We start from the raw sequence: 54,535 nt of genomic DNA, 5'->3' as shown, positions 1-54,535 counted from the left end.
GGTACCGGTCGCCGCGCGCCGGTCCCCGGGCGCCCCCGGGCCATTTCGTGGCCCCCGCGCGGCCGGCCGCACCCCGTTGTGCGGCCGGCCGCGCTCAGTCCCGCCCCGGTCCGAAACCGGGCATGTTCCCGCCCCACCCGGGCACCCCCGTGGCCACCGCCACCCCGCGGTACCGTCCGCTCATCGCTTCCGCCCCCCTTCCGGGACCGCTCACCGTTGTGCGCCGTACTCCGGTGTGATGCGCGGTCCCGGCGGAAAGTTCACGGGGCCGGGGCGGCGCCCGTCACCCCTGGCGCGGGGCGGGTGCTCCGCTGCCGGTGTAGGAGCCGAGCCCGGTGATCAGCGCCGTCAGCTCCGGGTCGCTCTCGAAGCGGCGCCGGTGCAGGGCGGCGACCTTCGCGCCGAACTCCGGGTCGGGGTCGTCGGTGATGTCGAAGGACTCGAACCTGTCGACAAGGGGCAGCCCGACGCGGTCGGTGTGCAGATGGGACGGGTGCACGAGGTACTCCCAGTAGCCGTCGAGGTCGTCGATGACGAAGGTGGCGCCCCACTCGAACTCGCCGCCGTGGTCCCGGCCGACGACGAAGGACCTGACGGAGGGGATGGCCCGGCCCTGGTTGCGCAGGCTCTCCAGGGCCTGGTCGAGCTGCTCCCGGGGCACGCCGGGGCGGAAGGTGAAGCGGTTGCCGTGGTAGATCATCGCGTTCTCCTCGCGTCGTGGTGGAAACCGGGGTGCGCCCACGCCGGACACCTGCCGTGCGGCGCGGGCACACCGAAGGCTATGGGTAGTCTTGTTCGTTAGAACCCATAACGCAAGCGAGATGCGATTGCTTTCGTGGTGGCGGGGTCAGCGCAGGACGACGCCGTGCGCGTAGCCGTAGCCGGCGTGGAAGACCATCCGGTCACCGGAGACCACCTGTGTCCTGAGCCGGACATCGAGCCGGCGTGCGGCGGACGGCACGGCGGCCGGCAGCGTGTGGTGCAGCATGTGGTGGTGCTTGGCGGCCGTCACGGTCCGGGTGACGACCGCGCTCCGGTGGGTCCGCCCGACGGGCCGCCCGGCCGCGTCCCGGCCCTGCACCACCAGCCACGAGCGGAAGACCGCGCCGGACGCCGACGGGTCGCGCCCGGCACAGACCGCGTAGTCACGGGTGTTGTTGCACGTGGTCACCTCCGCGTCGACGGTGACCGTCATCCGCTCGCCCCCGGCGGCGGCCGGCCGCGTCACGTTCATCGGCTCCGCCACCCGCCCCGGCACGAGCGCCAGATCGCCGGCGGCGGCCGGCCGGTCCCAGGTGAACGCGGTGCGCCCGGCGAGCGCCGAGGCGAACCCCGGCTCGCCGATCAGGTGCACCGTCATGCCGCGCGCCCAGGCGTTCGTATAGGCGCTGGCGCGCAGTTCGCAGCGGTAGGTGCCGGACCGCGAAGCCTCCAGCAGGGCCCGGATGTCGGGCTTCCGGCGCGGTTCCTGAGGGGTCAGGTTCTCCCCGTCGTGCGCGTGCAGGGCGCGCCGGCCGTCCGGGCCGACGCACGTCAGCAGCAGCGTGGTGCCGACGTTCGTCGGGCGCCCCGCACCCCACGAACCGGTCTCGAAACGCAGCGGATCGGTGTCCAGCGCGACCTTGTCGCCGGCCGTCAGCCGGTACGTCCGCGTCGACAGCAGGGTCGTGGGGGAGGACTTGCGCTGGACGGGGACGACCGTCGTCGGCGAAGCGGCGCCCGCCACCGGTGTCCGGGCGGTCGCCGGTGTCGGGGCGAGGGGCGCGGTCAACAGCGCGGCGAGCGCGAGCGGGGCGAGCGGGGCGCGGCGGCGTGCGAGCCGGAAGCGCGGTTGCCTCATGGGCGGTTCTCCCTGGAGCGATGGAACGGCCCGTCATCGGGCCCTGCCCGGGAGAGGGTTCCGGACGCCGGCCGGGTCGTGAGAGATCCGCCGCGCGACAGGCCGGACAACTGGCCGATCGGGTCCGCGCGTCGGCCACTGAGCGGGACACCGGGCCCGGCCGCGGCGCCCGACGGTGTCGGCTCGACCCGTCGATCCGCGCGAGACGCTCCGGAGGTCCGGTATGTCCAGTGCGCACCATGCCGCCGTCATGGCAGGCGCGTTCGTCGTCCTCGTCGTCGTGGCGTTCGCCGTGTGGCGGCCGCCGGCCCGGCGGACCGGCCGGCCGCCCGGTGCCGTGCTCGCGCTGCTCCTGGCCGCCGCCGTGTGCGTCTCGCTGACCCTGCCCGACCAGGTGCGATCCGGAGTCGCCGACCGGCTGGGCGCCTGTGTGACCGGAGCGTCGGCGCGGGCCCTGCCCGGTGGGCCCGCGCACCACGCCGTCAACGTCCTGCTGTGGGTGCCGCTCGGGGCGTCCGGCGTGCTCGTCCTGCGCCGTCCGCTCGCCGTCGTCCTCCTCGGCTCGACGGCCTGGGCCCTGCTCGAACCGGCCCGGACGCTCGACCCGTTGCGCTCCTGCCGGCCGGTGGACCGGGGCGAGAACACCCTCGGGCTCGTGCTCGGCGTCTGCGGAGCGCTCGGCGTGCTGGGCCCGCCGGGTGCGCGGGGCGGGCGCCGGGTGCCGCCCGGCGCACGGCCGGCGCGGTTCAGGGGCGAGTGAGGAACTCCACCACCACGCGCTCGAACTCCGCCTTGCGCTCCACCTGCGCCCAGTGCCCGCAGCGGGCGAAGACGTGCAACTCGGCGTCGGGCAGCTGCCGGAACGGGAACAGCGCACCCTCGTAGGGCAGCATCCGGTCGTCCCGGCCCCAGGTGACCAGCGTGCGGTGGGTCAGCCGGGACGCCCGGGCCCACAGCGGGGCGTCGTCGGCGAAACGCGGATCGGCGAAGGTGCCGAAGACGGACAGGGCGCGCTCGACCGCGCCCGGAGCCGTCGCCATCGCCATCCGCTCGTCCAGCAACGCGTCGGTGATCAGGGCCGGATCGGCGACCATCGTCTCCACCCAGGCACGCATCGCCTCCCGGCTCGGCTCGGCCAGGAAGGCGAAGAGCCGCTTCGTGCCCTCGCTCTGCTCCGGCCCGAAGGTGTTGACCGCGAGCCCGCCCGGGCCCATCAGCACGAGCCGGTCCGCACGGTCGGGGTGGGCCAGCGCGAACTCGGCCGCGACGTTGCCGCCCATGGAGTTGCCGAGCAGATGGGCGCGTTCGATGCCCAGTTCGTCGAGGAAGAACCGCAGCGCCTCCGCCGCCACCACCGGGTAGCGGGCCTTCCACCCGTCCGGGCCGGGGCTGCGCCCGAAGGCGGGCATGTCCGGGACGTACGTGCGGAAGGTACGGGCGAGAACGGGCAGATTGCCCGCGAAGTTCGACATGCCGCTCACACCCGGGCCCGAGCCGTGCAGCAGCACCAGCGGCGGCGCGTCCGGCGGCCCCGCCCGGTGGTAGTGGAGTTCGTACGCCCCCGTCACCGATCCGGAGGTCACCCCGGGGTCGTCCCGCCGTGCCGAGGCCGGTGCCCTCCGTGCCGTTGTCCCTGCGTCCGCCTGCGCCGTCGTCCGTTCCGCTGCCATGGGCAGGGACGCTAACGGCGGCCCGCTGCGGGGGCGTCCCGGTGTCCCGCTCATCGGGAGCGTCCGGCCCGTCCCCGTACGTCCGTGCCTACGGTCGGTGACCCGGCCGCGGGCCGGCGAGCGAACGGACCAGGAACGGAGTACCCATGCTGGACGAGGCCGAGCGGCACGCGGCGGCCGGCGTGCTGCGCGCCGCCGAACGGGACAGGGCGCCGGTCGCGCCGCTGCGCGAGACGTTCCCCGGGATCGGTACGGCGGACGCCTACGCGATCCAGCTGCTCAACATCGCCTGGCGCGAGCGCACCCGAGGCGAGCGCGTCACCGGCCACAAGGTCGGGCTGTCCTCCCCGGTGATGCAGCGCATGATGGGCGTCGACGAACCCGACTACGGGCATCTGCTCGACGGCATGGCGCTCCGGGAGGGGGAGCCGGTGCCGGCCGGGCGCTACTGCCGTCCCCGCATCGAGGTCGAGGTCGGCTTTCTGCTCGGCGCCGACCTGCCGGGGGAGGGGTGCACCGAGAAGGATGTGCTGGCCGGCACCGAAGCGCTCGTCCCCGCCATCGAGTTGATCGACAGCCGGATCCGGGACTGGGACATCCGTATCGCGGACACCGTCGCCGACAACGCCTCCTCCGCCGGGTACGTGCTCGGCGCCGGCCGCGTCCCGCCGGACGCCGTGGACCGCAGGGCCGTCGACGCGGTGCTGTACGGGCCGGACGGCGACGAGACCGTCTCCGGGCGCTCCGACGCGGTGCTGGGCGACCCCGCCGCCGCCGTGGCGTGGCTGGCCCGCACGGTCGCGGCCTTCGGCGTGCGGCTGAAGGCCGGGCACCTGGTGCTGCCCGGCTCCTGCACCCGCGCCGTGGACGTGGCGCCCGGACAGACCTGGACGGCCCGCTTCGGCGGCGGCCTCGGTCCGGTCTCGATCGCCTTCTCCTGAACCGCGACAGGCCGTCCGCCGCCGCCGAAGTGCCGGCGGCGGACTTCCCGCCGCACCGGCGGCACCGCCGCGCCCCGCGCCCGCGGCCCGCGCCCGCGGCCCGCGCCCGCCGGACACCCGACCACCTGGGAGTCAGCCACTCATGACGCACGCGACGACACGACGCAAGGCCCGCGCGGCCATCGTCGGCCCCGGCAACATCGGCACGGATCTGCTGTACAAGCTGCTGCGTTCCGCGTACATCGAGCCGCGCTGGATGATCGGCGTCGACCCGGACAGCGAGGGGCTGAAGCGGGCCGCCGGGCTGGGCCTGGAGGTGAGCCACGAGGGCATCGACCCGCTGCTGGCCGGCCCGGAGCTGCCGGACCTCGTCTTCGAGGCGACCAGCGCGGCCGTGCACCGCGCGAACGCGCCCCGCTACGCCGAACTCGGCATCCAGAGCGTCGATCTGACGCCCGCCAAGCTCGGCCCGGCCGTGGTCCCCGCCGTCAACCTCGACGACGGACTGGAGGCCCCGGACGTCAACCTCGTCACCTGTGGGGGCCAGGCCACCATTCCGATGGTGCACGCCGTCTCCCGGGTGGTGCCGGTGGAGTACGCGGAGATCGTGGCCTCCGTCGCCTCGCCCTCGGCCGGGCCCGGAACCCGCGCGAACATCGACGAGTTCACCCGGACCACGGCCTGGGGCATCGAGCGGATCGGCGGGGCCCGGCGCGGCAAGGCCATCATCATCCTCAACCCGGCCGAGCCGCCGATGCTCATGCGGGACACGGTCTTCTGCGCCGTGCCGGACGATGTGGACGAGGCGGCCGTCACCGCGTCCGTCCGGCGCATGGCGAGCGCCGTCGCCGAGTACGTCCCGGGCTACCGGCTGCGCGGCGACCCGCAGTTCGACCCGGCGACGGACACCTCGCCGGCCCGGGTGGCGATCTTCCTGGAGGTCGCCGGAGCCGGTGACTTCCTGCCCGAGTACGCGGGGAACCTCGACATCATGACGGCCGCGGCGACCCGGGTCGGCGAGGGCATCGCCGCCCGCCGCACGGCCGCCGACGGGCCGTCCCCCTCGTCTGCTCCGACTTCCCCTGCTTCTTCGACCGCGCGCGCCTGACCCTGGGGGTTCCGCCATGACCGCTGTTCTTCCGCCCGGAACCGACATCCGGGTCACCGACTCCTCGCTGCGGGACGGCTCGCACGCCAAGCAGCACCGGTTCACCGCCGAGCACGTGCGCTCGATCGTGGCCGCGCTCGACGACGCCGGTGTGCCGGTGATCGAGGTCACGCACGGCGACGGCCTGGGCGGCTCGTCGTTCAACTACGGCTTCAGCCACACCCCGGAGCAGGAGCTGATCGCCACCGCGGTGAAGACCGCGCGCCGGGCGCGGATCGCGTTCCTGATGCTGCCCGGGCTCGGCGTCAAGGACGACATCCGCGCCGCGGCCGACAACGGGGCCGCCGTCTGCCGGATCGCCACCCACTGCACCGAGGCGGACATCGCCGACCAGCACTTCGGGCTGGCCCGCGAGATCGGCCTGGAGACGGTCGGCTTCCTGATGATGGCGCACAGCCGGCCGCCGGAGGAACTGGCCCGGCAGGCCCGGCGGATGGCCGACGCGGGCTGCGAGTGCGTCTACGTCGTCGACTCGGCCGGTGCGCTGATGCTGGAGGAGGTGTCGGACCGGATCGCCGCCATCAGGGACGCCGTGGGCGGCGACGGCGTCCAGGTGGGCTTCCACGGGCACGAGAACCTCGGCCTGGGCGTGGCCAACTCGGTGCTGGCCGTGCGGGCCGGTGCCCTCCAGATCGACGGCTCCACACGCCGCTTCGGCGCGGGTGCGGGGAACACGCCCGTGGAGGCGTTCGCCGCCGTCGCCGAACGGCTCGGTATCCGTACCGGCATCGACGTGCTGAAGATCGTGGACGCGGCCGAGGACGTGGTGCTGCCGGTCATGGACGAGGAGTGCAGGCTGGGCCGGCTGGAGCTGATGATGGGCTACGCCGGGGTCTACAGCAGCTTCCTCAAGCACGCGGACCGCCAGGCCCGGCGCTACGGCGTCTCCGGCGCGGAGATCCTGCTGCGGGCGGGTGAGCGCGAGCTGGTCGGCGGGCAGGAGGACCAACTCATCGACATCGCCATGGAGTTGGCGGCCGAGGGGTCCTGACCCGGGGACGCGCGCCGAAGGGCCCGGCACGCCTGCCGTGCCGGGCCCTTCGTGTCCGCTGCGGCACCGCTCGCTGCTGCCGCGTGGCTGCTTCCGTCCGCCGCGTCACCGCCGAGGACTTCGGCTCTGTCGAAGCCACCTCCCGCGGGCCTGAGCCGGCCCGCGGGAAGCGACTGCCTGGTCCCGGACACCGGGGAGGCCCGGGCAGGTCGTCACGGTGGGCCGCCGGTCCCGAGCGGCGGCCCACCGGGTTCGGGTGGCGGCTCAGTCGCCGGTGCCGGGGGAGAGGGTGCCGATCTTCGGCACGGACGCCTTGCCGGTGGCGGTGACCGGGCCGCCGGACCAGTCGACCTTGAGCGACGCCCGCTGGTCGGGCGGCGTCAGCAGGGCGCTGTCCGGGGTGACGGTCGGCACGTTGGTCATCTGCGGATTGGTGAAGGACAGCGACGCCCAGGCGCTCTTGCCGGGGGCCAGCTTCACCGTCTTCGCGGTGCCGCCGTCGCGGTGCGGGTCGTAGGAGACCTGGTCGCCCTCGCTGTCGACGAAGGCGAAGCCCGGGTAGCCGCGCACCGTGCAGGTCTTGCCGGACTTGTTGGTGAAGACGAGCGCGAAGTTCTCCTGGCCGGCGCCCGGGTGGTTGGGGCCGATCGACGCCGTCAGATCGGCGGAGGTGCAGGCGCCCGGGGTGCTGGAGCCGTAGTGGGCGCTGCTCTTGCCCGCCTGGCCGTGCACCTTGTCGTGGGAACCGCCCGTCGAGCCGCCCTGCGAGCCTCCGGTGGAGCCGCCCGAACCGCCGCTCGTGCCGCCGTCCCCGCTGTCGGACGCCGCGGAGCCGCCGCTCGTGCCGTTGCTCCCGCCGCCGCTCGAACCGCCGTCGCCGCCGGTGCCGGACTCCTTGTGCCCGGAGACGTCGGCCGCGGTGTTGCCGGCCTTGCCGGAGGCGGAGTCCCCCGAGGTGTCGTTGCCGCATCCCGTCACCATGACGCCTGCCGCCAGCACCGCCGCGGCCGCCGTCGCGATCCGCGCCGGGCCGCCGAACCGGCCCCTGCGCCGGGTGCCCCGGGGCGCCGCCGTGTCCACGTCCGCGCCGCGGTCCGTCCGCTCGTGCTGCCGCGTCGTGCCGTCCTCGTTGCCGGTCATCTCCGCCAACCCCCTCGTACCGTCCGTTCCCCCGAGGTGACGGTGCCGGGCTCCTGCGCCCCCGCCATCGGGCCGTTCACAAGGTTCGATGAGGGGGACGGCGGAGAAGTTCACGGCCGGCCCGGGATTTTTCCACCGGCCCGGCTACCGGCGGGAGGCGGCCACCCCGCGGGGCGTCGCCGCGTTGCGGGACGCCGCCCGCCACACGTCCGCCACGGTCTGGCGCACCGCCGACGCGAGGCGTGCGAAGCGCAGTTGGTGGAGGGGGCCGCACACCGAGATCGCCGCCAGCGCGCTGGTGTCGCCCGCGCCGATGACGGGTGCGGCCACACAGCCGACACCGCGGACGGCCTCCTCCCGGTCGTAGGCCACGCCCCGCTCACGGATCCGGGCCAGTTCCGCGCGGAGCCGTTCGGGCTGGTGCGCGGCGGACGGCGCGTGGGCGAGGAGGGCCTTGCCGACGCCGGTGCGGGCGGCGGGCAGGCGTCCGCCGACGCGGGAGGGCAGCAGGGTGCCGAAGCGGTTGCCGACCTTGTCGAGGTAGACCACCTCGTTCGCGTCCAGCACCGCGAGATGGGCGACGAGGCCCGTGGACTGGTGCAGCCGGTGCAGATAGGGGGTCGCGGCCTCCCGCACCCGGTCCTGGTGGATCACCAGCGAGCCCAGCTCCATGATCCGCATGCCGAGCCGGTAGGTGTGCTCCTCGCGCCGCAGATAGCGCACCTCGGCGAGGTGCTCCAGGATGCGGTGGGCCGTCGAGCGCGGCAGTCCCGTCTGCCGTACGACCTGGGCCAGGGTGAGGCCGTCCGCGCCCTCGAAGGCGTCGAGGATCCGGACGACTCTGTCGATCATCGAGACCGGTGTCGGCAGCTGTTCCGGCGTGGTGACGGCCATGGAACCTCCTCGCGGTACTGGCGAGACAACTGTGTCTCGTTTCGGCGAGATTACCCACGCCTCCCCGGTACGGGAAGGGAGTTGGCATGCCTATTCGAAATACCTGAGAGCGTCCCGGTCAGCGGGAGCGGCCTTGGCTCCGCGGACCCGCCGACCCGGAGACTCGCCCCGACCGGCACGGCCGATCGCAGAGGCGATGTGGAGGCGACGTGGAGGCGACTGGGACATGAGCGCGCGCAGTACGACAGAAGGCGGAGCCCGGGTCATCGAGGCGGGACGCCCGCCGGAGCGCTACGCGCGCGGCTGGCACTGCCTCGGACTGGCCGAGCAGTTCAAGGACGGCGAGCCGCACGAGATCGAGGCGTTCGGCACGAAACTCGTCGTCTTCCAGGCGGCGGAGAGCGGGCGGCTGCACGTGCTCAACGCGTTCTGCCCGCACATGGGCGGCAACCTGGCGCACGGCACCGTCAAGGGCGACGCGGTCGCCTGCCCGTTCCACGACTGGCGGTGGGGCGGCGACGGCAAGTGCGCCGGCATCCCCTACGCGCACCGGGTGCCGCCCCGGGCACGCACCCGGGCCTGGCGGACGCTGGAGGAGAACAAGCAGCTGTTCGTCTGGCACGACCCGCAGGGCGCGCCACCGCCCGAGGGCGTCACGATCCCCCGTATCGAGGGCGCGTTCAGCGACGAGTGGAGCGACTGGACGTGGCACTCGCTCCGGGTGGACGGCGCCAACTGCCGGGAGATCGTGGACAACGTCGTCGACATGGCGCACTTCTTCTACGTCCACAACTCCTTCCCGACGTACTTCAAGAACGTCTTCGAGGGGCACGTCGCCACCCAGTACATGAACAGCGCCCCGCGGACCGACATGACGGCCGCCGACACGGTGGCCTCCGCCGGGGACCTGCGCTCGGACGCGTCGTACTACGGGCCCTCGTACATGATCGACCACATCTGGGTCGAGCAGGACGGCGCGACCGTCGAGACGGTGCTCATCAACTGCCACTACCCGGTGAGCCCCGACTCCTTCGTGCTCATGTACGGCGCCATCGTCAAGAAACTCCCCGGCATGACCGACGAGATGGCGGCTGCGGCAGCGGCGGAGACCTCGCAGGGCCTGGCCACGGGATTCGAGGAGGACGTGGCGATCTGGCGGAACAAGACCCGGATCGACAACCCCCTGCTGTGCGACCAGGACGGCCCCGTCTACCAACTCCGGCGCTGGTACGAGCAGTTCTACGTGGACGCCGAGGACGTGCGCCCGGAGATGACGGACCGCTTCGAGTTCGAGATCGACACCGAGCGGGCGGTGCAGGTGTGGAAGGCCGAGGTCGAGGAGAACCTCGCGCGCCGGGCGGCGGCCGACGCGGCCACGGCCGGGGAGAAGTGAGGACGGCGGTGCGGATGCAGCCGGTGGAGTGCGGCGACTGCGGCAACGAGGTGCTCGTGCACAAGCGCAGCCTGCCGCACACCGCGGTCCAGTGGACCCGCTCCACGGACCACTGCCCGGAGCTGGCCGGGCCGGACAGCGCCCGGGTGCCGGTGTGCACCCGGCTGCGCGCCTCGATCGAACAGGCCGTACGGGACGGCGCGTTGACGGTCGACGACGGCGGTGAGCCATGAGCCGGGCGCTGACGGCGATCGTTGAGGAGGTCGTCCGGGAGACCGCGGACGCGGTGAGCCTGGTGCTGCGGCCCCGCACCGAGGAAGGCGTCGAACTCGCCCCGGAGCCGGGGCAGTTCCTCACCGTGCGGATACCCGGCGGCGGTGCGCGCTGCTACTCGTTCTCCCGGGTCGGGCGCCGCCCGCGCATCACCGTCAAACGGGTCGCGGGCGGGCTCGGCTCCGGCTGGCTGTGCGACGAGGCGGCCCCCGGCATGCGGCTGACGGTGCTGCCTCCGGCCGGGGCGTTCACCCCGCGCACCGTCGGCGGGGACCTGCTGCTGGTGGCCGGCGGCAGCGGCATCACCCCCGTCCTGTCCCTCGCCACGGCGGCGCTCCGGCGCGGCGGCGGCCGGGTCGTGCTGTGCTACGCCAACCGGGACGAGAACGCGGTGATCTTCCGCGACGAACTGCGGGAGCTGGCCGCCGCACACCCCGGCCGGCTGCTCGTCGTCCATCTGCTGGAGTCCCTCGGCGGCCTGCCCACCCGCGAACTGCTCGGCCAACTGCTCGCGCCCTACGCCGCGTTCGAGGCGTATCTGTGCGGGCCCGGGCCGTTTATGGACGCGGCGGCCGAGGCGCTCGCGGCACACGGCGCGCCCCGCGGCCGGATCCACCGGGAGGTCTTCGTCTCGCTGACGGGCGACGCCTTCGCCGAGCCGGAACCCGGCCCCGGAACGGAGTCCGCCGAGGAGACGGGGACGGGGCCGGGGCCGGGGACGGCGCCCTCGTCGGCACAGGCGGCGACCGGCTCCGGACCGGCCGGGCGGCAGCGGGCGGAGGTCACGGTCGAACTCGACGGCGTCATCCGCACGTTGCCGTGGCGGCCGGGTGCGACCCTCCTGGACGCACTGGCCGAAGGGGACGTGGACGCCCCCTTCTCCTGCCGCGAGGGCTCCTGCGGCGCGTGCGCCTGCCGGCTCGTCAAGGGCGAGGTCGAACAGCGCACCCGGGGCGTCCTGACCGACGAGGACCGGGCGGAGGGCTACATCCTGGCCTGCCAGGCCCTCGCCCCCGAGAGCGGTGACCCGGTCGGCATCTCCTACGACTGACGGCACCGGCGCCGGACACCCGCTTCCCGGACGGGAGGCGGGTGCTCGACGCGTGCGCGGCGCCCGTTTCCCGGACGGGGGAGACGGGCGCCGACGCGTGCGCACGGCCGGGCGGCGCGCGGGACGGCGCGAGGGACCGACGAGAACGGGGCGCCCGGCGGGTCGGCGCGCGGCCGCACACGTCGCTTCAGCCCTCCGGCAGGGAACTCCCGCGCAGCGAGCCGTCCGGCAGAGGCGTGCCGGGGAGCGGATCTCCCGGCAGCGGGCCCCGGAGCAGCGGAGCGGCGGATGCCGCCGCGCCGTCCGTGTAGAGCCGGGCGACCGTCCCGGCCGCCTCGTCGAGGTCCTCGCCGAGCAGTTGCGGGTAGAGCAGCGCGCCCTGGATGAGCACCCCGTGCAGCAGCCCGAGCCGTGCCGCGGGAAGGTCCGTGCGCAGCACGCCCTCCTGCTGGCCGCGCGCCGCCAGCTCCACCAGGGGCCCGGAGACGGCCAGTTCGCGGGCGGTCGGATCCTCGGCGGGACCGCGGTCGGCGACCGTCCAGTACTCGCGGCCCACCACCAGCAGCGCCCGGGTGGCGCGCACGATCGCCTCCGGCACCGGCACACCGGCCAGATCGGCCGCGAGCAGCGCCCGCACCGACTCGTCCGCGGCGAACTGCGACAGCGCCTCCAGCAGCACGTCACGGGTGGCGAAGTGGCGGTAGAGGGTGGCGCGGCCGACGCCCGCCGTGCGGGCCACCTCGGCCATGCCCACACCGGAGCCGTGCTCGCGCAGGGCGGCGGCGGCGCCGCGCAGGATCGCTCGGCGCTGCCGCGCCTCCCGTGAGTCGTCCTCGGCGGGAGGCAGCGGGGCGGCGTCGCCGCCGGGGTGCGTGAGGGAGGTCCGGGTGCTGCTCATCGCCGGCCACCCTATGCCGTGCCCGCCCGGCCGGCCGAGGGCCCGTCGGCTCCGTCGGCGCCGGTTCCCGCCGGTCAGCGGTTGTGTGCCCGGGCCCGGCGGCCGGGCTCCCGGCCAGCGGGACGGACCCGTGCCCGGTGCCGGAGCGCGGCCGTACGGTCACCCGGCGAGGCCGTCGCGCCCGGTGCGCCGACGGCAGGAGAGCGGGCGCAGAGGCGGCGCGGGCCGCCGGGCCGCGCCACCGAGCGAGGGAGACCAGCATGAGCACTGTGACCGAGGGGGCACACCGGGACGGTGGTGCGGGCGACGACGCCGGGGCGGCGAAGGTCGTCGACGCGGTACGGGATCTGGCGCCGGTGCTGCGGGAGCGCGCGGACGCGGCCGAGAGCGCGGGCCGGGTGCCGGACGAGTCGGTGGCGGAGCTGGCCGGCACCGGCTTCTTCCGGCTGCTCCAGCCGACGGCGTTCGGCGGACTCGCCGCCGACCCGGGGCTCTTCTACACGTGTGTGAAGGAGATCGCCAGGGCCTGCGGGTCCACCGGCTGGATCGCCTCCGTCCTCGGTGTGCACAACTGGCAGTTGGGCCTGTTCCCCGAGGAGGCGCAGCGCGAGGTGTGGGGCGGGGACGACGGGGCCCGCATCTCCTCGTCGTACGCGCCCACCGGGAAGGTCACGCCCGTCGAGGGCGGTTTCCGCTTCTCCGGCCGCTGGTCGTTCTCCTCCGGCTGCGAACACGCGGACTGGGTCTTCCTCGGCGGTCTGATCAAGGGCGAGGACGGCGCACCCGTCGACTCGCGCACCTTCCTGCTGCCGTACGGCGACTACCGCATCGAGAAGAACTGGGACACCCTCGGCCTGCGCGCCACCGGCTCGCACGACATCGTCGTCGACGACGTCTTCGTGCCCGAGCACCGCACGCTGAGCTTCCTGGACACCTCGGCCCTCGACTGCCCGGGGCAGCGGCTGAACCCGGAGCCGCTCTACCGGCTGCCGTTCGCCGCGCTGTTCACCTCGACGATCGCCACCCCGCTCGTCGGCATCGCCGAGGGCGCCTACGCGACCTATGTGGCGGTGACCCGCGAGCGCTTCCGGGTGAGCTACGGGCAGAAGGTCAAGGAGGACCCCTTCGCGCATGTGCGGATCGCGCGCGCGGGCAGCGCCATCGACGCCGCCTGGCTCCAACTGGCGCACAACATCGCGGAGTTGTACGGGTACGCGATGCGGGGCGAGCACATACCCGACGAGCTGCGGCTGCGGACCCGGCGCGACCAGGTGCTGGCCACGGAGCGGGCGGTGGAGGCCACCGATCTGCTGGTGGAGAACGCGGGCGGGAACGCGATGCGCACCGGGCACGTCGTCCAGCGCTACTGGCGCGATGTGCACACCGGCCGCGGCCATGTCGCCAACGACCCGGAGCGTGCGCTGACCATGTTCGGCCGCGGCGAGCTGGGCGACGAGGTCCGCGACCCGATGCTGTGACCGCCGAACCGGCCCGGCGGATACCGGACGCGCCCCAACTCCTGCCCGAGCGGCGGCAGTTGGAGCGCTCTTCGGTGTCCGGGTGCGGCGCCGGCGGCGGCGTCCCGGTGAGTGGGCGGGCGCCTGGGCGGGCACCTGCCGCCGCTTCTACGTTCCCGGCATGAATCCGCTTCGGAAGCTCACCGGGTACCGACGGCAGCGGGCCGCCGTCCTCCTCGTGGCCGTCGGCGCGGTGGCGTCCGGCTGCGGCACCCCGTCCCCGCGCACGGCCCCCGACGACCGCATCCCGTTCACCGCCGCCACCGTCACCGACCGCGGCGACGGCCGCTTCACACTGAGCTGGACGGCGCCCGGCGCCGGCCGGGTGAAGGTCTACACGGGCACGGCACAGGTCCGCACCGGGCGGGCCGTGGCCTCCGGCGGCGGACGCGTCACCACCACCGTCCGGGTCGGCGGCCGGGCCGACCGGCAGTGGTTCCGGTTCGTCCCGTCCCGCGGCGAGCCGCTGACCCTCGCGGACCGTTCGGTGCGGCTGGAGGGCGCGGCCAACGTCCGGGACGCGGGCGGCTACCGCACCGCCGACGGGCGCTGGGTGCGCATGGGCAGGCTCTACCGCTCCGGCGGCCTCCAGGACCTCACCGACGCCGACCGCGCCACGCTGCGACGGCTCGGCATCGGCCCCGTCTACGATCTGCGCACCCGCTCGGAGGCGGCGGCCGACCCCGACCGGCTGCCGGAGGGCGCCGACTACCGGCGGCTGAACGTCCTCGGCGACGGCAGGACGATCGCCAACACCGTGCCGCACTCACCGGACGAGGCACGCTCCCTGATGAGCGGCTCCTACCGCGACTTCGTCTCCGCCGGTCCCGCACCGGAGGCGTACCGGGAGATGTTCGCCTCCCTGCCGGGGACGGGAGACAGCAGCGTCGGCAGCACGGGCAGCACGGGCAGCACGGGCAGCACGGGCGGCGCAGCCGGCGGGGGCGGCGCCGGGGCGCAGGCGGCCCTCTACCACTGCACCGTCGGCAAGGACCGCACCGGCTGGGCCTCAGCGGTGCTGCTGCGGGCCCTCGGTGTGCCGCGCTCCACCGTCGAGCGGGACTATCTCGCCTCCAACCGGTATCTGGAGCGCTTCAACGAGCAGGCGCTGCACGAGGTCCCGGAGAAGCAGCACGCGACGTTCGAGCCGCTGATGGAGGTGAAGGAGAAGTATCTGGACCTGTCCTTCGACGAGATGGACGAGGTCTACGGCTCCCTGCGCGGCTACCTCCACAAGGGTCTCGGCATCGACGACGAGGAGCTCGGCAGACTGCGTGCCGAGCTCCTCGTGGGCTGAACGGGCTGAACGGGCTGAACGGGCGGAGAGGGCCCGGTGCCTCCCGCGGAGCGCGCTCGGCCGGACCGGTCAGGCCGTCCGGGCGAGCCGTTCGCGCAGCCAGCCGGTGCAGCGCTCCATGGCGTCGGCCGCTTCCGGCAGCAGCTTCGTGAAGGCCAGGAAGCCGTGGAAACCGCCCGGCACCTCGTCCAGTTCGGCCGAGGGCAGCCGCGCCGCGAAGGCCCGGCCCTCGTCGGCCAGCGGGTCGCAGCCGGGCACCAGCACCCGCGCGGGCGGTAGCCCGGACAGGTCCTCGGCCAGCGCGGGAGCGGCGACGGGCGGGGCCCGGTGCGGCGGGACGTCGCTGCCCAGGTACTGCTGCCAGTACCAGCGCAGGTGCGCGGCCCGTACGAAGAAACCCTCGCCGTAGGTCCGCATGGAGCCGGTCTCCAGGCGGGGGTCGAGGGACGGGTAGAGGAGCAGCTGTGCGGCGGGCATCGGGCCGCCGCGCTCCCGGGCGAGCAGACAGGCGGCGGCGGCCAGCGCACCGCCCGCGCTGTCGCCGGCCACGGCGACCCGCCCGGCCGGCGGGCCCGCCGGGGCCAGTTCGGCGGCGGCCCAGCACAGCGCGGCGTAGGCGTCCTCCGCCGCGGCGGGCGCCCGGTGTTCCGGCGCCCGCCGGTAGTCGACGGAGACCACGACGGCACCCGAACCCAGCGCCAGGTTGCGGCACATGGCGTCGTGGGTGTCCAGGTCGCACAGGACGAAGCCGCCGCCGTGCAGGAAGACGACGACGGGCGGCGCCGGGCTCCCGTCGGGGCGGTAGATCCGCACCGGCAGCTCGGGTGCGCCGGCCGGGCCGGGGATGCGCCGTTCGGTGACGGAGGCGACGGCCGGGCCGTCGGGGTCGGCGGCCGAGGTGGCCCGCCGTGCCTGTGCCACGTCCGTGCCGGGGCCCAACTCGGGGAAGGCGGCGGCCTGTGCGTCGACGATGTGCCGGGCCCGCGGGCCGAGCGGATCGGGGTCGGGCGGCCCGGCGGGCGGGGCGGGGGAGGGCTCGGTCATCCCGCGGCCAACCCCCCGTCCACGGCGAACTCGGCGCCGGTGATGTAGGCGGAGGCGTCCGAGGCGAGGAAGAGCACCAGGGAGGCGACGTCCCGCGGGGTGCCGATCCGGCCCATCGGTACCCGGGGGTACTCCCGGGCGCGGGCGGCGTCGCCGCCGCCCCCGGTGACCTTCGCGATCATCGGGGTGTCGATCATGCCGGGGTGGACGGAGTTGACGCGGACGCCCTCCGGCGCCAGGTCGAGCGCCGCCGACTTCGTCAGCCCCCGTAGCCCGAACTTGGTCGCCCCGTAGGCGCCGTGGCCGGGTATGCCGGTCAGCCCCGCCGTGGAGGAGATGTTGACGACGGAGCCGCCGCCGGACTCCCGCAGCAGCGGCAGCGCGGCCCGCATCCCGAGGAACGGCCCGACGAGATTGACCGACACCAGGGTGCGGAACCGCTCCTCGGTCTCCTCGCCGATCGGCGCGGTGTGCCACAGCGCCGCGTTGTTGACCAGTACGTCGAGCCGGCCGAACCGGTCCTTCGCGAGCGCGACGGCCCGGTCCCAGTCCCCGGCGTCGGTGACGTCGTGGCGGACGAAGACGGCCGCGTCCGCGCGCTGTCGGTCGGCGCGGACCTCGTCGGCGAGCGCCTGCCCGGCGGCCTCGCCCTCCTCACCGATGTCACCGAAGACGACGCGGGCACCGGCGGCGGCGAGCGTGCGCACGTGCGCGGCGCCCTGGCCGCGCGCCGCGCCGGTGACGAGAGCGACCCGGCCCCGCAGGCCGAACTCCTCGGGTAGTGCCTGCTCCGCGCCGCTCATCGGTCCGCCCCCTGCCGGAACCGGGGGATGACCCGTTCGCCCCACTGCCGGATGGTCTCCATGCACACGTCCTGCGGCACGGTGCCCATCTGGATCAGGCACATGACCTCGTCGACGCCGATCTCCGCGAGCCGGCGCACGTAGTCGACGGCGGTGTCCGCGTCGCCGTAGGCGTGTTCGGCGTTGAAGGTGCCGGTGTCGGCGGGCCGGGCCGGGATGTCGGCCTCGTGCAGCTTGGCGACGAGCCGGTCACGGTCCTCGGCCATGGCGGCGACGTGGTCCTCGTCCTCGGCGTAGCCGGTGGGGGCCGGGGCGTTGCCGTACCAGTGGGCGATGGCCTCGGCGAAGAACCGCTGGCCGCGGGTGCCCAGCCGCAGGGCGCGCTCGGCGTCGTCGAGGACGACGGTGGGGCACAGCGCGGAGAGATGGTCGTTGGTGCGGTCGGAGACGAGGCGTTCGCCGGTGCGTGCCGCGACGGCCTCGTCGTAGGTCTTGCGCATGTCGCGTACGTCGTCGGCGCCGGCGAAGCCCATCACCAGTGCGCCGATGCCGAGTTCGGCGGCCAGCTTGAGGGTGTCGTGCTTGCTGCACGCCATGAACAGCGGCGGGTGCGGGGCCTGCACGGGGCGGGGCAGGATCGCGCCGGGGCCGATGTCGAGGCTGCCGTGCCACTCGAAGGACGGTTCCCGCCAGGCGTTGCTGAAGATCCGCAGGGCCTCCTCCATCTGCGGATAGGTGTCCTCGGCCCGCACGCCGTACATGGACATCTCCTGCCGGGTGGCTCCGCGGCCGGCGCCGATGTCGACGCGTCCGCCGCTGAGCACGTCGAGCATGGCGGCGCGTTCGGCGACGCGGACGGGGTGCTGGTAGCCGAAGGGCATGGTGACGACGCCGTGGCCGATCCGGATCCGCTGCGTCCGGGCCGCGACCCAGGTCAGGAAGATCTCGGAGGCGGACATGTGCGCGTACTGGGTGAGGGAGTGGTGCTCGACGGCCCAGACGCGGTCGAAGCCCATCTCCTCGGCGTAGACGGCCTGTTCGACGCAGTCCAGCAGGACTTGGCGCTCGCGTTCGGGGGTGGGGTCGACCACCTGGGCCTCGAAGATCATCGAGAACTTCATCAGGGCTCCCGGGGATAGTATTTCGTTTAGGAATATGGCTAACAGAAACAACTTGCGGAAGGAAGGGGTGCTCGGTGCCGGACGGGATGCCGAGTGCGGGCGCGCGGGCTAGAGTCGCGCGGGTGGCACGCACGGGTGAGGACAAGAGATCGGCACGCACGACGCGGGGAGCGAAGGGGGCCGGACAGGGCAGCGACCGGCCGCTGCCGCCGACGAGCTGGGCGGTGCTCGGCCTGCTCTCCTTCGAGCGTGAACTCTCCGGCTACGACCTGAAGAAGTGGGCCGACTGGTCGGTCGGCTTCTTCTACTGGACGCCGTCCTTCAGTCAGATCTACGGCGAACTGAAGCGGCTGGAGGGCGCCGGGTACGTCAGCTCGCGCACCGTCCCGCAGGTCAGCGGCAACCGGGACAAGCGCGTCTACGCGATCACCGACGAGGGCCGTGCCGCCGTACGGGAATGGGCACGCGGCGCCGCCGTCGAACCGCCCGTCCTCAAGCACGGGGTGATGCTCCGCATCTGGCTCGGACACCTGCTGGAGGAGGGCCAGGCGCAGGACGTGCTGCGCGAACACCAGGCGTACGCCGAGCGGATGCGCGACCGGGCGCTCGCCGACGCGGAGGGCGCGGAGGGCGAGCCGTCCTGGGCCTATCCGCAGCTCGTCCTCCGCTGGGCGGGCCGCTACTACGAGGCGGAGCGCAGGCTCGCCGAGGAGATGCTGGCCGACCTGGCCGAACTGGCCGATTCCGCCGAAGCTCCCCGGCCCTCTCCCGGCCCGGACGCCTCCGGTGCCGCCGGGGCCGGGCCCAAGGCCCCGTAGTTCCGGCGGAAGTAGAGCAGTGGACCCGCCTCGCGCGGCCCGGTCAGCGCGGTGACCCGGCCGATCGCGATGGTGTGGTCGCCGCCGGGCAGCTCCGTCTCCAGATCGCACTCGACGCCGGCCAGCGCACCTTCCAGCACCGGCGCACCGTTGCCGCCCGGGCGCCAGAGCACGCCGGCGAACTTGTCCGTGCCGCTGGCCGCGAAACGTGCGGACAGCTCCCGCTGGTCCTCGGCCAGGATGCTGACGGCGAACCGGCCCGCGTCCCTGATCCGTGGCCAGCTGCTCGAACTGCGGGCGGGCGCGAAGCAGATGAGGGGCGGATCGAGGGAGAGCGAGGCGAAGGTCTGCACGGCCATGCCCGCGGGCCGTGGATCGGAGTCGCAGCCGGGCGCGGTGATCACCGCGATACCGGTGCAGAAGGAGCTCATCACCTGTTTCAGCAGGCCCGGGTCGGGGCGGCGGTCGTGGGCCGGTGATGTGTTCACGGGCGGGGAGGGCTGTGTCGCACTCATCGGGACACTCTCTTCCGGGACAGGGGACTGCCTGCTAGAAGTATTTCTAATCGAAATACTCGATGTCCGGGATTGAAAGCCCGCCCTCGCCACGGCGTCAACCCCCCTCTCCCGCACGGTGAACCGGAGGTCCCGCCATGTCCGTACCCGTCCGCCCGGCCACACTCGCGGACCTCACGGCCGCCGCGGCCCACGCCTTCCCCGGCCGCACGGCGCTGACCGACCACGAGGTGAGCTGGACCTTCGACGCACTGCGCACCGAAGTCGAACGCAGCACCAGGGCCGCCCTCGCGCACGGCCTGCGCGCCGGCGACCGGGTCGCCCTCTGGGCGCCGAACAGCCGGCACTGGATCACCGCGGCCCTCGGCGCCGTCGCCGCCGGCGCCGTGCTCGTCCCCCTCAACACCCGCTACAAGCCCGCCGAGGCCGCCGCCGTCCTGCGCCGCTCCCGGGCCCGATTCCTCTTCACCGTCGGCGAGTTCCTCGGCACCGACTACGCCAAGGCCCTCACCGCCTCCGGCGCACACCTGCCGGACCTGGAGCTGACCGTCACCCTCCCCACCGACGAGGACCCCGAGGGCGACCCCGCCCACCGGTACGCCGACTACCTGGCCGCCGCCGAGCACGTCACCGGCCGCAGCAGGGCACAGCGGGCCGCCGCCCTCACCCCCGACGACCTCAGCGACACCCTCTACACCTCGGGAACCACCGGCAGTCCCAAGGGAGTCGAGATCACGCACGGCCAGACGCTGCGGGTCTTCACCGCCTGGGCCGAGACCGTCGGCCTGCGCGAAGGCGACCGCTATCTGCTGGTCAACCCCTTCTTCCACACCTTCGGCTACAAGGCCGGCGTCCTCGCCTGCCTGCTGACCGGCGCCACCATGCTCCCCGAGGCCGTCTACGACGCCGGACGAACCCTGCGCCGCGTCGCCCGGGACGGCATCACCGTCCTGATGGGGCCGCCCACCGTCTTCCACACCCTCCTCCAGCACCCCGCACGCGCCGCGGGGGACTTCGCCTCGCTGCGGCTGGCCGGGCTCGGCGCCGCCGACATCCCCGTCGAGCTGATCCACCGCATCCGCGACGAGCTGGGCATCGCCGACGTCTTCACCGCGTACGGACTGAGCGAATCCACCGGCGTCGCCACCATCTGCCCCACCACCGCCGACGCCGCGACCATCGCCCACACCGTCGGACTCCCGCTGCCCGGCACCGAGTTGCGCATCGCCGTACCCGGCCGGGACCCGGCCCGGGAGCCCGCGGCACCCGGGGAACCCGGCGAGATCCAGGTGCGCGGCTACCACGTCATGCGCGGCTACGTCGACGACCCGGAGGCCACCGCGGCGGCCGTCGACCCCGACGGCTGGCTGCACACCGGCGACATCGGCCGGCTCGACGCACACGGACACCTCACCGTCACCGACCGGCTGAAGGACATGTACATCGTCGGCGGGTTCAACGCGTATCCCACCGAGATCGAACACGTGCTGGCCGGCCACGAGGCCGTACAGGACGTCGCCGTCGTCGGCGTACCCGACCAGCGGCTCGGCGAGGTCGGCGCGGCCTACGTCGTCGTCCGCGAGGGCACCGACCGCGCCGCGTTCCCCGCCGAACTGACCGCCTGGGCCCGCGAACGCCTCGCCAACTACAAGCTGCCGCGCACCGTCACGGTGCTCGACGCCCTGCCGCGCAACGCCTCCGGCAAGGTCCGCAAGACCGAACTGCGCGGCACGGCACCGCGGCCCGTCCCCTGAGCGGCCCGAGACACCCGGCGGACGGGCTCCCACCCAGCGGGAGACGCCATCCGCCGCCGGCCCGGCGCGCGCATAGCGTCACAGGCGCCGGCACCACCGTCCCGTCCGTGCGACCGAGAGGAACCCCGGTGAGAAGCGAACTGCATGCCCTGGGCACGGTCCGGATCCAGGTGAGCGACATCGACGCGTGGCGGACCTTCGCCCTCGACGTGATCGGTTTCGCTGAAGGAACCGGCCCCGACCCCGACTCCCTCCATCTGCGGATGGACGAGAGGCCCCACCGCCTCCAACTCGTCCCCGGCGACAGCGACAAGGTGCTCGCCGTCGGCTGGGAGGTACGCGACCACCTCGCCCTGCGGCGGGTACGCGCCGCCCTAGAGACGGCCGGCGCCCCGGTCAAGGACCTGGACGAGGCCGCCTGCACGGCGCGCGGCGTCGAGGCCGGCCTCAGCTGCACCGACCCCGGCGGCACCCCGCTGGAGATCTTCTGCGGCCCCGCCCTCGACCACTCGCCGCTCGTCACCCCGTTCGGCGCCCGCTTCGTCACCGAAGGGCTCGGCCTCGGCCATGTCGTCGTGCCGGTGCACGACAGCGAGGCCACCTACGCCTTCTACACCGACGTGCTCGGCTTCCTGCCCCGGGGCCGGATGCGGGTGCCCGCCCCGCCCTCGGCCGGCGGCCCGCTCACCGTGCGCTTCCTGAGCACCTGCCGCAGGCACCACACCCTCGCGCTGATGGGCGTTCCCGCGACCCAGCCGCCCGGACTCGTGCACATCATGGTCGAGATGGCCACCCTGGACGACGTCGGCCGGACCCTGGACCGGGTGGCCGCCCACCGCGTCCCGCTCTCCTCGACGCTCGGCCGGCACACCAACGACAAGATGGTCTCCTTCTACGTCCGCACGCCCGGCGGCTGGGACCTGGAGGTCGGCTGCGACGGGCTGCTCGTGGACGAATCCGCGTACACCGCCGAGGAGATCACCGCGGACAGCTACTGGGGCCACGACTGGTCCGTCGGACAGCGGAGCTGAGGGGCCCCGATGGACACACAGGAAACAGGAGAGGCAGCGGACGCACGGGGTGCGCGGGGCGCACAGGTTCACAGGACACCCGAGGCGGTCTACGACATCGTCGTGGCCGGCTCCGGCGCCGCCGGCCTCGCCGCGGCCGTCACCGCGCGGCTGCGCGGACTGAGCGTCCTCGTGGTGGAGAAGACCGGCGCGTACGGCGGCACCACCGCCCTGTCCGGCGGCGCGATCTGGGTCCCCGACAGCTTCCACCTCGCGGACGCCGGCGTCGGCGACAGCCGCGAGACCGCCCGCGCCTATCTGCGGGCCACCGTCGGCGACCGGGTACCGGCCGACCGGCAGGAGGCGTATCTGGAGCACGCGCCGCGCATGGTGCGGGAGTTCCACGACCGCACCGCCGTCCGCTTCGTCCACACCGACGGCTACAGCGACTACTACCCCGAGCTGCCCGGCGGGCTCGTGCGCGGCCGGTCCATGGAACCCGAGGTCTTCGACCTGCGCCGGCTCCCCGCCCGGCTGCGCGCCGGACTGCGCCGCGCCCATCTGCCCTCCTACGGGCTCACCATCACCTCCTACGACTTCCGCTACCTCAACATGGTGACCCGCACCTGGGCGGGCCGGCGCACCTCCGTCAAGGTCGGGCTGCGCGCCGTCCGCGACCGGCTCGCCGGCCGGCGGCCCGTCGCCCTCGGCGAGGCGCTCATCGCCCGGCTGCGCTACTCGCTGGCGAAGCTCCAGGGCGACCTGTGGCTGAACGCCCCCGTCACCGAGCTGCTGACCGGCGACGACGGGCGGGTCACCGGCGTACGGATCCGGCACGAGGGGACACCGCGCACCGTCCGGGCCCGGCTCGGCGTCGTCCTCGCCTCCGGCGGCTTCGCCAAGAACGCCGCACTGCGCGACCGGCATCTGCCCGCGCCCACCTCCGTCGAGTGGAGCTCGGCGCCCGAGGGCCAGGACGGCGACGCACTCCAGGCGGGGCTCGGGCTCGGCGCCGCCACCGATCTGCTGGAGAAGGTGTGGGGCGCACCGTCCGTCGTCGCACCCGGCGCCGAGGCGCCGTTCTTCCTCGTCGCCGAGCGGGGCACCCCGAACATGATCGTCGTCGACGGCGCCGGCGACCGGTACGTCAACGAGGCCGCGCCCTACCACGAGTTCGTCGAGGCCATGTACGCCCACCGGGACAAGACCGGCGCCGAGACGGCACCCTCCTGGCTGATCCTCGACGCCCGGGCCCGCGCCCGCTACGTGTTCATGGGCCTCTTCCCCGGACAGCGGTTCCCGAAGGAGATGCTGGACAGCGGCTTCGTCCGCACGGCCCGGACGATCGACGAACTGGCCCGGAAGCTGGAGATCGACCCGCGGCGGCTGGCCGACACCGTCGAACGCTTCAACTCCTTCGCCAGGAACGGCAAGGACGAGGACTTCGGCCGCGGCGACAGCGCCTACGACAACTACTACGGCGACCCCACCCTGCCCAACCCCAACCTCGGCGAACTGACCTCGGCGCCCTATTACGCCATCCCCGTCCACCCCGGCGACCTCGGCACCAAGGGCGGACTCGTCACCGACGCGCACGCCCGTGTCCTGCGCACGGACGGCGATCCCGTACCCGGGCTCTACGCCACCGGCAACGCCTCCGCCGCCGTCATGGGGGAGACCTACCCGGGGCCCGGCGCGACCATCGGCCCCGCCATGGCCTTCTCCTACATAGCGGTGGAACACATGGCCACCACCGGCCTTTGAGCCTCGCCCCTTCTCCCCGCGGCCCCTCGTCGAGCCGGCACCCGACGAGGGGCCGCGGCCCTTCTTCTCCCGGTCTCCTCCCCGTCGCTCGCGCAGCGGCATTTCCGACGGGCTCCCAGCAGCGCGGCGCTTCCCCGGCACCAACCGCCGATTTTCCACCCGGAATTGCTCTCCCGTATCCGCCGCCCCCCTGCTGACCTGCGGGTTTTCCAAACCGACCGGTCAACTGCCGGAAGCGCCAAACCAAGTCAAGACTTATCTTCCCGGGTGTTCTTTCCTACGTTTGAGGCGACCAAGTCGGCCCCGGAAGGAAATGCGGTATGCACAAGAACATCGGTGAGACGGCAACACGGTGCCCGCGGCGCCTGGAAGCGTGCGACTTCGACGGAGAACTCATCGACCGCATGGAGGAGTACGCCTACGAGGTGGGGCAGGCATGAGGGAAGGCAGAATTCCCGTACCCGGGGGCGAGGTGTGGTACCGCAGAACGGGAAGCGGCGGCCCGCCGCTGCTGCTCGTCCACGGCGGACCGGGTTATCCGAGCGACCCGCTGTTCGACGCCTTCGCGCCGCTCGCCGAGGAACGCGAGGTCGTCTGGTACGACCAGTTGGGCGTGGGGCGTTCGGATCCGGTCGACGACATCTCGCTGCTGACGGTGGACCGCTTCCTCGACGAACTCGGCGCGGTGTGCGAGGAACTCGGCCTGGACCGCCCGCACGTCTACGGCCACTCCTGGGGAGCGATGCTCGGCCTCCAGTACGCCGCCGAGCGTGCCCCGGAATGGACCAGCCTGATCTGCGCCAACGGCCTGGCGAGCGTGCCCCGGTTCGAGCGGGAGGTCCGGGCCCTGATGGCACGGCTGCCGGGCGATGTACTCGACCGCACCTTGGGCCGTGAGCTGAGAGGCGAGACGGACGACCCCGATTACCCGATGGCCCGGGAGGAATTCATGCGCGCCTGCGTACTGCGTACCTCTTCCGTGACCCTGGATCCGGAACTCATGAGCCCGACGACTTTCCGGACGTTGATCGGGCACGCGGACTACCACGTGACCGGCGCCCTCAAGGACTGGGACATCTTCGGTGAACTCCACCGGATACAGATCCCGACCCTCGTCCTCGGCGGCGAATTCGACGAATGCGTCCCCGCACATCTCGCCGACATCGCCGCACGCATTCCGGACGCCGAACATGTGACACAACCCGGCGCCGCCCACATGGGATATCTGGAGCAGGAACCCCTCCGTGGAGCTTATGTCGCCCTGATCCGGAAGCACATGGCACGCGTCGAATCCCGCGTGCGCTGATCCGGCGCACCGGTCGGCGGCGAGTGCGGTGCAGGCCGCGTTCAGGACGCGGCCGGGCACGTTGCCGCGGTTGAGTGCCTGTCAGCCAGATCCCTGGCGAGCTGACTGATGCGTGCGCGGGCCGTCTCGGGGGCGAGCACCTCGATGTGGTCGCCGAACTGAAGAAGCTGACGCACCGACTCGATGTCGGGGTAGCGCACGACGACGACGCACGAGCCTTCTTCCGCGTCGGAGACATGGTGGATGCGGGTGCCGAGGATGCGCCGCGCCAGATCGAGACCCTTTTCCGGCAGACGGATGGTCACGCTCACGCGATCCTGCTCCTCAGTGCGCCTCTTCAACACGGCCCATCTGGTGCGGAGGGTTTCGCCGGGTCGGAGCACGGCAGGTGCATCCAGCTGTTCGAAGGCCGACAGTCGTTCCAGGGCGAGTAGCCGGCTGTCGCCCTGGTCATCGGCGACGAGATACCAGCGACCTGATTTCGCCACGATCCCGTACGGGTCGACCACCCGTGCCGAGGCCCGGCTCTCCGCGCTGCGCCGGTACAGGACGCGAAGGCGTCGCCGGTGTCGCAGGGCCGAGGCCAGATCCGATACTTCGACCGCTGTCTCGGGGGCGGCGAACCACGCGGTGCTGTCGACAAGTACAAGGTCAGCCAGCCGCAGCGGGCTCGGCGACTCGGGTGCTGCGGCCTGGCGGGCGGCGATCTTGCGCTCGGCCGACTCCCACACCGCGGTCAGGCCCATGCGCTCACGTAGTGCGCTGTCCAAGCCGGTCACGGAGAGGGCCTCCAGTTCCGGTGGTTCCAGATGGGATGTGCTGAGCCGTGCGCTGGGGAGCAGGACGATCCCGCCGTTCCGCCCACGTTCGGCATAGACGGGCACGCCCGCTGCCGACAGCGCCTCGACGTCCCGCAGCACAGTCCGCCGGGACACCTCAAGACGCGCGGCGAGCTCCGTGGTGGTGAGCCGCTGACGGGTCTGAAGGAGCAGCAGGAGATGCAGGAGTCTTGAAGCCTTCACGCTGATCCATGTTCTCAGAAAAGGTGACAGGTTCTGTCGCGATGGGGCGATCCACTGGGTGCTGGACCGAGACATCCACGAGTTGAGGAGCACTCCATGCCCGCACCGAACCTGTTCCTGATCGGCGTCCGCGACGCCGAGGCCGCCACCGCCTTCTACCGCGACCTGTTCGAGATCGAGCCGACCTTCACCAGTCCCCACTACGTGGCCTTCGAAGCTGCCCCCGGTGTCCTGTTCGCCCTGTGGACGGGCTACGGCGAGCACGCGGTCCCGAGCCTCCCTCGTACGACAGAGATCGGACTCATGGTGCCGGGGCCGTCGCAGGCGATCGACGAGATCTTCGCGAGGTGGACCTCGAAGGGGGTCCACGTCGTGCAGGAGCCGCATGATGCTGTCTTCGGCCGCACGTTCGTGATCACGGACCCTGACGGCAACCTCATCCGAGTCTCCCCGTTCGACTGACCTGCGCTCCCCCTCCGCACATCTCCGAGCTGAAGGGCCGGCCACACACCATGGCCGGCCTTTCAGCCTGTCTGTGAGCTCAGATGTCGCATCGGAACGCGGCCCTCACCCCGCGCCACCGGCTGGAAGTCACGGAAAAGCGCCCGTCGCCCCGTTTCTCGATCCGGATCCGAGACCTCAGTTGGACTGGTACCTCCGTGAAGTGAAGCTGGATGCGGATACGCGGCGCGCGCGTATCCGGTACGGAGTCTGCACGATCGGACCCCGTCGGCACCGCCCGTCAGGAGCCGGGTGTGAGGCCGAGGGCGGTGCTGACGCGGGTGCGGTGGTGGGTTGGGGAGCCGAAGAGGAGGGAGGAGCCGTGGGCGCGTTTGAAGTAGCGGTGTGCGTCGTGTTCCCAGGTGATGCCGATGCCGCCGTGCAGCTGGATCATCTCGGCCGCCACGGCGGACAGCGCCTCGGAGCACACCGACTTGGCTCCGGCCGCGCACCGGGTGTATCCGGGTGCGTCCTCGTCGGCGGCGAACGCCGCGCCGAGGGCGGCGGAGCGTGCCGATTCCACCAGGACGTAGGCGTCGGCGAGCCGGTGTTTGACGGCCTGGAACGAGCCGATGGGGCGGCCGAACTGGACGCGGTCCCTGGCGTGCGCGAGCGTGATCTCCAGACAGCGTTCGGCCGCGCCGGTCTGTTCGGCGGCGAGTGCGGTGCAGGCCGCGTCCAGGACGTGGCCGAGCACGCGTTCCCCGTCGCCGTCGGTGCCGAGGAGCCGGCCCTCGGCGCCGTCCAGCACGATCCGGGCGAGGGGCCGGGTGGTGTCCATCGGGACCTCGGCCGTGCGGTGCAGTCCGGCCGTGCCGGGCTCGACCTGGAACAGCGCGAGCCCGGCGGGGGTGCGGGCCGCCACCAGCAGCACCTCGGCGTCGGCGCCGTCCAGCACATGGGTCTTCGTCCCGGTGAGCCGCCAGGTGCCGGCCGGGCTTCCGCGGGTGGCCTCGGTGCGGACGGCGGAGGGTTCCCAGGAGCCGGCCTCGGCCCAGGCCAGTGTGCCGATCGTGCGGCCCTCCGCCAGTCCGGGCAGCAGCCGGGCGCAGGCGGACTCGTCGCCGGAGGCGAGCAGGGCGCGCACGGTCAGCACCGCCGAGCCCAGATACGGCACCGGGCTCAGCTCGCGGCCCAACTCCTCCATGACGACGTGGACTTCGCGTGCGCCGCAGCCCGCGCCGCCGTACCGTTCGGGGACGGCCAGCCCGGCCGCACCGATCTGCTCCGTCAGCGGCTGCCAGGCCGCCGCTCCCCGGTGCCGGGTGAGCATCGCCCGTACGGCGCCGCGCAGTTCTTCCTGCTCGTCCGTCAGCCTCATCGGGCCGCGCTCCTCTCCGACGGGGCCGGGGCGGGTCTCAGGACGCGGGCGCGGCAGTCGGCCGGGGTGCCCCAGGCGGTGCGCAGGCAGCGGGCCTTGCGGATCCACAGCGAGAGGTCGAGTTCCTCGGTGTAGCCGACGGCGCCGTGGATCCGGAGGGCGGCGCGTGCGGCGGTGCAGGCGGCCTCGCACGCGGAGACCTTCGCGGCGGCGACGGCGCGCTCCGCCTCGGCCGGGTCGCCGGGCAGCGCGAGAGCGGCGGCGTACAGCAGCGGCTCGGCGAACTCCAGCGCGACGAGGGTGTCGGCCAGCCGGTGTTTGACGGCCTGGAACGAGCCGATGGCCACGCCGAACTGGGTGCGCTGCCGGGCGTGTGCGACGGTCGCCTCCAGCAGTGCCCGGCCCAGCCCGAGCGCCTGTGCCGCGGTGGCCAGCGCGGCGGTGCGCGCGGCGTGCCCGGCGGCGGCGACGACGGCGGGGCCCTGCGCGAGGACGGTGCCGGGGCCGGGGCGGGCGAGCCGCCGCGCCGAGTCGGCGGAGGGCTGGACGGGCCCGGCGGACTCCGCGCGGTGCAGCGCGTCGTCGTCCAGCACGAACACCGCGTCGGCCGTGTCGGCGTCCAGCGCGTAGGGGCTGTCCGCGGTGCGGCACAGGGTGGCGGCGGTCTTGCCGGAGGCGATGCCGGGCAGCCAGACGCCGGGGGCCTCGGCGTGCTCGTCGGCGGCGCCGAGCCGGTCGAGCAGCGCGGCGGCCGCGACGGTCTCCACCAGCGGTCCGGGCACCGCGTGCCGGCCCAACGCGACGAAGGAGACGACGAGTTCGGCCGGGAGCGGGCCGAATCCGCCGTGGCGTTCGGGCACGGCGAGGCCGAACACGCCCGCTTCGGCGAGCCGGGTCCACAGCGCGCGCCCCGGCGCGGGGTCCCCGGCGGCCCAGGCGCGGACGACGGCGGGGGTGCCGGCGGCCGTGAGCATGCCGTCCAGTGCGGCGGCGAACTGCCGCTGCTCGTCGTCCAGTCGGAAGTGCATCAGCGGCGCCCCTTCGGCAGGCCGAGCAGCCGCTCGGCGATGATGTCGCGCTGGATCTCGTTGGTTCCGGCGTAGATCGGTCCGGCGAGGGCGAAGGTGTGGCCCTCGGCCCAGGCGCCGTGCGCGGGGGCCTCGTCCGCCGCGTCGGAGAGTTCGCCGAGGGGGCCGAGCAGGTCGAGCGCGGTCTCGTGCAGGGCGATGTCGAGTTCGGACCAGAAGACCTTGTTGAGGCTGGACGCCGCGGTGCCGCCGGATGCGCCGGTGGCGCTCGCATAGCCGAACAGCTGGTAGGCGCGGGCGCCGATGACGGCGTCGGCGACCCGGTCGCGCAGGGCCGTGTCCGAGGGGGTCCCGGCGTCCCCGGCGCCGGCCCGCGCGTGCCACAGCGCGGCGAGGCGTCCGGCGGCCGCGGTGAACCGGCCCGGGCTGCGCAGGGTGAGGCCGCGCTCGTTGCCCGCGGTGCTCATGGCGACGCGCCAGCCCTGTCCGGGTTCGCCGATGACGTCCTCGTCGGGCACGAAGACGCCGTCCAGGAACAGTTCGGCGAAGGCGGGTTTGCCGTCGAGGCGGCCGATGGGGCGCACGGTGACGCCCTCGGCGTCCAGCGGGAACATCAGATAGGTGAGCCCGCGGTGCGGCCGGTCGGCGTCCGGGTGGCTGCGGAAGAGGCCGAAGGCCCGGTCGGCGAACGCGGCCCGGGACGACCAGGTCTTCTGTCCGCTGAGCAGCCAGCCGCCGTCGGTGCGCACGGCGGTCGAGCGCAGCGACGCCAGATCGGATCCGGCCTCGGGCTCGGACCACGCCTGGGCCCAGACGACGGAGCCGTCGGCCATCGGGGGCAGCACACGGGCGCGCTGTTCCTCCGTGCCGTGCTCGAACAGGGTGGGCGCGAGGAGGTTGATGCCGTTCTGGCCGACCCGGCCGGGCGCCCCGGCCGCGTAGTACTCCTCCTCGAAGATCAGCCATTCCAGCAGTGAGCAGTCCCGGCCGCCGTACCGCGCCGGCCAGGAGACCACCGACCAGCGGCCGTCGGCCAGGGTGCGCTCCCACTCGCGGTGCGCGGCGAAGCCCTCGGCGGTCTCCAGGGACGGCAGCGGGGCCGCGGGCACATGGGCGCGCAGCCAGTCGCGTGCCTCGGCCCGGAAGGCGTCCTGGCCGGCGGTGAAGTCGAGATCCATCAGGACCCGGCCTCCTTCATGGCGCGGATGTTCATCCCGCCGAGGGAGTCCGTCTCGGTCTCGGCGTTGTGCGCGTGGGCGAGGTGGTGCAGCCCGAACGCTGCATCCATGCCGCTGTGCAGGCCCTGGAGGTCCTCGGCCTGGTTGACCGCGCGCTTGGTCAGCGCCAGGCCCATGCGCGGCATGTGGGCGACGCGCTCGGCCAACTCGGCGGTGCGTTCGGGGAGTTCGGCGCGGGGAACCACGCGGTTGACCATGCCGACCTCGTAGGCGCGGCGGGCGCCCATCCGCTCCCCGGTGAAGAGGAACTCCTTGGCGATCCGGGGCGGCATCGCCCACGGGTGGGCGAAGTACTCGACGCCGGGGATGCCCATGCGGACCACCGGGTCGGCGAAGAACGCGTCCTCGGAGGCGACGATCAGATCGCAGACCCAGGCGAGCATCAGCCCGCCGGCCACGCAGGCGCCCTGCACCGAGGCGATGAGCGGCTTGGGCAGCTCCCGCCAGCGCCGGCACATGCCCAGATAGACCTCGGACTCGCGGGCGAACCGGCTCTCCGCGCCCTCTTTGTCGGAGTGGTCCCACCACAGCCCGGCCTTCCGGTCGAAGGGCAGGTGCGCGTCGCGTTCGGGGGTGCCGATGTCGTGTCCGGCGGAGAAGTGTTTCCCGGCGCCGGCGAGCACGACGACCTTGACCTCGTCGTCGTCCGCCGCGCGGTAGAAGGCCCGGTCGAGGGCGTAGGTCATCGCGGAGTTCTGGGCGTTGCGGTAGTCGGGGCGGTTCATGGTGACGGTCGCGATCGCGCCCTGGCGCCGGTAGCGGACGGGCCCGTCGTCCGGGGCGTCCTCGTGTGGAGTGGACATCCGCGGCTCCTTCCCTAACAAGTGTTTGGTAGATTAACGTACGGGTTCCCACCCGTCGAGAGCCGTCGAACGCCTCATCACAGCCGCCGGAGCCGCCCATGAGCAGCGTCGAGGAGTTCCGCACCGAGATCCGCGACTGGCTGCGGACCCAACTCACCGGACCGTTCGCGGACCTGCGCGGCCGCGGCGGCCCCGGCCGGGAGCACGAGGCGTTCGCCGAACGCCTCGCCTGGGAACGGCACATGGCCGCCGCGGGCTGGACCTGCGTCGGCTGGCCGAAGGAACACGGCGGCCGCGGAGCGAGCCTGGAGGAGCAGGTCGCCTTCCACGAGGAGTACGCGCTCGCCGACGGCCCCGCCCGCGTCAACCACCTCGGCGAGCAGCTCCTCGGCCCCACCCTCATCGCCCACGGCACCCCCGCGCAGCGCGAGCGGTTCCTGCCGCGCATCGTCGCCGTCGACGAACTCTGGTGCCAGGGCTACTCCGAACCCGACGCCGGCTCCGACCTCGCCAACGTACGCACCCGCGCCGAACGGGACGGCGACGACTGGGTGGTGAACGGCCAGAAGATCTGGACCTCGCTCGCCCACGAGTCCGACTGGTGCTTCGTCCTCGCCCGCACCGAACCCGGCTCCACCCGGCACCGGGGCCTGTCCTATCTGCTGGTCCCGCTCGACCAGCCCGGCGTGGAGATCCGCCCCATCACCCAGCTCACCGGCACCCACGAGTTCAACGAGGTCTTCTTCACCGACGCACGCACCCCTCTCGCGCACACCGTCGGGGCGCCCGGCGAGGGCTGGCGGATCGCCATGGCCACCCTGGGCTTCGAACGCGGCGTGTCCACGCTCGGCCAACAGGTCGGGTTCCGCCGCGAGTTGGAGTCCCTCATCGAGCTGGCCAGGACGAACGGCGCCGCCCGGGACCCGCTGCTGCGCGACCGGCTCGCCCGGGCCTGGACCGGCCTGGAGACCATCCGGTTCAACGCGCTGCGCATGCTCGACGGCGTCGCGGCCGGCGCGCCGGGGCCCGAGGCGTCCATCGGGAAGATCTTCTGGGCCACCTGGCACCGCGAACTCGGCGAACTCGCCATGGAGGTGTGCGGCGCCGACGGCATGCTCACCGCCGGAGCCCCCTACGAACTCGACGCCTGGCAGCGGCTCTACCTCTTCTCCCGCTCCGACACCCTCTACGCCGGCTCGAACGAGATCCAGCGCAACATCATCGCCGAGCGGGTGCTCGGCCTGCCCAAGGAGACCCGCGCATGACCAGCACACCGCCGCCGTATCCCCCGGGCCACGGGCTGCTCACCGGCCGCACCGCCGTCGTCACGGCGGCGGCCGGCGCCGGTATCGGCGGCGCCACCGCGCGGCGCCTGCTGGAGGAGGGCGCCCGGGTGCTGCTGTCCGACACGCACACCCGCAGGCTCACGGAGTCCGAGGAGCGGCTCGCCGAGGAGTTCGGCACCGACCGGGTCGCAGCCCGGCCCTGCGACGTGACCGACGAGGCCCAGCTGACGGCCCTGTTCGACCGGGCGGAGGAGCTGCACGGCGGGCTCGACGTCGTCGTCAACAACGCCGGCCTCGGCGGCACCGCCGACCTGGTCGACATGACCGACGCCCAGTGGGACCGGGTGCTGGACGTCACCCTGGGCGGCACCTTCCGCGGCACCCGGGCCGCGCTGCGCCGGATGAAGGCGGCCGGCCGGGGAGGCGTCGTCGTCAACAACGCCTCCGTGGTCGGCTGGCGCGCCCAGCGCGGCCAGGCGCACTACGCCGCCGCCAAGGCCGGGGTGATGGCGCTGACCCGGTGCGCCGGTGTGGAGGCCGCCGAGTACGGGGTGCGGGTCAACGCCGTCGCGCCCAGCCTCGCCATGCATCCGCACCTGGCTAAAGTCACCACCCCCGAACTGCTCGCCGAACTCACCGAACGCGAGGCGTTCGGCCGGTACGCGGAGCCCTGGGAGGTCGCGAACGTCATCGTCTTCCTGGCCAGCGGCTACTCCTCGTACATGACCGGCGAGGTCGTCTCCGTCAGCAGCCAGCACCCATGAGCGGGGGCGGCCGGCCGGCGGCGGGCGGGGGTGCCACGGCAGCGGGAGGCGCGGTATGAGGCAGACTCCCGCGCGCCGGGCGGAACTTCTGGCCACGGCGGCCGAGGTGTTCGCCGAGCAGGGCTACAACGCCACCACGGTCCGCGAGATCGCCGACGCGGCGGGGCTGCTCGCCGGCAGCCTCTACTACCACTTCGACTCCAAGGAGTCGATGCTGGACGAGATCCTCGCCACGTTCCTGGGCGAACTGTGGGCCCGCTACGAGGCCGTGCTCGCCGCCGGGCTCGGGCCCCGGGCCACCCTTGAGGCCCTCGTCACCGAATCCTTCCGGGAGATCGACCGGCACCGCGCCGCCGTCGCGATCTACCAGAAGGAGTCCAAGTACCTCGCCGTCCAGCCCCGGTTCGGGTATCTCGACGACTCCCGGTCGCGGTTCGAGACGGCGTGGCTGACCACCCTGGAGCGCGGAGTGGCCACCGGGGCCTTCCGCGCCGATCTCGACGTACGGCTCACCTACCGCTTCGTGCGCGACACCGTGTGGGTCGCCGCCTCCTGGTACCGGCCGGGTGGACGGCACAGCCCCGAGGAGATCGCCCGCCAGTACCTGTCGATGGTGCTGGAGGGCATCGCCGTCCGCGAGTGAGCCGTGTCCGCACCGACGGGGCCTGCCGGGCCTCCGCGCACGCACCGATCCCATCCCGCAACCCAGCCGAGGAGCAGCAAGCTATGGCCGAGGTCTACATCGTCGAAGCCGTGCGTACCCCCGTCGGCAAGCGGGGCGGCGGCCTGTCCGCCGTGCACCCCGCCGACCTGGGCGCGCACGTACTGAAAGCCCTGATGGAGCGCTCGGGCGCCGACCCGGCCGCCGTCGAGGACGTGGTGTTCGGCTGCCTGGACACCGTCGGCCCGCAGGCCGGGGACATCGCCCGCACCAGCTGGCTGGCCGCCGGGCTGCCGGAGGAGGTGCCCGGCGTCACGGTGGACCGCCAGTGCGGATCCTCCCAGCAGGCCGCGCACTTCGCGGCCCAGGCGGTGCTGTCCGGCACCAGCGACCTGGTCGTCGCCGGCGGGACGCAGAACATGTCGATGATCCCGATCGCCTTCGCCAGCCGGAAGGCCGCCGAGCCCCTCGGGCTGACCGAGGGGCCCTACGCCGGCTCGGAGGGCTGGCGCGCCCGCTACGGCGACCGCCCCGTCAACCAGTTCCACGGCGCCGAACTCATCGCCCACCAGTGGGGCATCACCAGGCAGGACATGGAGGAGTTCGCGCTGCGCTCCCACCAGCGGGCCGTGCGCGCCGCCGACGAGGGCCGGTTCGACCGCGAGCTGGCGCCGTACGGCGAGGTGACCGCCGACGAGGGGCCCCGCCGGGACACCTCGCTGGAGAAGATGGCGGAGCTGAAGCCGGTGGTCGACGGCGGCCGGCTCACCGCCGCCGTCTCCTCGCAGGTCTCCGACGGCGCCTCGGCGATGCTGCTCGCCTCCGAACGCGCCGTCCAGGAGCACGGGTTGACGCCGCGGGCCCGCGTCCACCATCTGTCGGTGCGCGGCGAGGACCCGATCCGGATGCTGACCGCGCCCATCCCGGCCACCGCGTACGCGCTGAAGAAGGCCGGGATGACGCTGGACGACATCGACCTGGTCGAGATCAACGAGGCGTTCGCCTCCGTCGTCCTCGCCTGGCTGAAGGAGACCGGCGCCGACCCCGCCAAGGTCAACGTCAACGGCGGCGCCATCGCGCTCGGCCACCCCCTCGGCGCGACCGGCACCCGGCTCATGACCACCCTGCTGCACGAACTGGAGCGCACCGGCGGCCGGTTCGGCCTCCAGACCATGTGCGAGGGCGGCGGCCAGGCCAACGTCACCATCCTCGAACGGCTCTGACCCGCGAGGGCCCCGGCCCGGCGACACCGGACCGGGGCCCAACTCCCGCACAGCGCGGGCGGGTTCAGCCGTCCGCCCCCTGCGCCACCGGCCCCGGCAGCCCCCGCAGGACCTCCTGCGCCCGCGTCATCACCCGCTCCACCAGCTCGGCGCACGAGGGGAGATCGTCGATCACCCCGGCGACCTGGCCCGAGGCCATCACACCCCGGTCGGTACGGCCGTCCACCATCGACGCCTTCAGCATCATCGGGGTGTTGGCGGCCAGCAGCACCTGGCTCCAGCTCAGCTCCTTGCCGTGCCGCATCCGGGCGCCGTCCCGCACCAGCTGCGGCCACGACATCCCGGAGTCCTTCTTGAACGCGGCGGCGTGCCGCAGCGCCCGCGCCAGCGCGGCGGCCCGGCCCGAGCGGTCCAGCGCGTCGACCAGCTCGGTGCGCAGCATCCGGTGCGGCAGCCCGTCCACGGCCGTCGTCACGGTGACGTCCTTGACCTCCGCCGCCAGATAGCGGGCCTTGACCGCGTCCGGCACCGTGCTGTCCGACGTGAGCAGGAAACGCGTCCCCATGGCGATCCCGGCGGCGCCGTAGGCCAGTGCGGCCACCAGGCCCCGCCCGTCGTGGAAACCGCCCGCCGCGATCACCGGGATGTCCACGGCGTCCACGACCTGCGGCAGCAGCACCGTCGTGGCGACGCTGCCGGTGTGCCCGCCGCCCTCGCCGCCCTGCACCACCACCGCGTCCGCGCCCCAGGCCGCGACCTTCTCCGCGTGCCGCCGCGCCCCGATGGACGGGATGACGACCACCCCGGCGTCCTTCAGCCGCGCGATCAGCTCCCGGGAGGGCGCCAGCGCGAACGAGGCCACCCGGACGCCCTCCTCGATGATGATCCGCACCCGCTCCGCCGCGTCCCCGGCGTCCGCCCGCAGATTGACGCCGAACGGCGCGTCCGTACGGGACCTCACCTCGCGCACGGCCGCGCGCAGCCGCTCCGTCGTCATCGTCGCGGACGCCAGGACGCCCAGCGCACCGGCCTCGGCGACGGCCGAGACCAGCCGCGGCCCGGCCACCCAGCCCATGCCGGTCTGCACGATCGGATGGCGCACCCCGGTCAGCGCGGTGAGCGCCGTCGGCACCACGGCGCCGCTCACGCGGGCACCTCGCGCTCCCGCAGCCCCTTCGGGTCGATGACCTCGCGGATGAGCCGCAGCTCCTCGGCCGAGGGCTCCCGGGTGCGCGGCACCTCGTCGGGGACGGCCAGCTCGAACCCGGTGGCCTCGCGCACCTCCGCCAGGAGGACGCCGGGGTGCAGCGACCGCAGCCGCATGGTACGCGCCGGCGTCTCGAAGTCGAACACCCCCAGATCGCTGACCACTTCGGGGATCCGGTGGAAGCGGCGCGCGGACGGTGCGGCCTCGGCGGCCCGGTCGTAGCCCACACCGGAGACCATGTCGACCCGCTCGACGAACACCCGCTTCGAGTGCCGCGGCACCCAGTAACTGGTCGGATTGTTCAGCGTGTTGACCGGTGCGCCGCGCACCCCGAGGAGCTGCCGGTCGGGCCGGGCCCAGTCGCCGATGCAGGAGATGTTCTGGTTGCCGTGCCGGTCGAGCTGGCTGGCGCCCATCATCACGTGCCGCCGCCCGCCGGCCACCATCGCCAGATGCTTGCGGTAGGGCAGCCAGCCCTCCACCACCCGGCCCGCGGCGCCGACGGCCGGCACATCGCCGAGGAGCAGCGCCTCGCCGTCCGTCAGCAGCAGATCGGGGGAGAAGGTCAGCCGGGCCAGCCGCGCCCCGATCGTGGGGACGGTGCCCATGGGGCTGGCCAGCACCTCGCCGGCGCCCCGCCATGCCTCGGCGCAGGCCACCACGCAGTACTCGGCGCGCGTGGCCGCCGCCGTGCCCGTGCTGCTCATGCTTCCTCCTCGTGGAAGGCCGCGACGGCGGCCTGATACGCGTCCTCGTCGCCGGACAGGAACCGTTCGGTGAACTCCCGCCATGCCTCGGGGTCGGCCGCCGCCTTCGCGTAGGCGCGCTGGAAGACCTCGTCGCGGTCGTAGTCCGGCACACAGGAGGTGAAGTGCGCACCCCGCGGGGCCTCGACGACGCCGTCCACGAACGCCCGGGAGACCAGCAGCGTCTGCGGCGCCCCGCCGTCCAGCAGCTCCGCGCCGTCCACGAGCTGCTCGCAGGAGACGTACGCGGCGTCCGCCGCCTCGCAGAACAGGTCGTCGAAGTACGGGTCGGGGCCCAGATAGCGGCCGTTGCCCCGGCGGTCGGCGCGGTTGACGTGGACGAGCGCGGCGTCCAGCCGCAGCGCCGGCACCGCGACCAGTTCCTCCCCGTCCTCGTAGGGCGAAGTGACCGTGCGCAGCCCGGGGTTGACCCGCATCACGTCCGAGGCGAGCCCCGCACGGATCGGCATGAACGGCAGCCGGTGCGCGGCGGCAGTCAGCCCCCACATGAACATCGCCTCGTCCAGCTCGGTCAGCTCCAGCGCGCCGCGCTGCCGCGCCGCACGGAAGTGGGGCTCCAGCGGAATGGAGTCGAGCGTGGCGAACGCGGTCACCAGCTTGCGTATCCGCCCGGCGGCGGCCAGCAGCCCGACGTCCGGGCCGCCGTACGAGACGACGGTCAGATCCGTGACGTCCGAGCGCAGCAACTCCCGTACCAGCGCCATCGGTTTGCGCCGCGAGCCCCAGCCCCCGATGCCGAGCGTCATCCCGCTCTCCAGCCGGGCGACGACGTCCCGCGCGGACATCACCTTGTCCGCCCCGGCGTGGGCCCCGGTGCCGTTCTCGGTGTCGTTCAACGCTGCTCCTCGGTCGCTGTGCTGCCGGACAGGAAGGCGTCCCGGTGCCGGTCCGCGATGCCGGCCAGGTTCGCCTCGAAGGTGAAGCCCTGCTCGTAGCGGTAGCTGCGGCGGACGTCCACCGGGTCGATGCCGTTGAGCGCCGCCTTGGCCAGACGCAGCAGACGGCCGTCCTTGGCGGCGATCTCCCGGGCCAACTCCAGTGCTGCCTGGGTGAGTTGCTCGCGGGGGACCACCTGCCACACGGAGCCGTGCCGGTGCAGTTCCGCCGCGGTCACGGTGCGCGAGGTGTAGTAGAGGGTGCGCATCAGGTGCTGCGGCACCAGCCGGGCGAGGTGGGTGGCCGCGCCGAGCGCGCCCCGGTCCAGCTCGGGCAGCCCGAAGGTGGCGTCCTCGGCGGCGACGATCGCGTCCGCGTTGCCCACCAGCCCGATGCCGCCGCCCAGGCAGAAGCCGTGCACGGCGGCGACCACCGGCACCTCGCACTCGTAGACGGCCGCGAACGCCTCGAAGCAGCCGCGGTTGGCGCCGATCAGCGCCTCGTGCCCGGCCGTGCGCTGCATCTCCTTGATGTCGACGCCCGCGTTGAAGCCGCGCCCGGCCGCGGTGAGCACCACGCACCGCACCTCGCTCCGGGCGCCGGCGGTGCGGACGGCGGTGGCCAGGTCGTACCAGTCCCGCACGGTGAGGGCGTTCACCGGTGGTGAGTCCACCGTGACGACGGCGACGCCTTTTTCCGGGACAGAGGTGGAGACACCCATGAGCAGATCAGCTACCTTTCCACCAAACGTTTGTTAGGCACGGTAGCAGCGGACGGCCCGCTGCGGGAGGTGGACGTGGCAGCGAGCACTGATCTGTCGGGGAACGTCGCCGTCGTCACCGGCGGCACCCGGGGCGTCGGCGCGGGCATCACCCGCGCCCTGCTGCACGCCGGTGCGCAGGTGGTGGCCTGCGCCCGGCGGCCCCCGGAGGAGCCACTCGAAGCGGCCGGCCGCACCGCGCGCTTCCTGCCCGTCGACCTGCGGGACACGGAGGCGGTCCACGCGCTCTTCGCGCGCATCCGCAGGGAACACGGGCGGCTGGACGTCCTGGTGAACAACGCCGGGGGCACGCCCTTCCGGCAGCTGGCCGAGGGCGGCGCCGCCCGGCACGCGCGGGTGGTCGAACTCAACCTCCTCGCACCGCTGACGGCCTCGCTCGCCGCCTACGAGGTGATGCGGCACCAGAAGTCGGGCGGGGCCGTCGTGATGGTCGGCAGCGTCAGCGGCACCCGGCCCTCACCGGGCACCGCCGCCTACGGCGCCGCCAAGGCCGGCCTGGAGAACCTCGCCCGGACCATGGCCGTCGAGTGGGCACCCCGGATCCGGGTCAACACCCTGGTCCTGGGCATGGTGCGCACCGAACTGTCGCACCTGCACTACGGCGACGAGGACGGGGTGGCCGCCGTCGGCCGCACGGTGCCGCTCGGCCGGCTCGCCGAACCCGAGGAGATCGGCGACGCCTGCGTCTTCCTCGCCTCCGCACGGGCCGCCTACATCAGCGGCGCGAGCCTGTACGTGCACGGCGGCGGCGAACGCCCCGCCTTCCTCGACGCCGCCACCGTCAACAACCCGTCCGACGCGCCACCGCCCGCCGCGCGCCCCCACGGACGGGACGGCGCCCCCGACGAGCCCGCGGGCGCGGACACTTCACGCACCTCACGAAGGGGAGACCACTCATGACCGGACTGTGCACCGGACGCGTCGCCGTCGTCACCGGAGCGGGCCGCGGACTCGGCCGGGCGCACGCGCTCGCCCTCGCCGCCGAGGGCGCCCGGGTCGTCGTCAACGACCTCGGCGTCGGACCGGACGGCGACGGCGGCTCGACGGGCCCCGCCCAGCAGGTCGTCGAGGAGATCCGCGCACGCGGCGGCGAAGCCGTCGCACACGGCGGCGACATCGCCTCGGCCGAGGGCGCGGCCTCCCTGGTCGCCACGGCGCTGGACACCTTCGGACGGCTGGACACGCTCGTCAACAACGCCGGATTCCTGCGCGACCGCATGCTCGTCAACCTCACCGAGGACGACTGGGACGCCGTCGTCCGCGTCCACCTCCGCGGCCACTTCCTGCCGCTGCGGCACGCCGCCGCGCACTGGCGTGCCGAGGCCAAGGCCGGCCGCGAGCCCGTGGCGCGGGTGGTCAACACCAGCTCCGGCGCGGGGCTGTCGGGCAGCGTCGGGCAGGCCGGCTACTCGGCCGCCAAGGCCGGGATCCTGGGCCTGACCCTGGTCGCTGCGGCCGAACTCGGCCGCTACGGCGTCCAGATCAACGCCATCGCCCCCGCCGCCCGCACCCGGATGACGGAAGAGACCTTCGCCGAGACGATGGCCGCCCCCGAGGACGGCGGCTTCGACGCGATGGCGCCGGAGAACGTCTCCCCGCTCGTCGTCTGGCTCTCCTCCGCCTCCTGCGCCGGGGTGACGGGCCGCGTCTTCGAGGCCGAGGCCGGACGCATCACCGTGATGGAAGGCTGGCGCCCCGGCCCCACGGCCCGCAAGGAGGCCCGCTGGACCCCGACCGAGGCGGGCGAGGCCGCGCTCGGCCTGCTCGCCGAGGCGGGGACACCGCAGCCGGTGTACGGGGCACGCTGAGTCGCTGGGGCGCTGTGCCTTTCGGGCCGTGGGGCTGCCGGGTCTCCGGGGTGCCGGGCCGTCGGGCCACCGGGCCGCCGGGGTGCCGCGCCGCCGGGCCGCCGGAGTGCCGCGCCGCCGCGCCGCCGGGTCTCCGGGATGTCGGGCCGTCGGGCTGCTGGGCCACCGGATGCCGGGGCCGTGGGGCTGCCGGGCCACCGCGCCGACGGGGTGTCGGGTCTCCGGGGTGCCGGGCCGTCGGGCTGCTGGGCCACCGGGTGCCGGGGCCGTGGGGCCGCCGGGCCACCGCGTCGACGGGGTGTCGGGTCTCCGGGGTGCCGGGTGGGCGGGGCGCTGGGCTGCCGGGCCGCCGGGCGTGCTGGCTGTCGGGCCGTCGGGCCGCCGGGCCAGGGATGCCGGGGCGCCGGGCGGGGTGGCCCCCGTACCGCCGCGGCCCCGCCCGGGTCCCCCGTCTCCTCACCTGTCAGGGTGGAGCACGGCGTCGGGGGAGTGGCGGCCTCGGTGAAGTTCGGGGAGAGGGGCGGGAGTCAGCCGTATGACGAGCCGTGTCAGCTTGGTGGCTCCGGCGATGAGTGCGTCCCTGCGTGCGGCACGGTTCGACGACGACGGCCCGCTGGAGCCGGGCGGCGCGGCGCGGGCGCGGGCGATGGCCGGCGCGCTGCCCGTCGCCGCGCGGATGTGCGTCTCGCCCACGGTGCGCTGCCGGGAGACGGCGCGCGCACTGGGCCTGGAAGCCGTGGCAGAAGGGGAGTTGGCCCGGCTGGACGTGGGGCGCTGGCGCGGCCGGACGCTGGAGGAGGTGGCGGCGGCGGAACCGGAGGCGCTCGCCCGGTGGCTGTCCGATCCGCGGGCGGCACCGCACGGCGGGGAGCCGGTCTCCGCGCTGTGCGCCCGCGTCGCCGCGCGGCTGGACGGCTGGGGCACGGAGGGCGGCCGGACGCTCGCCGTCGTCGAGCCGGAGATCGTCCGGGCGGTGGCGGTCGCCGTTCTCGGCACCGGTCCCGACCCGTTCTGGCGGCTGGACGTACCGCCCCTGACGCTCGTCGAGGTCGTCGGCGGGCCGGGCCGCTGGCGATTGCGGCTCGGCGGGGAACCGGCCCGGTAGGCCACGCGGTCGGGCACGGGTCGGCGGCGGTCGGCGGAGGTCGGCTGCCGGTCGGTCGCTGTGTGCGGGCGTGCCCCAGGCGGCCAGGAGGGAGTCGGCCGCCGCGTGCGGATCCCGCGCGGACGTGCCGTCGGACACCTGCGTGGAGACGCCGAGCAGAAAGCCGCGGACCAGGAGGGTGCGGCCGTCCACGTCGGTCTCCTCGGGGAGTTCGCCCGCGGCGACGCCACGCGCCACGCGCCACGCGCCGCGCACCACGCGTTCCCTGGTCCGCCTCCGGTCCGTCGCGCGGTGCGCCGCCACCGTCCGGCGCACCGCGGCGTCGTCCTCCCCGGGCGCCCGGACGGTTCCCGTCAGGGCCACCAGGCAGCCGCGCGGACGGGAGGCGTCGGGCTGCGTGTCGCGATGGAGCCGTGCAGCAGCCGGGAGACCGCCTCGCGCGGGCTCAGGCTCCGTCACCGATGACGCTCGTGACGCGGTCCGGAGGGCGCCTCGGCATCGGCGTCCCAGGAGCCGGCCGTGTCGTTGAGGTCGACGCCGAGGCGGGCGCGCGCTCCCGGTGCACCAGCGATCTGCCTGTGCGGGCGGTGTGGTCCTCCGGCGACATCCCGGGTGCGATGGCCGGTGCGCGGTGCGCGGTGCGCGGTGCGCGGTGCGCGGTGTGCGGTGCGCGATGGCCGCTGTGCGGGGTCAGCGCCGGGTGGGTTCGTCGGTCCAGGGCAGCCAGCGGCCGGTCCCGTCGACGGTGCCGAGCTGCTGGTCGGCGAAGTGCACCCCGAAGCCGAACACCCCGTCGCGGGCGAGGTGTTCGACCAGCCGGCGCCGGGAGCGTTCGGCCTCCTCGCGGTCCGCGTCGAGGACCACCTCCCAGTCCGGGTGCTCGATCTGCACCGGCGAGTGCAGGGCATCCCCGAAGGCCACGACCTGCCGGCCGTCGCCGGTGTCGAGGACCCAGGCCGTGTGCCCGGGGGTGTGTCCGGGCAGCGACCAGGCGTGGACCCCGTCGGCGATCCGCGTACCGTCGGCCACGACGACCGTCCGCTCGTCCTGGCCGGCCAGTACGGGCCCGGCCCCGTCCGGCACGGCGTCCAGCTCGCCCTCCCCGACGATCCAGCGTGCCTTCGGGAACAGGCTGCGCGGGTCCTCGACCGCGTCCGGCCTGGCCCATCCGGTGTGGTCGGCGTGGAAGTGGGTGAAGGCGACCGTCTCCAGAGCGGCCGGGTCCACGCCGAGGGCCGTCAACGAGTGGGGGAGATCCCGCACATGGCCGAAGGAGTGCTGGAAGTGTGCCACCTCCTCGCCGGAGATCCGGCCGTGCCCGGCGTCGATGAGCAGCCGGGTGCCGGCCCGCTCCACGAGCAACGCGCCGCAGCCCATGGCCAGATGGCCCTCGTGCGTCAGATGTGCGCGGTACGCGTCCCATTCCTCCTGCGCGGAGGACGGGTAGACCCGGCTCGGGATCATGGAGACGCCCGCGTCGGGGACGTAGCTCAGGGTCAGTTCGCCCAGGGTGCGGGTCCACAGCCCGGGCAGCCGGAAGCCGGAGCCGTCCGCGCGGCCCGCGCGGCTCCCGCTGTTCGCGCTGTTCGCGCTGTTGCCGTCGGGCTCCGTCGGGGAGTGGTGTGCCTGTGCGGTCACGGGTGGTTCCTTCCAACTCGGCCGGTGACGGGGGCGGTTGCCGCGGAGGCGCGGGAGGGCACGGCGGCCGGGCTCACGGGGTGATCACCCGGACCGGTGCCCCGGCGGCGTACGCGCGGATGTCCTCCAGCGCGTCGGAGTAGAAGACGCCGTACGCCCCCGCGGTGACATACCCCAGGTGCGGGGTGAGCACCGTGCGCGGCGCGTTCCGCCACGGTGAATCGGCCGGGAGGGGCTCGGTGGAGTACACATCCAGCCCGGCCCCGCCGATCGTCCCGGCGTGCAGCGCGTCGAGGAGGGCCTCTTCGTCGACGACGGGGCCGCGCGAGGTGTTGACCAGCAGCGCGTCCGGCCGCATCAGGCCCAGCTCGGCGCGGCCCAGCAGCCCGGTGGTGCGCTCGGAGAGCTTGAGGTGGACCGTCACCACATCGGAGGTGGTGAGCAGTTCGCGTCTGCCGACCGGGGTGACACCGAGGTCGCGGGCGTGCCCGGGGTCCAGACGGGCGCTCCAGGCGACGACGTCCATGCCGAAGGCGAGGCCCACCCGGGCCACCCGGGCGCCGACGTTGCCGAGCCCGATGACACCGAGGCGCGCTCCTTCCAGCTCGCGGCCGACGGTGTGCTGCCAGCCGCCGGCGCGCACACCGCTGTCCTCGGCGGGGACGGAGCGGGCCAGGGCGTGGATGAGCCCCCAGGTCAGCTCGGCCGTCGACGCCAGGCCCGCCCCGCGGGTGCCGGACACCACGATGCCGCGCTCCTGGGCCGCGGCCACGTCGATGGCCGCGTTGGCCGGTCCCGTGGTCACCAGCAGGCGCAGCCGGGGCAGCCGGCCGAGGACCTCGGCGGGAAAAGCGGTGCGTTCGCGCATGGCGACGACGACGTCGAACGGCTCCAGCGCGGCCACGACGTCGTCGGCGCCGCCGAACGGCTCGGTGAACACCGTGGTGCGCGCGCCGTCGGGCAGGGCGCTCCAGTCGGCGTATCGGTGTGCGACCTCCTGGTAGTCGTCGAGGATCGCGACGTGACGGATCTCGGGCACAACCCACCTCCTCTCGGCGGGAGCCCGCGGAGGCTCCCGGATTCCCGGACCGCCCGGTGCGTCCGGCCTGTTCAGAGTGTGCGCCTCCCGCCCCTCCCGGTGCTCCCCGCGGCCCCCAGGGCGCGCGGTGAGCGGTGGCGCCGGCCGCCGCGACCGCGGTGAGGAGAGGCCCCGGCCACGGGGAGGCCGCGCCGGGTCGAGGATCCGGGGAGCGTGCGATCCGCACGCGAGAAGGGCCACCGGACGGCGGCCGTCCGATGGCCCTTCCGGCGGCTCCTACCGCACCGCAGGCGAGGGATCACCCGGAGCCCCGCGGGCGCCGGGGGAGAGCAGGCGCTGGGCCGCCTCTCCGAAGAGCAGCCCGAAAGCGGTCCAGAACGTCAACTGGATGGCCAGCGCCGCCACCCGGAACCGCCACAGCAGATCCGCCGGGAAGCCCTCGGGCACCTCGTCGACGGCCGGCAGGAACGCACAGGCGAGCCCGACGGCGAGGACGAAGAACGCGCCGGCGGCGACGGTCGCGTACCAGGTGCCCAGCCGGGGCACCAGCCGCCTGCCGCACAGGACGGCGGCCACGGCGAGGACGACGCCGAGCAGCATCATCAGGAAGTACAGCGCCGTGCGCTTCCCGATGGTGCCCGGGTCGCCGACCGCGGGCGGGTTGGCCGGATACTTCAGGAACGGGACGAGGTACACGCACAGCAGCGCCGCTCCGGAGACCAGCAGCGCCGTCGTACGGGGTGCGAAGCGCCCGGCGCGGCCGAGCGCGAAGCAGCAGACGAGCGCGGCGATACCGCCGAAGGCCACCCCGAACGCGAGGACACCGGTGGCGAGGCCGCCGGTGGACTGCGCGGTACGGGAGACCAGTTCGGCCCCGTGCTCGTGCGCGCCCGCCTCCTCGAAGGCGATGGCGTCCTCGACCCCGGGCTCGCCCAGGAAGAAGGCGACGAGCAGGGCGAACACACCGGCGCCGAGCCCGGCGAGCATGCCCCGGACGAGGAGACGGCGTACGGCTGTCCCGTCCGCGGGCGGGTGGGACGGGGAGGACGGGGAGGACGGAGAAGACGGGGTGGACGGGGCGGGTGTGGAAGGTGTCGGGGTCCGGTGCGTCGAACTCATGGCCAGGCCCCCGTTCAGTGGCAGGGGAAGCCGAGCAGATGACGGGCGTCGTGCACCCATTCATGGACGCCGGTACCGCTGAAGACGGAGGTGGCGCCCTGCTCGGCGCCCACGAAGTACAGCAGGATCAGCATCAGGACACCGGCGAAGGCCGCCCAGGGGGCGATGGCCCGCACCGGAAGCCTGGTGGGAACGACGGGGGTGGTGGCGGTCGGCTGAGCGACGTGCTGCGTCACGGCAGGCCCTTCCTCGGGATGGCGCGTCCCGGTCTCGGTGGTGCACAGGACGACGGCCGCGGGTCTGACTCACGCGGCACACCCTCGGGGCGCGCGGCGTTCACAGTGGCGCGACCGTGCCGGATTCCCACCGGCTTCCGCCGTGCCGTCGTCGCCAACGCACCGCACCGTACCGCCTGACGGGAGCATGCCCAAGACGGCCTCTGCCGGGAGGCCCGGCCGCACATCGCCCGCCCGGAAACCGGCCAGTGGTTTTGGCGTGATCCGAATGCCGCTGCTCGGCGGCTGTTCCCGCCCGCCTCGTCCGGGGCCGGGCTTTTACGGACAGCAGAAACGGTGGCCCGGGCAGAACGTGCCTGGCTACGTTTGCCAGCCGTGACGGGAACCGGAGTGCCCCGCGCCAGCCGGGCGCTGCCCGATGGTCGGCCCGGACACAGGCGCGTGTGAGCCCGCACGGACGCGGGCCCGCGCCTCGGTGAGAGCGGCAGGGGAGACTACGTGAGCAGCGAAGCCGTGGACGAGGCCCTGCGCCGTGCGCGGAAGGCGCAGGCGGAGGTGGCGGCCTGGACCCAGGACCAGGCGGACGAGGCGGTACGGGCCGCCGGATGGCACTGTTACCGCGAGGAGGCCGCCCGGCGGCTGGCGCAGCTCAGCTTCGAGGAGACCGGACTCGGCGACATCGAGGACCTGTTCGCCCTCCAGCGCCGCCGCACCCTGGGCATCCTGCACGATCTGCACGGCGCCCGGACGGTCGGTGTCGTCGACGAACAGCCGGAGCGGGGCCTGGTGAGGATCGCCAAACCGCTCGGCGTGATCGCCGTCGCCAGTCCCGCGACGGCGCCGGCGCCCGGCATCATCTGCAACGCGCTGCCGATGCTCAAGACCCGCAACGCGGCCGTGTTCAGCCCCAATCCCCGCGCACACGCCAGCGCCCTGGCGACCGTCGAGGTGCTGCGCACCGGACTGGCCGAGGCGGGCGCCCCGCCGGACCTGGTGCAGTGCCTGCCGGTGGCCGGCCGCGCCGAGGGCGAACAGCTCATGGCGGGCGCGGACTTCGTGGTCGCCATCGGCGGCGCGGGAACGGTCCGCAGGGCCTACCGCAGCGGAACCCCCGCCGTGGGGGCGGGAGTCGGCAATCCGACCGTCGTCGTGGACGAGACCGCCGACCTCGCGGACGCCGTCGGCAGGATCCACGCCGGCGCCGGCTTCAACAACGGCACCTCGTGCTCCTCGGAGAGCAACGTCCTGGTGCACCGTTCGGTCGCCGCCGCGTTCGAGGCGGGCCTGGCCCGCGCGGGCGCGCACCTGTGCGACGAGGACGAGGCCCGGCGGCTCACGGCGCTGCTGTGGCCGGACGGCGGGACCCTGAACCGCTCCCTGATCGGCCGCTCGGCCGCGGAGATCGCCGAGGCGGCGGGGATCGGGACGGCGGAGCCGGGCAAGGTCTCCGTGCTCGTCGTGCGCTGCGCCGACCCCCGGCGGGACGACGTGGTGCTGCGCGAGAAGCTCTCGCCGCTGCTGACCGTGGCGGTGTACGACGACTTCGAGGAGGCCGTCGACCTCGTCGAGCTGCTGTCCGACCGCTGCGGCCGGGGCCACAGCTGCGCCGTGCACACCACGAGCGCCGAACGTGTCCTGCGGCTCGCGGAGCGGATCAGCACCTGCCGTGTGGTGGTGAACCAGTCGACGATGACCAACACCGGCAGCCTGGAGAGCGGGGTGCCGTTCACCACCACGCTGGCTGCGGGCAGTTGGGGCGGCTCCAGCGTCTCCGGAAATGTGACCTGGCGCCATTTCCTCAATCACACCACCATCTCCCGGCCCGTTCCGGCCCGGGTGCCCGACGAGGCCGCTCTCTTCGGCGCCTACTGGGGACGTGATCGGCAGCCGGCCGGTCCCGTCGCCGGATGACCGGCCCCGTCCGGGACGGCGCCCGAACGCTGCCGGCGCAATGCCGGGGCGACGGTGAAATGACAAGGCAATGACGGGGTGACGGGGTGACGGGGTGATGCGGAACGGCCGTCGAATTGTGCGCGTCGGTACCGGACCGCGCCTTTTGATTTCCGTGCGAATGAGGGGTCGGACAATTCCGGAACACAAGCTCCGGTAAGGGCTGTTCGGCCCTCGGCAAAACCGTTGCGGCGAAGGGAAACGCTGCGCGAGCATGCACCGGGGACCGGTGGTGAGACCGGCACCCCCTGAGTGAAGGGAAACCCGCAAATCATGGACAACCCATTCGACGACGAGAACGGTTCGTTCTACGTGCTGGTCAACGACGAGAACCAGCATTCTCTCTGGCCCACGTTCGCCGAGGTTCCCGCGGGCTGGACCGTCGTCTTCGGTGAGGACAGCCGCCAGGCGTGTCTCGACTACGTCGAGAAGAACTGGACCGACATGCGGCCCGCCAGCCTCATCCGGGAGATGGAGGCCAACGCCAAGGAGGCCGACGGCACTTCCGGCACCTCCGGCGCCTCGGACAGCGAAGCGGCTGCCGCGGCCGTCTGAGCCGGCCGAGCGCCGACGTACGCGGGTGTCCCGGACCGCACTCCGGGGCACCCGCTTCGTCGTGCTCAGTTGACGTCCCTGCGCATCGGGACCAGCACCGCGAGCACCGCGGCCACCAGCGCGTACCCGGCCAGCAGCAGCCCGCCGCCGACGGGGGAGAGCAGCGAGGCCGCATCGGTGGACATCTTCTCGGCCAGCGCGTCGGCGATGTAGGTGAAGCTCGTCAGCGACGCCGTGGCCCCGCCCGGCAGCAGCGGGTAGACGATGTTCACGCCGGGGATCATCAGCAGGATCAGCTCGCCCATGTACAGATAGCCGACGACCACCGCGAGGGCCACGATCTGGTTGCGGATCAGCGCCCCCAGGCCCACTCCCAGCAGGGTGTAGACGGCCATCGTCACGGCCAGGCGCAGCAGGAGCAGCAGCACCTCGGCGGTGTCCATGCCGACCGTCGCCCCGCGCGCGGCGGCGGCGCCGAAGAGGCCGAGCGCCGCCGTACCGGTGAGCACCAGCCCGTAGACCATGCCCCCGGCCGTGAACGTCACCAGCTTGCCCGCGAGCACCTGCCAGCGGCGCGGGGTGAACAGGAACGTGAACGTCGCCGTCCGGTGCCGGTATTCGGAGGTCACGGCGAGGGTGCCGAGCGCGGCGGGGACGAACACCGTGAAGCCGAGGACACCCAGCAGCGACCGCACGCCCTCCTGGGACTCCAGCGCCGGCATCGGCGGGTCGAAGTTCTCCGGGCCGACCGCGGTGAGCAGCCCGACCAGGCCGCCGCCGAAGCCCACGGCGGCCACCAGCGCCCACAGCCACATCCGGGTGGCCGTCAGCCGGCGGAACTCCGCCTTGATCACATGGTTCATCGCAGGCTTCCCTCCGTCTGCGCGGGCTGCTCGGACTGCTCGGACTGCTCGGATCGTTCTGCCCGTCCGGGCTGCCCGGACTGTGCGGCGGCCGGGCCCGTCCCGGCCGGTTCCGGGCCCGCGGCCTCCTGCGGGCCCTGCGGCCGAGGTGGGTCGTCGGAGGTCAGCTGGAAGAACAGCTCCTCCAGGCTGGCGTTCTCGGTGACCAGCTCGTGCACCCGGACCCCGGCAGCCGCGGCCTCGTCCGCGAGCTGCGAGGAGTCCACCCCGCGCACCCGCAGCCAGCCGTCGCGCGCCGCCTCCACGCTCACCGCTGCCCCGTGCGCGCCCGCGCGCAGGGCGGCCGTCAACCGCTCGGCGTCGGGGGAGCGCACCAGCACGGCGGGCCGGGTGGAGCGCTCCAGCTCGGCCAGCGGCCCGGCGGCGACCAGCCGGCCCCGCCGGATCACCACCACGTCGTCGACGATCTGCTGCACCTCGCTGAGCACATGGCTGGAGACGAGCACCGTGCGGCCCTCGTCGGCGAAGGAGCGCAGGAAGCGCCGCAGCCAGGCGATGCCGTCCGGGTCGAGGCCGTTGCTCGGCTCGTCCAGCAGCAGCACCCGGGGGTCGCCCAGCAGGGCCGTCGCCAGGCTCAGCCGCTGGCGCATACCGGTGGAGAACTCGCGCGTCCTGCGGTGCGCCGCCTCGCGCAGCTCCAGCTGCTCCAGCAGTTCCTCGACGCGGGAGTCGGGGTAGCCGCCCATGGCGGCGTAGATCCGCAGATGGCCGCGTGCCGACTGGTTGGGATGGAAGGCGGAGGCGTCCAGGACGGCGCCCACCGTCTCCGAGGGCCGGCGCAGCTCGGCGTAGCGCCGGCCGCCGATCGTCGCGGTGCCCTCGGTGGGGGCCACCAGGCCGAGGATCATCCGCATCGTCGTCGTCTTCCCGGCGCCGTTGGGGCCCAGGAAGCCGGTGACCACACCGGGCTCGACGCTGAAGCTGAGCCCCTCGACGGCCGTGACCTCGGCGTACCGCTTGGTCAGCCCGGAGACCTCGATGCGCTGTTCTTCCGGCCCGGTGGCCGGGCTCGTCCGCGTGCTCATGCCGCCTTCCCGGTGCCGTGCGCGATCTGCTCGGCCAGGCCGGCGGGGTCGGCGACGGACACGATGATCTCGTCGAACTCGCCGCACTCGCCGGCCCCGCCGCCCGCCGCCGCCTTGTCGAGCCGGATGTGCAGCCCCGGCTCCCCGCGCCGCGCGGAGACGAGCTGCCGGGGGCCGGTGAACACGCCCCAGACCCCAATCTTGGTGAACGCCGACTGATAGCCCTTGCGGGCGCCGCGGGCCTCCCGCAGCGGCCGGTCGACGCAGCGCACCTCGCGTACGGCGGCCAGCGGCACCGTCACCGAGTCCATACGGGCCCACATGCTCTCCCGGCCGCTGAACTCGACCGTGAGCCGGTCCTTCGTCACCTTCACCACCGCCATGGACGATCTCCCCCTCTCCTCCGGCGTCCCGGAGCGGGTGCCGGTCGTCGTGAGCGTCTGTTCTAGTAGATGTATATCAGATAGAGTGTGGCTGTGCACCTAGTACTCGACCTCGACAGCGAGGTGCCGATCTACCAGCAGATCCGGGACCGTGTGGTGGAAGCCATCGCGGACGGCCGGCTGGACGGTGGCGCCTCGCTGCCCTCGACGCGGCAGCTGGCCGTGGATCTGGCGATCAATTTCCACACCGTGAACAAGGCGTACGACCTGCTGCGACGCGAGGGGATCATCAGGATCAACCGCAAGAGCGGCGCCGTCGTACGCCCCGACGCGGGGCAGGGACCGGCGGAGCAGGAGGCCGTCGCCGACTGGGAACGGCGGGCGCGCACGCTGCTGGCCGAAGCCGTGGTGCGCGGGATTCCACGGGACGAGATCGTCGACCGTGTGCGGGCCACCCTGGACGGTTTCGGCGCGGGGGAGCGCGGTGGCTGAACCGATGTGGCCGATGTGGCCGATGTGGCCGACGCGACCGATCCGGCGGCCCCCGCGACAGCAGGGGCGGCCGACGCGACCGGCGAGGCGGTCCACGGGGACGATGCGGCGGTCCACGCAGTGGATGCGGCCCGTGCCCGCGGAGCCGTCGGTGCGGACATGGCGAGGGGCGCCCCTTCGAGGGACGCCCCAGGTGTCAGGCAGCTCCGGTGCGTTGGAGCCAGGTGCCCTTGAACAGGGCCATACCCAGTGGTGTCAGGGTGTGTATGGCCGAGGTCCGGGTTCGTGTCGTCGAGATGAGCCCGGTGTTGCGCAGCACGGTGGCGTGCTGGCTGGCCGAACCGGCCGAGATGCCGACGTGGTGGGCCAGTTCGGTGGTGGTGCGGCTCTCGGTGAGGGCCTGGAGCACGGCGGAGCGCGTACTGCCGACCAGCGCCGCGAGCGACTGCTCCGGGGGAGGAACATCCCACAGAGCGGTGGTGACCAGGGAGTTCGGCTGGGCGGGATACACCAGGATCGGTGGTACCCCCTTTCCGCCGGGGAAGAACCGCGGCGGCCCGCTCAGGAACAGCGAGGGTGCCAGTGTGATGCCCGAGCCGGTCAGCCGGACGTCGCCCGACTGCTCGCTCGGCAGCGTCAGCACCGGAGGAGCCCAGCGCATCTTGCGGTTGAGCGCGCCGAAGAGCTGCTGGAGCCCGCCGGTGAACATCAGCCGGCCGCAGGACTCGCGCTCGCTCTCCAGATAACTGTGGATGCGCGGCCAGTAGGGCCGGATCGCGGCCTCCTGGAACTCGCGCAGTGCGACGGTCAGTTGGCGGATCCGGGAGGGCATCATCCCTTCGGTGTTCAGTTCTGCCTTGACCGTGTCCGGGGCGGACGCGCGGAGCGAGACCAGCCCCGGCGAGACGGCAAGCGTCTCGGCCAGGTTGAGGAAGTGCGGTAGCCGGCGCCGGTGGGCGCCGCGTACGTGCCTGCGCCAGCCGGCGAACGAGTCGTTCGCGTTGTGCCGCAGGACGTGCAGAGCGAAGACGGACTCGGTGGCAGGACCCAGAGTCTTGAGCAGCCTGAAATTCAGGATGTCTTCGAAGGTGAAATGTATGCGCTGCTCATGTCGCTCCTTTTCATCCGGTCTTCGGTCTTGTTGCTGAGCCTTCGTGAGCATGAGCCCCCGTCTCATTCAGCCCGCCCCCGGGAAGTTACGGCCTGTCATCCCACCCCGGTTTTTCGGCACGAACCGGTGCACGGTGGTGCACCGTCGTGCTCTGTCCGCATTGTACGACAGTGCCCTCCGGTACCGCCCCTTCCGCTTCCCCTTGCACAAGCGGCAGTTGGACGGTTCATGCGTGATGCACCGAAAAAAGACGCGGCTACCGTTCAGTATCCGTGGGAACGGCCGCTGTATTGACGCGGTGTCAATGCAGGAAATACCTGCCGCATACGCACGGTGAGGGGTTGATCACACGAACCCCGGCCGAATCATGAGGAATTCACGAACCACTGTGAAAATTTCATACCCGGCCCCGCGTTCCACGTCTGACCTGCGGGTTTTCGGGTCCGCCGAAGCGAATTGCCACACGTGGACCACTGGGAGAGCCTGACAGGGCTGAAGTGGTGCCCCGTGCGCACGCGCAGCCCGTCCGGCTGCCGCGGACCGACCGGCGTGACGGCCGCCACGAGCCCGCGCGACGGCGACGACGGACCGGCGGGCGGACATCCGCCCTCCGCGCGCCGCCCGGTGCCGCCGAGAAACAGAAAGTGGGAGAGGAAGCCGTGGACGGGAGCCGCCTGGCCGAGGAGTTCACACACCTGGTGCGCAAGCACCGCGTGCCCGGGGCGCAACTCGCCCTGTACCGCGACGGCGCACTGACACAGTGCGCCACCGGCGTCGAGTCCGTCCGCACCGGACGCCCCGTCACCAGCACCTCGGCCTTCCCCTACGGCTCCGTCACCAAGTTCCACACCGCGATGCTCGCCCTCCAGTTCGCCTCCGACGGAGACCTGGACCTCGACGAGCCGCTCGGCCGACTGCTGCCCGAGCTGAAGAACGCCGCCAACCGGCACCTGCGCGACGCCACCGTCCGCCAACTCCTCAGCCACACCGCCGGCCTCGCCGACAACGTCGACTGCGACGACATGCGCGGCGCCTCCTACCAGCGCTACACCACCGCCTGCGGCGACACCCCCGGCCTCTCCGCGCCCGGGCTCGCCTTCTCCTACTCCAACGCCGGCTACTGCCTCATGGGACGCGTCATCGAGGTGGCCTCCGGCATGGACTGGTGGACAGCGCTGGAGAACTGCCTGCTCCACCCCATGGGCGCACAGCCCGCCTTCCTGCACGACCCCCGGCCCGGCGCCCGCCCGCACCCCGTCACCGACGGCCACGCCGTACGGCTGGACGGCCCGCACGGCAGCACCACGGACGGCACCCGGGACGCCACCCCGGACGGCATCGAGACCGTCGACCACCTCATACCCCTGTCGACCGCGGCAGCCGGCGCGCTCGCCGGCAGCGCCACCGCGCTCGTCACCGCCGCCCGGCTCCACCTCGACGACCGCGACTCCCTCGCCGACGACGACCACCCCGAACTCCCCGACCTGCTGCCCGAGGACGCCGTCGAGGAGATGCGCACCCCCGTACCCGGTGTACGGCCCTACGGGCTCGCCGACGGCTGGGGCCTCGGCCTCATGGCACACCGCAACACGGCGGGCGACATCTGGCTGGGCCACGACGGAGCCGTCGGCGGCGCCTCCTGCCAGCTGCGGCTCCACCCGGCCGGCAACACCGCCCTCGCCCTGACCGCGAACGCCACGACCGGCCAGAAACTCTGGGAGGACCTCCTGGACCTCCTGCGCGCCGACGGCCTCGACATCGGGCACCACACGCTGCCCCTGCCCGACACCCCGCGCGTCCAGGACCCCGGCCCGTACCTCGGCGAGTACGCCAACGGAGACCTCGTCCTCGTCGTCGTCGCCGACCCGGGCGGACAGCTCTTCCTCACCCGCAAGGACTACTTCGACTCGAAGCTGGAGATCCACGAGGACGACCGCTTCGTCAGCCGCGACCCCGAGGTCGACGCCGTCCCCGTCGTCGGCAGGTTCGTCCGCGCCGAGCCCGGCGGCCCCATCACCCTGCTCCAGTACGGCGGCCGCGCCCTCGCCCGGCGCTGACACCGCCGCGCCCCGCCCCGGCACAGGACCGGGCCCCGGTGCGGCCCCACCGCCGTCCGGCGCCACCCGCTCCGCGCACACCCGCGGCCCACCGCGCCCACGGGCCCTCGCACACATCCGACATCACCGGAACGCCCCGGTAAGGCCGCCTGCCCGGCCCGACGCCGCGTCCGAGCCATACCGATCAGGAGCCAGCCCATGCATGAGGTCAGCGACCCGCACCGCGCCACGGACCCCACGAGACCCGCCGCCCCGCTCGCGGCCGTGCGGGAGCTGTCCGTGGTGGACGGGTTCGCTGCGCAGGTCGCGGCCGATCCGGACGCGGTGGCGGTCGTCTGCGGCGAACGCGCCCTGAGCTACGGGGAGTTGGACGCCCGCGCGGAACGGCTGGCCGGTGTGCTGGTGGGC

General features: G+C 73.5%; 53 protein-coding genes and 1 pseudogene. 27 read left to right on the top strand and 27 right to left on the bottom strand.

Annotation, left to right across the window (positions count from 1 at the left end):
- Positions 1 to 283: 283 nt before the first annotated feature.
- Together SCA03_RS26320 and SCA03_RS26315 are read right to left on the bottom strand one after the other, a co-directional pair.
- Positions 284 to 700, bottom strand: coding sequence for a Dabb family protein (locus SCA03_RS26320; RefSeq protein ID WP_030887633.1), 417 nt, complete (start codon positions 698 to 700; stop codon positions 284 to 286).
- A 147-nt stretch (positions 701 to 847) separates the two neighbouring features.
- Positions 848 to 1,840 (bottom strand): hypothetical protein, encoded by a 993-nt coding sequence (locus SCA03_RS26315; RefSeq protein WP_030888552.1) that lies wholly within the window; start codon positions 1,838 to 1,840, stop codon positions 848 to 850.
- Positions 1,841 to 2,063: 223 nt separating this feature from the next.
- On the opposite strand from SCA03_RS26315, the gene SCA03_RS26310 reads away from it, so the two are divergent.
- Entirely contained in the window at positions 2,064 to 2,600 is a 537-nt protein-coding gene (locus SCA03_RS26310; RefSeq protein ID WP_086814991.1) for a hypothetical protein, read from the top strand.
- Here SCA03_RS26310 and SCA03_RS26305 read toward each other — a convergent pair.
- Positions 2,587 to 3,510, bottom strand: a complete 924-nt coding sequence (locus SCA03_RS26305) for an alpha/beta fold hydrolase (protein WP_086814992.1) — start codon at positions 3,508 to 3,510, stop codon at positions 2,587 to 2,589. The genes SCA03_RS26310 and SCA03_RS26305 overlap by 14 nt on opposite strands.
- A 146-nt stretch (positions 3,511 to 3,656) precedes the next feature.
- On the opposite strand from SCA03_RS26305, the gene SCA03_RS26300 reads away from it, so the two are divergent.
- From SCA03_RS26300 to dmpG, 3 genes are all read left to right on the top strand, one after another.
- Complete coding sequence (locus SCA03_RS26300) at positions 3,657 to 4,451, top strand: 2-keto-4-pentenoate hydratase (RefSeq protein WP_030887646.1); 795 nt, start codon at positions 3,657 to 3,659, stop codon at positions 4,449 to 4,451.
- Positions 4,452 to 4,593: 142 nt separating this feature from the next.
- Positions 4,594 to 5,559: an acetaldehyde dehydrogenase (acetylating) gene (locus tag SCA03_RS26295; RefSeq protein ID WP_051846190.1), complete on the top strand. Its 966-nt coding sequence runs from the start codon at positions 4,594 to 4,596 to the stop codon at positions 5,557 to 5,559.
- Between the two features lie 16 nt (positions 5,560 to 5,575).
- Complete coding sequence (gene dmpG, locus SCA03_RS26290; protein WP_030887653.1) at positions 5,576 to 6,610, top strand: 4-hydroxy-2-oxovalerate aldolase; 1,035 nt, start codon at positions 5,576 to 5,578, stop codon at positions 6,608 to 6,610.
- A gap of 264 nt (positions 6,611 to 6,874) precedes the next feature.
- On the opposite strand, the gene SCA03_RS26285 is transcribed toward dmpG, so the two are convergent.
- On the bottom strand, positions 6,875 to 7,750 hold the full coding sequence (locus SCA03_RS26285; RefSeq protein ID WP_086814993.1) for a DUF4232 domain-containing protein: 876 nt from the start codon (positions 7,748 to 7,750) through the stop codon (positions 6,875 to 6,877).
- A gap of 144 nt (positions 7,751 to 7,894) precedes the next feature.
- Positions 7,895 to 8,644, bottom strand: coding sequence for an IclR family transcriptional regulator (locus SCA03_RS26280; protein WP_030887662.1), 750 nt, complete (start codon positions 8,642 to 8,644; stop codon positions 7,895 to 7,897).
- A 226-nt stretch (positions 8,645 to 8,870) separates the two neighbouring features.
- On the opposite strand from SCA03_RS26280, the gene SCA03_RS26275 reads away from it, so the two are divergent.
- From SCA03_RS26275 to SCA03_RS26265, 3 genes are read left to right on the top strand one after another with little or no spacing between them, the layout of a single operon-like run.
- Positions 8,871 to 10,037 (top strand): 3-ketosteroid-9-alpha-monooxygenase, oxygenase component, encoded by a 1,167-nt coding sequence (locus tag SCA03_RS26275; protein ID WP_030887663.1) that lies wholly within the window; start codon positions 8,871 to 8,873, stop codon positions 10,035 to 10,037.
- Positions 10,038 to 10,051: 14 nt separating this feature from the next.
- Positions 10,052 to 10,270, top strand: a complete 219-nt coding sequence (locus SCA03_RS26270; RefSeq protein ID WP_030887666.1) for a hypothetical protein — start codon at positions 10,052 to 10,054, stop codon at positions 10,268 to 10,270.
- A complete protein-coding gene (locus SCA03_RS26265; RefSeq protein WP_086814994.1) occupies positions 10,267 to 11,361 on the top strand; it encodes a ferredoxin--NADP reductase in 1,095 nt (364 codons plus the stop codon). Before SCA03_RS26270 ends, SCA03_RS26265 begins: the two co-directional genes overlap by 4 nt.
- A gap of 187 nt (positions 11,362 to 11,548) precedes the next feature.
- Here the strand turns inward: SCA03_RS26265 and SCA03_RS35810 are convergent, their stop codons facing one another.
- Entirely contained in the window at positions 11,549 to 12,259 is a 711-nt protein-coding gene (locus tag SCA03_RS35810; protein ID WP_086814995.1) for a TetR/AcrR family transcriptional regulator, read from the bottom strand.
- A 260-nt stretch (positions 12,260 to 12,519) separates the two neighbouring features.
- Here SCA03_RS35810 and hsaA point away from each other — a divergent pair, with 260 nt between their 5' ends.
- Positions 12,520 to 13,737 (top strand): 3-hydroxy-9,10-secoandrosta-1,3,5(10)-triene-9,17-dione monooxygenase oxygenase subunit, encoded by a 1,218-nt coding sequence (gene hsaA, locus SCA03_RS26255; protein ID WP_086814996.1) that lies wholly within the window; start codon positions 12,520 to 12,522, stop codon positions 13,735 to 13,737.
- A 160-nt stretch (positions 13,738 to 13,897) separates the two neighbouring features.
- Positions 13,898 to 15,073, top strand: coding sequence for a tyrosine-protein phosphatase (locus SCA03_RS26250; protein WP_141275696.1), 1,176 nt, complete (start codon positions 13,898 to 13,900; stop codon positions 15,071 to 15,073).
- A 69-nt stretch (positions 15,074 to 15,142) separates the two neighbouring features.
- Here the strand turns inward: SCA03_RS26250 and SCA03_RS26245 are convergent, their stop codons facing one another.
- Genes SCA03_RS26245 through SCA03_RS26235 form a run of 3 tightly spaced genes read right to left on the bottom strand, consistent with a single transcriptional unit; the run spans position 15,143 to position 18,041 of the window.
- A complete protein-coding gene (locus SCA03_RS26245; RefSeq protein WP_086814998.1) occupies positions 15,143 to 16,117 on the bottom strand; it encodes an alpha/beta hydrolase fold domain-containing protein in 975 nt (324 codons plus the stop codon).
- Entirely contained in the window at positions 16,114 to 16,920 is an 807-nt protein-coding gene (locus SCA03_RS26240) for an SDR family NAD(P)-dependent oxidoreductase (protein ID WP_086814999.1), read from the bottom strand. Before SCA03_RS26240 ends, SCA03_RS26245 begins: the two co-directional genes overlap by 4 nt.
- Positions 16,917 to 18,041 (bottom strand): LLM class flavin-dependent oxidoreductase, encoded by a 1,125-nt coding sequence (locus SCA03_RS26235; RefSeq protein ID WP_030887679.1) that lies wholly within the window; start codon positions 18,039 to 18,041, stop codon positions 16,917 to 16,919. The genes SCA03_RS26240 and SCA03_RS26235 overlap by 4 nt, the downstream gene beginning before the upstream one ends.
- Positions 18,042 to 18,244: 203 nt before the next feature.
- Between SCA03_RS26235 and SCA03_RS26230 the strand changes: the two genes are divergently transcribed.
- Positions 18,245 to 18,859 carry a PadR family transcriptional regulator gene (locus SCA03_RS26230; protein ID WP_230988921.1) on the top strand — a complete coding sequence of 205 codons (615 nt, stop codon included), beginning with the start codon at positions 18,245 to 18,247 and terminating at the stop codon, positions 18,857 to 18,859.
- Positions 18,860 to 18,906: 47 nt separating this feature from the next.
- On the opposite strand, the pseudogene SCA03_RS26225 reads toward SCA03_RS26230, so the two are convergent.
- Positions 18,907 to 19,290: pseudogene (locus SCA03_RS26225) on the bottom strand (flavin reductase family protein); the annotation flags it as partial.
- A gap of 221 nt (positions 19,291 to 19,511) precedes the next feature.
- Here SCA03_RS26225 and SCA03_RS26220 point away from each other — a divergent pair.
- The 4 genes from SCA03_RS26220 (at position 19,512) to SCA03_RS26205 (ending at position 25,208) form a co-directional block, all read left to right on the top strand.
- Complete coding sequence (locus tag SCA03_RS26220) at positions 19,512 to 21,128, top strand: FadD3 family acyl-CoA ligase (RefSeq protein ID WP_086815001.1); 1,617 nt, start codon at positions 19,512 to 19,514, stop codon at positions 21,126 to 21,128.
- Between the two features lie 128 nt (positions 21,129 to 21,256).
- Positions 21,257 to 22,159 carry a VOC family protein gene (locus SCA03_RS26215; protein WP_086815002.1) on the top strand — a complete coding sequence of 301 codons (903 nt, stop codon included), beginning with the start codon at positions 21,257 to 21,259 and terminating at the stop codon, positions 22,157 to 22,159.
- Positions 22,160 to 22,168: 9 nt separating this feature from the next.
- On the top strand, positions 22,169 to 23,902 hold the full coding sequence (locus SCA03_RS26210) for an FAD-dependent oxidoreductase (protein WP_086815003.1): 1,734 nt from the start codon (positions 22,169 to 22,171) through the stop codon (positions 23,900 to 23,902).
- A gap of 436 nt (positions 23,903 to 24,338) precedes the next feature.
- Positions 24,339 to 25,208 carry a proline iminopeptidase-family hydrolase gene (locus SCA03_RS26205; protein ID WP_078873866.1) on the top strand — a complete coding sequence of 290 codons (870 nt, stop codon included), beginning with the start codon at positions 24,339 to 24,341 and terminating at the stop codon, positions 25,206 to 25,208.
- Positions 25,209 to 25,249: 41 nt separating this feature from the next.
- Here SCA03_RS26205 and SCA03_RS26200 read toward each other — a convergent pair whose 3' ends face one another.
- Positions 25,250 to 26,230 carry a helix-turn-helix transcriptional regulator gene (locus tag SCA03_RS26200; RefSeq protein WP_030887697.1) on the bottom strand — a complete coding sequence of 327 codons (981 nt, stop codon included), beginning with the start codon at positions 26,228 to 26,230 and terminating at the stop codon, positions 25,250 to 25,252.
- Between the two features lie 96 nt (positions 26,231 to 26,326).
- Here SCA03_RS26200 and SCA03_RS26195 point away from each other — a divergent pair, with 96 nt between their 5' ends.
- Positions 26,327 to 26,692, top strand: coding sequence for a VOC family protein (locus tag SCA03_RS26195; RefSeq protein WP_086815004.1), 366 nt, complete (start codon positions 26,327 to 26,329; stop codon positions 26,690 to 26,692).
- A gap of 280 nt (positions 26,693 to 26,972) precedes the next feature.
- Here the strand turns inward: SCA03_RS26195 and SCA03_RS26190 are convergent, their stop codons facing one another.
- From SCA03_RS26190 to SCA03_RS26175, 4 genes are read right to left on the bottom strand one after another with little or no spacing between them, the layout of a single operon-like run.
- Positions 26,973 to 28,052, bottom strand: coding sequence for an acyl-CoA dehydrogenase family protein (locus SCA03_RS26190; protein WP_086815005.1), 1,080 nt, complete (start codon positions 28,050 to 28,052; stop codon positions 26,973 to 26,975).
- Positions 28,049 to 29,080 (bottom strand): acyl-CoA dehydrogenase family protein, encoded by a 1,032-nt coding sequence (locus SCA03_RS26185; protein WP_086815006.1) that lies wholly within the window; start codon positions 29,078 to 29,080, stop codon positions 28,049 to 28,051. The genes SCA03_RS26190 and SCA03_RS26185 overlap by 4 nt, the downstream gene beginning before the upstream one ends.
- Positions 29,080 to 30,258, bottom strand: a complete 1,179-nt coding sequence (locus tag SCA03_RS26180; protein ID WP_030888601.1) for an acyl-CoA dehydrogenase family protein — start codon at positions 30,256 to 30,258, stop codon at positions 29,080 to 29,082. Before SCA03_RS26180 ends, SCA03_RS26185 begins: the two co-directional genes overlap by 1 nt.
- The gene (locus SCA03_RS26175) at positions 30,258 to 31,121 is read right to left on the bottom strand and encodes an enoyl-CoA hydratase (RefSeq protein WP_086815007.1); all 864 of its coding nucleotides are present in this window, start codon (positions 31,119 to 31,121) and stop codon (positions 30,258 to 30,260) included. The genes SCA03_RS26180 and SCA03_RS26175 overlap by 1 nt, the downstream gene beginning before the upstream one ends.
- A gap of 98 nt (positions 31,122 to 31,219) precedes the next feature.
- On the opposite strand from SCA03_RS26175, the gene SCA03_RS26170 reads away from it, so the two are divergent.
- The 4 genes from SCA03_RS26170 (at position 31,220) to SCA03_RS26155 (ending at position 35,055) form a co-directional block, all read left to right on the top strand.
- Positions 31,220 to 32,386 carry an acyl-CoA dehydrogenase family protein gene (locus SCA03_RS26170; protein ID WP_030887711.1) on the top strand — a complete coding sequence of 389 codons (1,167 nt, stop codon included), beginning with the start codon at positions 31,220 to 31,222 and terminating at the stop codon, positions 32,384 to 32,386.
- Complete coding sequence (locus SCA03_RS26165) at positions 32,383 to 33,171, top strand: SDR family oxidoreductase (protein WP_086815008.1); 789 nt, start codon at positions 32,383 to 32,385, stop codon at positions 33,169 to 33,171. Before SCA03_RS26170 ends, SCA03_RS26165 begins: the two co-directional genes overlap by 4 nt.
- 55 nt (positions 33,172 to 33,226) lie before the next feature.
- A complete protein-coding gene (locus tag SCA03_RS26160; RefSeq protein ID WP_030887717.1) occupies positions 33,227 to 33,814 on the top strand; it encodes a TetR/AcrR family transcriptional regulator in 588 nt (195 codons plus the stop codon).
- Positions 33,815 to 33,897: 83 nt separating this feature from the next.
- Positions 33,898 to 35,055, top strand: coding sequence for an acetyl-CoA C-acetyltransferase (locus SCA03_RS26155; RefSeq protein ID WP_086815009.1), 1,158 nt, complete (start codon positions 33,898 to 33,900; stop codon positions 35,053 to 35,055).
- A 64-nt stretch (positions 35,056 to 35,119) separates the two neighbouring features.
- Here SCA03_RS26155 and SCA03_RS26150 read toward each other — a convergent pair whose 3' ends face one another.
- Genes SCA03_RS26150 through SCA03_RS26135 form a run of 4 tightly spaced genes read right to left on the bottom strand, consistent with a single transcriptional unit; the run spans position 35,120 to position 38,626 of the window.
- A complete protein-coding gene (locus tag SCA03_RS26150) occupies positions 35,120 to 36,187 on the bottom strand; it encodes an NAD(P)H-dependent flavin oxidoreductase (RefSeq protein WP_086815011.1) in 1,068 nt (355 codons plus the stop codon).
- A gap of 11 nt (positions 36,188 to 36,198) precedes the next feature.
- Complete coding sequence (locus tag SCA03_RS26145; RefSeq protein ID WP_030887725.1) at positions 36,199 to 36,969, bottom strand: CoA-transferase subunit beta; 771 nt, start codon at positions 36,967 to 36,969, stop codon at positions 36,199 to 36,201.
- Positions 36,966 to 37,814 carry a CoA transferase subunit A gene (locus tag SCA03_RS26140; RefSeq protein WP_086815012.1) on the bottom strand — a complete coding sequence of 283 codons (849 nt, stop codon included), beginning with the start codon at positions 37,812 to 37,814 and terminating at the stop codon, positions 36,966 to 36,968. The genes SCA03_RS26145 and SCA03_RS26140 overlap by 4 nt, the downstream gene beginning before the upstream one ends.
- Positions 37,815 to 37,861: 47 nt before the next feature.
- Complete coding sequence (locus SCA03_RS26135) at positions 37,862 to 38,626, bottom strand: enoyl-CoA hydratase family protein (RefSeq protein WP_086815010.1); 765 nt, start codon at positions 38,624 to 38,626, stop codon at positions 37,862 to 37,864.
- A 75-nt stretch (positions 38,627 to 38,701) separates the two neighbouring features.
- Between SCA03_RS26135 and SCA03_RS26130 the strand changes: the two genes are divergently transcribed.
- The 3 genes from SCA03_RS26130 to SCA03_RS26120 all read left to right on the top strand — a co-directional run bounded on the left by SCA03_RS26130 (position 38,702) and on the right by SCA03_RS26120 (position 41,599).
- Entirely contained in the window at positions 38,702 to 39,586 is an 885-nt protein-coding gene (locus SCA03_RS26130; protein WP_086815013.1) for an SDR family oxidoreductase, read from the top strand.
- Positions 39,583 to 40,494, top strand: a complete 912-nt coding sequence (locus SCA03_RS26125; protein ID WP_030888621.1) for an SDR family oxidoreductase — start codon at positions 39,583 to 39,585, stop codon at positions 40,492 to 40,494. The genes SCA03_RS26130 and SCA03_RS26125 overlap by 4 nt, the downstream gene beginning before the upstream one ends.
- 535 nt (positions 40,495 to 41,029) lie before the next feature.
- Positions 41,030 to 41,599, top strand: coding sequence for a histidine phosphatase family protein (locus SCA03_RS26120; RefSeq protein WP_030888624.1), 570 nt, complete (start codon positions 41,030 to 41,032; stop codon positions 41,597 to 41,599).
- A gap of 690 nt (positions 41,600 to 42,289) precedes the next feature.
- On the opposite strand, the gene SCA03_RS26115 is transcribed toward SCA03_RS26120, so the two are convergent.
- The 4 genes from SCA03_RS26115 to SCA03_RS26100 all read right to left on the bottom strand — a co-directional run bounded on the left by SCA03_RS26115 (position 42,290) and on the right by SCA03_RS26100 (position 45,631).
- Positions 42,290 to 43,237: an MBL fold metallo-hydrolase gene (locus SCA03_RS26115; RefSeq protein WP_086814990.1), complete on the bottom strand. Its 948-nt coding sequence runs from the start codon at positions 43,235 to 43,237 to the stop codon at positions 42,290 to 42,292.
- A 73-nt stretch (positions 43,238 to 43,310) separates the two neighbouring features.
- The gene (locus SCA03_RS26110; protein ID WP_230988920.1) at positions 43,311 to 44,276 is read right to left on the bottom strand and encodes a D-2-hydroxyacid dehydrogenase family protein; all 966 of its coding nucleotides are present in this window, start codon (positions 44,274 to 44,276) and stop codon (positions 43,311 to 43,313) included.
- A gap of 276 nt (positions 44,277 to 44,552) precedes the next feature.
- Positions 44,553 to 45,395, bottom strand: coding sequence for a CbtA family protein (locus tag SCA03_RS26105; protein WP_078874128.1), 843 nt, complete (start codon positions 45,393 to 45,395; stop codon positions 44,553 to 44,555).
- Between the two features lie 14 nt (positions 45,396 to 45,409).
- The gene (locus tag SCA03_RS26100; protein ID WP_030888638.1) at positions 45,410 to 45,631 is read right to left on the bottom strand and encodes a CbtB domain-containing protein; all 222 of its coding nucleotides are present in this window, start codon (positions 45,629 to 45,631) and stop codon (positions 45,410 to 45,412) included.
- 498 nt (positions 45,632 to 46,129) lie between these two features.
- Between SCA03_RS26100 and SCA03_RS26095 the strand changes: the two genes are divergently transcribed.
- Both SCA03_RS26095 and SCA03_RS26090 read left to right on the top strand, forming a co-directional pair.
- Positions 46,130 to 47,542 carry an aldehyde dehydrogenase family protein gene (locus SCA03_RS26095; RefSeq protein ID WP_037867330.1) on the top strand — a complete coding sequence of 471 codons (1,413 nt, stop codon included), beginning with the start codon at positions 46,130 to 46,132 and terminating at the stop codon, positions 47,540 to 47,542.
- 312 nt (positions 47,543 to 47,854) lie between these two features.
- Positions 47,855 to 48,136 (top strand): MbtH family protein, encoded by a 282-nt coding sequence (locus SCA03_RS26090; RefSeq protein ID WP_037850193.1) that lies wholly within the window; start codon positions 47,855 to 47,857, stop codon positions 48,134 to 48,136.
- A gap of 65 nt (positions 48,137 to 48,201) precedes the next feature.
- Here the strand turns inward: SCA03_RS26090 and SCA03_RS26085 are convergent, their stop codons facing one another.
- The 3 genes from SCA03_RS26085 to SCA03_RS26075 are packed head-to-tail and all read right to left on the bottom strand — an operon-like array spanning position 48,202 to position 50,467.
- Positions 48,202 to 48,999 (bottom strand): ABC transporter permease, encoded by a 798-nt coding sequence (locus tag SCA03_RS26085; protein ID WP_030888645.1) that lies wholly within the window; start codon positions 48,997 to 48,999, stop codon positions 48,202 to 48,204.
- Positions 48,996 to 50,084, bottom strand: a complete 1,089-nt coding sequence (locus SCA03_RS26080) for an ATP-binding cassette domain-containing protein (RefSeq protein WP_086817879.1) — start codon at positions 50,082 to 50,084, stop codon at positions 48,996 to 48,998. The genes SCA03_RS26085 and SCA03_RS26080 overlap by 4 nt, the downstream gene beginning before the upstream one ends.
- The gene (locus SCA03_RS26075) at positions 50,081 to 50,467 is read right to left on the bottom strand and encodes a hypothetical protein (RefSeq protein ID WP_086817878.1); all 387 of its coding nucleotides are present in this window, start codon (positions 50,465 to 50,467) and stop codon (positions 50,081 to 50,083) included. The genes SCA03_RS26080 and SCA03_RS26075 overlap by 4 nt, the downstream gene beginning before the upstream one ends.
- A gap of 93 nt (positions 50,468 to 50,560) precedes the next feature.
- Between SCA03_RS26075 and SCA03_RS26070 the strand changes: the two genes are divergently transcribed.
- A complete protein-coding gene (locus tag SCA03_RS26070; protein WP_030888653.1) occupies positions 50,561 to 50,959 on the top strand; it encodes a GntR family transcriptional regulator in 399 nt (132 codons plus the stop codon).
- Between the two features lie 196 nt (positions 50,960 to 51,155).
- Here SCA03_RS26070 and SCA03_RS26065 read toward each other — a convergent pair whose 3' ends face one another.
- Complete coding sequence (locus tag SCA03_RS26065) at positions 51,156 to 52,121, bottom strand: ArsR/SmtB family transcription factor (protein ID WP_051846196.1); 966 nt, start codon at positions 52,119 to 52,121, stop codon at positions 51,156 to 51,158.
- Between the two features lie 593 nt (positions 52,122 to 52,714).
- Between SCA03_RS26065 and SCA03_RS26060 the strand changes: the two genes are divergently transcribed.
- A complete protein-coding gene (locus tag SCA03_RS26060; RefSeq protein ID WP_051857202.1) occupies positions 52,715 to 54,127 on the top strand; it encodes a serine hydrolase domain-containing protein in 1,413 nt (470 codons plus the stop codon).
- Positions 54,128 to 54,325: 198 nt separating this feature from the next.
- A partial coding sequence (locus SCA03_RS26055) for an AMP-binding protein (protein ID WP_141275695.1) occupies positions 54,326 to 54,535 on the top strand: 210 nt, incomplete at its 3' end.

Source organism: Streptomyces cacaoi (genome assembly GCF_006539165.1).
GTDB lineage: Bacteria > Actinomycetota > Actinomycetes > Streptomycetales > Streptomycetaceae > Streptomyces > Streptomyces cacaoi.
Note: the sequence above shows the minus strand (reverse complement) of the source record. Positions and strands in the feature narration are given on the sequence as shown.

Bases quoted from the DNA above. Each gene is read 5' to 3' on its own strand.
- SCA03_RS26085 (WP_030888645.1), bottom strand. From the start codon at position 48,999: ATGAACCATGTGATCAAGGCGGAGTTCCGCCGGCTGACGGCCACCCGG.
- SCA03_RS26185 (WP_086815006.1), bottom strand. From the start codon at position 29,080: ATGCACTTCCGACTGGACGACGAGCAGCGGCAGTTCGCCGCCGCACTG.
- SCA03_RS26295 (WP_051846190.1), top strand. From the start codon at position 4,594: ATGACGCACGCGACGACACGACGCAAGGCCCGCGCGGCCATCGTCGGC.
- SCA03_RS26220 (WP_086815001.1), top strand. From the start codon at position 19,512: ATGTCCGTACCCGTCCGCCCGGCCACACTCGCGGACCTCACGGCCGCC.
- SCA03_RS26120 (WP_030888624.1), top strand. From the start codon at position 41,030: ATGACGAGCCGTGTCAGCTTGGTGGCTCCGGCGATGAGTGCGTCCCTG.
- SCA03_RS26320 (WP_030887633.1), bottom strand. From the start codon at position 700: ATGATCTACCACGGCAACCGCTTCACCTTCCGCCCCGGCGTGCCCCGG.
- hsaA (WP_086814996.1), top strand. From the start codon at position 12,520: ATGAGCACTGTGACCGAGGGGGCACACCGGGACGGTGGTGCGGGCGAC.
- SCA03_RS26140 (WP_086815012.1), bottom strand. From the start codon at position 37,814: ATGTCCGCGCGGGACGTCGTCGCCCGGCTGGAGAGCGGGATGACGCTC.
- SCA03_RS26155 (WP_086815009.1), top strand. From the start codon at position 33,898: ATGGCCGAGGTCTACATCGTCGAAGCCGTGCGTACCCCCGTCGGCAAG.
- SCA03_RS26125 (WP_030888621.1), top strand. From the start codon at position 39,583: ATGACCGGACTGTGCACCGGACGCGTCGCCGTCGTCACCGGAGCGGGC.
- SCA03_RS26235 (WP_030887679.1), bottom strand. From the start codon at position 18,041: ATGAAGTTCTCGATGATCTTCGAGGCCCAGGTGGTCGACCCCACCCCC.
- SCA03_RS26240 (WP_086814999.1), bottom strand. From the start codon at position 16,920: ATGAGCGGCGCGGAGCAGGCACTACCCGAGGAGTTCGGCCTGCGGGGC.
- SCA03_RS26275 (WP_030887663.1), top strand. From the start codon at position 8,871: ATGAGCGCGCGCAGTACGACAGAAGGCGGAGCCCGGGTCATCGAGGCG.
- SCA03_RS26250 (WP_141275696.1), top strand. From the start codon at position 13,898: ATGAATCCGCTTCGGAAGCTCACCGGGTACCGACGGCAGCGGGCCGCC.
- SCA03_RS26310 (WP_086814991.1), top strand. From the start codon at position 2,064: ATGTCCAGTGCGCACCATGCCGCCGTCATGGCAGGCGCGTTCGTCGTC.
- SCA03_RS26090 (WP_037850193.1), top strand. From the start codon at position 47,855: ATGGACAACCCATTCGACGACGAGAACGGTTCGTTCTACGTGCTGGTC.
- SCA03_RS26205 (WP_078873866.1), top strand. From the start codon at position 24,339: ATGAGGGAAGGCAGAATTCCCGTACCCGGGGGCGAGGTGTGGTACCGC.
- SCA03_RS26145 (WP_030887725.1), bottom strand. From the start codon at position 36,969: ATGAGCAGCACGGGCACGGCGGCGGCCACGCGCGCCGAGTACTGCGTG.
- SCA03_RS35810 (WP_086814995.1), bottom strand. From the start codon at position 12,259: ATGAGCAGCACCCGGACCTCCCTCACGCACCCCGGCGGCGACGCCGCC.
- SCA03_RS26075 (WP_086817878.1), bottom strand. From the start codon at position 50,467: ATGGCGGTGGTGAAGGTGACGAAGGACCGGCTCACGGTCGAGTTCAGC.
- SCA03_RS26245 (WP_086814998.1), bottom strand. From the start codon at position 16,117: ATGACCGAGCCCTCCCCCGCCCCGCCCGCCGGGCCGCCCGACCCCGAT.
- SCA03_RS26265 (WP_086814994.1), top strand. From the start codon at position 10,267: ATGAGCCGGGCGCTGACGGCGATCGTTGAGGAGGTCGTCCGGGAGACC.
- SCA03_RS26080 (WP_086817879.1), bottom strand. From the start codon at position 50,084: ATGAGCACGCGGACGAGCCCGGCCACCGGGCCGGAAGAACAGCGCATC.
- SCA03_RS26285 (WP_086814993.1), bottom strand. From the start codon at position 7,750: ATGACCGGCAACGAGGACGGCACGACGCGGCAGCACGAGCGGACGGAC.
- SCA03_RS26195 (WP_086815004.1), top strand. From the start codon at position 26,327: ATGCCCGCACCGAACCTGTTCCTGATCGGCGTCCGCGACGCCGAGGCC.
- SCA03_RS26300 (WP_030887646.1), top strand. From the start codon at position 3,657: ATGCTGGACGAGGCCGAGCGGCACGCGGCGGCCGGCGTGCTGCGCGCC.
- SCA03_RS26105 (WP_078874128.1), bottom strand. From the start codon at position 45,395: ATGAGTTCGACGCACCGGACCCCGACACCTTCCACACCCGCCCCGTCC.
- SCA03_RS26280 (WP_030887662.1), bottom strand. From the start codon at position 8,644: ATGGCCGTCACCACGCCGGAACAGCTGCCGACACCGGTCTCGATGATC.
- SCA03_RS26190 (WP_086815005.1), bottom strand. From the start codon at position 28,052: ATGAGGCTGACGGACGAGCAGGAAGAACTGCGCGGCGCCGTACGGGCG.
- dmpG (WP_030887653.1), top strand. From the start codon at position 5,576: ATGACCGCTGTTCTTCCGCCCGGAACCGACATCCGGGTCACCGACTCC.
- SCA03_RS26270 (WP_030887666.1), top strand. From the start codon at position 10,052: ATGCAGCCGGTGGAGTGCGGCGACTGCGGCAACGAGGTGCTCGTGCAC.
- SCA03_RS26180 (WP_030888601.1), bottom strand. From the start codon at position 30,258: ATGGATCTCGACTTCACCGCCGGCCAGGACGCCTTCCGGGCCGAGGCA.
- SCA03_RS26305 (WP_086814992.1), bottom strand. From the start codon at position 3,510: ATGGCAGCGGAACGGACGACGGCGCAGGCGGACGCAGGGACAACGGCA.
- SCA03_RS26135 (WP_086815010.1), bottom strand. From the start codon at position 38,626: ATGGGTGTCTCCACCTCTGTCCCGGAAAAAGGCGTCGCCGTCGTCACG.
- SCA03_RS26175 (WP_086815007.1), bottom strand. From the start codon at position 31,121: ATGTCCACTCCACACGAGGACGCCCCGGACGACGGGCCCGTCCGCTAC.
- SCA03_RS26165 (WP_086815008.1), top strand. From the start codon at position 32,383: ATGACCAGCACACCGCCGCCGTATCCCCCGGGCCACGGGCTGCTCACC.
- SCA03_RS26315 (WP_030888552.1), bottom strand. From the start codon at position 1,840: ATGAGGCAACCGCGCTTCCGGCTCGCACGCCGCCGCGCCCCGCTCGCC.
- SCA03_RS26170 (WP_030887711.1), top strand. From the start codon at position 31,220: ATGAGCAGCGTCGAGGAGTTCCGCACCGAGATCCGCGACTGGCTGCGG.
- SCA03_RS26065 (WP_051846196.1), bottom strand. From the start codon at position 52,121: ATGCTCACGAAGGCTCAGCAACAAGACCGAAGACCGGATGAAAAGGAG.
- SCA03_RS26160 (WP_030887717.1), top strand. From the start codon at position 33,227: ATGAGGCAGACTCCCGCGCGCCGGGCGGAACTTCTGGCCACGGCGGCC.
- SCA03_RS26210 (WP_086815003.1), top strand. From the start codon at position 22,169: ATGGACACACAGGAAACAGGAGAGGCAGCGGACGCACGGGGTGCGCGG.